Annotated in this window: 49 protein-coding genes and 1 pseudogene (2 of these 50 running past the window's edge); 36 read left to right on the top strand and 14 right to left on the bottom strand. The window is 61.5% G+C overall.

Features of this window, described 5'->3' with window-relative positions:
- The 4 genes from AADW18_RS03335 to AADW18_RS03320 form a co-directional block, all read right to left on the bottom strand.
- Positions 1-96 carry the 5' portion of a cytochrome c gene (locus tag AADW18_RS03335; RefSeq protein WP_337341920.1) on the bottom strand. It extends 636 nt beyond the left edge of the window, so only the first 96 of its 732 coding nucleotides appear in the window; its start codon is at positions 94-96; its stop codon lies beyond the left edge, outside the window.
- Positions 97-110: 14 nt separating this feature from the next.
- Positions 111-1,187 carry a copper resistance protein B gene (locus AADW18_RS03330; protein ID WP_337341919.1) on the bottom strand — a complete coding sequence of 359 codons (1,077 nt, stop codon included), beginning with the start codon at positions 1,185-1,187 and terminating at the stop codon, positions 111-113.
- Positions 1,184-3,007 (bottom strand): copper resistance system multicopper oxidase, encoded by a 1,824-nt coding sequence (locus AADW18_RS03325; protein WP_337341918.1) that lies wholly within the window; start codon positions 3,005-3,007, stop codon positions 1,184-1,186. The genes AADW18_RS03330 and AADW18_RS03325 overlap by 4 nt, the downstream gene beginning before the upstream one ends.
- Positions 3,008-3,139: 132 nt before the next feature.
- A complete protein-coding gene (locus AADW18_RS03320; RefSeq protein ID WP_337341917.1) occupies positions 3,140-3,562 on the bottom strand; it encodes a CopL family metal-binding regulatory protein in 423 nt (140 codons plus the stop codon).
- Positions 3,563-3,987: 425 nt separating this feature from the next.
- Between AADW18_RS03320 and AADW18_RS03315 the strand changes: the two genes are divergently transcribed.
- From AADW18_RS03315 to fabB, 4 genes are all read left to right on the top strand, one after another.
- Positions 3,988-4,437, top strand: coding sequence for a group III truncated hemoglobin (locus AADW18_RS03315; RefSeq protein ID WP_337341916.1), 450 nt, complete (start codon positions 3,988-3,990; stop codon positions 4,435-4,437).
- A gap of 80 nt (positions 4,438-4,517) precedes the next feature.
- Complete coding sequence (locus tag AADW18_RS03310) at positions 4,518-5,558, top strand: glucokinase (protein ID WP_337341915.1); 1,041 nt, start codon at positions 4,518-4,520, stop codon at positions 5,556-5,558.
- A 243-nt stretch (positions 5,559-5,801) separates the two neighbouring features.
- Positions 5,802-6,317: a 3-hydroxyacyl-[acyl-carrier-protein] dehydratase FabA gene (fabA, locus tag AADW18_RS03305; protein WP_337341914.1), complete on the top strand. Its 516-nt coding sequence runs from the start codon at positions 5,802-5,804 to the stop codon at positions 6,315-6,317.
- Between the two features lies 1 nt (position 6,318).
- Positions 6,319-7,527, top strand: a complete 1,209-nt coding sequence (gene fabB / locus AADW18_RS03300) for a beta-ketoacyl-ACP synthase I (RefSeq protein WP_337341913.1) — start codon at positions 6,319-6,321, stop codon at positions 7,525-7,527.
- Between the two features lie 158 nt (positions 7,528-7,685).
- Here the strand turns inward: fabB and AADW18_RS03295 are convergent, their stop codons facing one another.
- Entirely contained in the window at positions 7,686-8,996 is a 1,311-nt protein-coding gene (locus AADW18_RS03295; protein WP_337341912.1) for a sugar MFS transporter, read from the bottom strand.
- Between the two features lie 1,725 nt (positions 8,997-10,721).
- Here AADW18_RS03295 and AADW18_RS03290 point away from each other — a divergent pair.
- The 5 genes from AADW18_RS03290 (at position 10,722) to AADW18_RS03270 (ending at position 20,577) form a co-directional block, all read left to right on the top strand.
- Positions 10,722-17,669: an ESPR-type extended signal peptide-containing protein gene (locus tag AADW18_RS03290; RefSeq protein ID WP_337341911.1), complete on the top strand. Its 6,948-nt coding sequence runs from the start codon at positions 10,722-10,724 to the stop codon at positions 17,667-17,669.
- Positions 17,670-17,888: 219 nt separating this feature from the next.
- Positions 17,889-18,716, top strand: coding sequence for an OmpA family protein (locus AADW18_RS03285; protein ID WP_337341910.1), 828 nt, complete (start codon positions 17,889-17,891; stop codon positions 18,714-18,716).
- 308 nt (positions 18,717-19,024) lie between these two features.
- The gene (locus AADW18_RS03280) at positions 19,025-19,492 is read left to right on the top strand and encodes a DUF4019 domain-containing protein (RefSeq protein ID WP_337341909.1); all 468 of its coding nucleotides are present in this window, start codon (positions 19,025-19,027) and stop codon (positions 19,490-19,492) included.
- A gap of 285 nt (positions 19,493-19,777) precedes the next feature.
- Complete coding sequence (locus AADW18_RS03275; RefSeq protein ID WP_337341908.1) at positions 19,778-20,107, top strand: hypothetical protein; 330 nt, start codon at positions 19,778-19,780, stop codon at positions 20,105-20,107.
- 32 nt (positions 20,108-20,139) lie between these two features.
- Positions 20,140-20,577, top strand: a complete 438-nt coding sequence (locus AADW18_RS03270; protein WP_337341907.1) for a GNAT family N-acetyltransferase — start codon at positions 20,140-20,142, stop codon at positions 20,575-20,577.
- Positions 20,578-20,800: 223 nt separating this feature from the next.
- Here the strand turns inward: AADW18_RS03270 and AADW18_RS03265 are convergent, their stop codons facing one another.
- Positions 20,801-22,039, bottom strand: coding sequence for an MFS transporter (locus AADW18_RS03265; protein ID WP_337341906.1), 1,239 nt, complete (start codon positions 22,037-22,039; stop codon positions 20,801-20,803).
- Between the two features lie 76 nt (positions 22,040-22,115).
- On the opposite strand from AADW18_RS03265, the gene AADW18_RS03260 reads away from it, so the two are divergent.
- Positions 22,116-23,129 (top strand): AraC family transcriptional regulator, encoded by a 1,014-nt coding sequence (locus tag AADW18_RS03260; RefSeq protein WP_337341905.1) that lies wholly within the window; start codon positions 22,116-22,118, stop codon positions 23,127-23,129.
- A 108-nt stretch (positions 23,130-23,237) separates the two neighbouring features.
- Here AADW18_RS03260 and AADW18_RS03255 read toward each other — a convergent pair whose 3' ends face one another.
- On the bottom strand, positions 23,238-24,368 hold the full coding sequence (locus AADW18_RS03255) for a LacI family DNA-binding transcriptional regulator (protein ID WP_337341904.1): 1,131 nt from the start codon (positions 24,366-24,368) through the stop codon (positions 23,238-23,240).
- A 617-nt stretch (positions 24,369-24,985) separates the two neighbouring features.
- Here AADW18_RS03255 and AADW18_RS03250 point away from each other — a divergent pair.
- The 5 genes from AADW18_RS03250 to AADW18_RS03230 all read left to right on the top strand — a co-directional run bounded on the left by AADW18_RS03250 (position 24,986) and on the right by AADW18_RS03230 (position 32,455).
- On the top strand, positions 24,986-28,192 hold the full coding sequence (locus AADW18_RS03250; RefSeq protein WP_337341903.1) for a TonB-dependent receptor: 3,207 nt from the start codon (positions 24,986-24,988) through the stop codon (positions 28,190-28,192).
- 155 nt (positions 28,193-28,347) lie between these two features.
- On the top strand, positions 28,348-29,124 hold the full coding sequence (locus AADW18_RS03245) for a SapC family protein (protein WP_337341902.1): 777 nt from the start codon (positions 28,348-28,350) through the stop codon (positions 29,122-29,124).
- Between the two features lie 5 nt (positions 29,125-29,129).
- Complete coding sequence (locus AADW18_RS03240) at positions 29,130-30,152, top strand: cupin-like domain-containing protein (RefSeq protein ID WP_337341901.1); 1,023 nt, start codon at positions 29,130-29,132, stop codon at positions 30,150-30,152.
- A gap of 14 nt (positions 30,153-30,166) precedes the next feature.
- Positions 30,167-31,753 (top strand): tryptophan halogenase family protein, encoded by a 1,587-nt coding sequence (locus tag AADW18_RS03235; RefSeq protein WP_337341900.1) that lies wholly within the window; start codon positions 30,167-30,169, stop codon positions 31,751-31,753.
- 3 nt (positions 31,754-31,756) lie between these two features.
- Positions 31,757-32,455, top strand: a complete 699-nt coding sequence (locus AADW18_RS03230; protein ID WP_337341899.1) for a DUF6445 family protein — start codon at positions 31,757-31,759, stop codon at positions 32,453-32,455.
- Between the two features lie 267 nt (positions 32,456-32,722).
- Here AADW18_RS03230 and AADW18_RS03225 read toward each other — a convergent pair whose 3' ends face one another.
- Positions 32,723-33,604, bottom strand: coding sequence for an alpha/beta hydrolase (locus AADW18_RS03225; RefSeq protein ID WP_337341898.1), 882 nt, complete (start codon positions 33,602-33,604; stop codon positions 32,723-32,725).
- A 312-nt stretch (positions 33,605-33,916) separates the two neighbouring features.
- Positions 33,917-34,417, bottom strand: coding sequence for a hypothetical protein (locus tag AADW18_RS03220; protein ID WP_337341897.1), 501 nt, complete (start codon positions 34,415-34,417; stop codon positions 33,917-33,919).
- Positions 34,418-34,763: 346 nt separating this feature from the next.
- Between AADW18_RS03220 and AADW18_RS03215 the strand changes: the two genes are divergently transcribed.
- The 12 genes from AADW18_RS03215 to AADW18_RS03160 all read left to right on the top strand — a co-directional run bounded on the left by AADW18_RS03215 (position 34,764) and on the right by AADW18_RS03160 (position 43,616).
- Positions 34,764-35,180 (top strand): DUF2170 family protein, encoded by a 417-nt coding sequence (locus AADW18_RS03215; protein ID WP_337341896.1) that lies wholly within the window; start codon positions 34,764-34,766, stop codon positions 35,178-35,180.
- The gene (locus AADW18_RS03210) at positions 35,177-35,947 is read left to right on the top strand and encodes a PspA/IM30 family protein (protein WP_337341895.1); all 771 of its coding nucleotides are present in this window, start codon (positions 35,177-35,179) and stop codon (positions 35,945-35,947) included. The genes AADW18_RS03215 and AADW18_RS03210 overlap by 4 nt, the downstream gene beginning before the upstream one ends.
- Before the next feature lie 21 nt (positions 35,948-35,968).
- The gene (locus tag AADW18_RS03205; protein ID WP_337342113.1) at positions 35,969-36,628 is read left to right on the top strand and encodes a DUF2491 family protein; all 660 of its coding nucleotides are present in this window, start codon (positions 35,969-35,971) and stop codon (positions 36,626-36,628) included.
- Between the two features lie 292 nt (positions 36,629-36,920).
- Entirely contained in the window at positions 36,921-37,328 is a 408-nt protein-coding gene (locus tag AADW18_RS03200) for a DUF350 domain-containing protein (RefSeq protein ID WP_337341894.1), read from the top strand.
- A 26-nt stretch (positions 37,329-37,354) separates the two neighbouring features.
- Complete coding sequence (locus tag AADW18_RS03195) at positions 37,355-37,909, top strand: DUF1190 domain-containing protein (RefSeq protein WP_337341893.1); 555 nt, start codon at positions 37,355-37,357, stop codon at positions 37,907-37,909.
- A 2-nt stretch (positions 37,910-37,911) separates the two neighbouring features.
- On the top strand, positions 37,912-39,081 hold the full coding sequence (locus AADW18_RS03190) for a glutathionylspermidine synthase family protein (RefSeq protein WP_337341892.1): 1,170 nt from the start codon (positions 37,912-37,914) through the stop codon (positions 39,079-39,081).
- A 407-nt stretch (positions 39,082-39,488) separates the two neighbouring features.
- Positions 39,489-40,865 carry a S8 family serine peptidase gene (locus AADW18_RS03185; RefSeq protein WP_337341891.1) on the top strand — a complete coding sequence of 459 codons (1,377 nt, stop codon included), beginning with the start codon at positions 39,489-39,491 and terminating at the stop codon, positions 40,863-40,865.
- Positions 40,866-41,262: 397 nt separating this feature from the next.
- A complete protein-coding gene (locus AADW18_RS03180) occupies positions 41,263-41,895 on the top strand; it encodes a DUF1801 domain-containing protein (RefSeq protein WP_337341890.1) in 633 nt (210 codons plus the stop codon).
- A 166-nt stretch (positions 41,896-42,061) separates the two neighbouring features.
- Entirely contained in the window at positions 42,062-42,478 is a 417-nt protein-coding gene (locus tag AADW18_RS03175; RefSeq protein WP_337342112.1) for a helix-turn-helix transcriptional regulator, read from the top strand.
- Between the two features lie 8 nt (positions 42,479-42,486).
- Positions 42,487-42,894, top strand: coding sequence for a VOC family protein (locus tag AADW18_RS03170; RefSeq protein ID WP_337341889.1), 408 nt, complete (start codon positions 42,487-42,489; stop codon positions 42,892-42,894).
- A gap of 31 nt (positions 42,895-42,925) precedes the next feature.
- Positions 42,926-43,144 (top strand): hypothetical protein, encoded by a 219-nt coding sequence (locus AADW18_RS03165; protein WP_337341888.1) that lies wholly within the window; start codon positions 42,926-42,928, stop codon positions 43,142-43,144.
- Positions 43,145-43,187: 43 nt separating this feature from the next.
- The gene (locus tag AADW18_RS03160; protein ID WP_337341887.1) at positions 43,188-43,616 is read left to right on the top strand and encodes a DUF1801 domain-containing protein; all 429 of its coding nucleotides are present in this window, start codon (positions 43,188-43,190) and stop codon (positions 43,614-43,616) included.
- 36 nt (positions 43,617-43,652) lie between these two features.
- Here AADW18_RS03160 and AADW18_RS03155 read toward each other — a convergent pair whose 3' ends face one another.
- Positions 43,653-44,690, bottom strand: coding sequence for a LysR family transcriptional regulator (locus AADW18_RS03155; RefSeq protein ID WP_337341886.1), 1,038 nt, complete (start codon positions 44,688-44,690; stop codon positions 43,653-43,655).
- 72 nt (positions 44,691-44,762) lie between these two features.
- The gene (locus tag AADW18_RS03150; protein ID WP_337341885.1) at positions 44,763-45,158 is read right to left on the bottom strand and encodes a hypothetical protein; all 396 of its coding nucleotides are present in this window, start codon (positions 45,156-45,158) and stop codon (positions 44,763-44,765) included.
- Positions 45,159-45,435: 277 nt separating this feature from the next.
- Between AADW18_RS03150 and AADW18_RS03145 the strand changes: the two genes are divergently transcribed.
- On the top strand, positions 45,436-48,489 hold the full coding sequence (locus tag AADW18_RS03145) for a two-component regulator propeller domain-containing protein (protein ID WP_337341884.1): 3,054 nt from the start codon (positions 45,436-45,438) through the stop codon (positions 48,487-48,489).
- Positions 48,482-49,108: a response regulator transcription factor gene (locus AADW18_RS03140; RefSeq protein WP_337341883.1), complete on the top strand. Its 627-nt coding sequence runs from the start codon at positions 48,482-48,484 to the stop codon at positions 49,106-49,108. The genes AADW18_RS03145 and AADW18_RS03140 overlap by 8 nt, the downstream gene beginning before the upstream one ends.
- A gap of 75 nt (positions 49,109-49,183) precedes the next feature.
- Here the strand turns inward: AADW18_RS03140 and AADW18_RS03135 are convergent, their stop codons facing one another.
- Positions 49,184-50,005 carry an alpha/beta hydrolase gene (locus AADW18_RS03135; protein ID WP_337342111.1) on the bottom strand — a complete coding sequence of 274 codons (822 nt, stop codon included), beginning with the start codon at positions 50,003-50,005 and terminating at the stop codon, positions 49,184-49,186.
- A 388-nt stretch (positions 50,006-50,393) separates the two neighbouring features.
- Between AADW18_RS03135 and AADW18_RS03130 the strand changes: the two genes are divergently transcribed.
- Positions 50,394-51,437: an alpha/beta hydrolase gene (locus tag AADW18_RS03130; protein ID WP_337341882.1), complete on the top strand. Its 1,044-nt coding sequence runs from the start codon at positions 50,394-50,396 to the stop codon at positions 51,435-51,437.
- Positions 51,438-51,450: 13 nt separating this feature from the next.
- The gene (locus AADW18_RS03125; RefSeq protein ID WP_337341881.1) at positions 51,451-52,146 is read left to right on the top strand and encodes an HD domain-containing protein; all 696 of its coding nucleotides are present in this window, start codon (positions 51,451-51,453) and stop codon (positions 52,144-52,146) included.
- Between the two features lie 213 nt (positions 52,147-52,359).
- Here the strand turns inward: AADW18_RS03125 and AADW18_RS03120 are convergent, their stop codons facing one another.
- Both AADW18_RS03120 and AADW18_RS03115 read right to left on the bottom strand, forming a co-directional pair.
- Positions 52,360-52,785 carry a cupin domain-containing protein gene (locus tag AADW18_RS03120; RefSeq protein WP_337341880.1) on the bottom strand — a complete coding sequence of 142 codons (426 nt, stop codon included), beginning with the start codon at positions 52,783-52,785 and terminating at the stop codon, positions 52,360-52,362.
- Positions 52,786-52,860: 75 nt separating this feature from the next.
- The gene (locus AADW18_RS03115; RefSeq protein WP_337341879.1) at positions 52,861-53,340 is read right to left on the bottom strand and encodes a carboxymuconolactone decarboxylase family protein; all 480 of its coding nucleotides are present in this window, start codon (positions 53,338-53,340) and stop codon (positions 52,861-52,863) included.
- A gap of 337 nt (positions 53,341-53,677) precedes the next feature.
- On the opposite strand from AADW18_RS03115, the gene AADW18_RS03110 reads away from it, so the two are divergent.
- From AADW18_RS03110 to AADW18_RS03090, 5 genes and pseudogenes are all read left to right on the top strand, one after another.
- Positions 53,678-54,448 (top strand): SDR family oxidoreductase, encoded by a 771-nt coding sequence (locus AADW18_RS03110; RefSeq protein ID WP_337341878.1) that lies wholly within the window; start codon positions 53,678-53,680, stop codon positions 54,446-54,448.
- A gap of 93 nt (positions 54,449-54,541) precedes the next feature.
- On the top strand, positions 54,542-55,075 hold the full coding sequence (locus AADW18_RS03105) for an Ohr family peroxiredoxin (RefSeq protein ID WP_337341877.1): 534 nt from the start codon (positions 54,542-54,544) through the stop codon (positions 55,073-55,075).
- A 129-nt stretch (positions 55,076-55,204) separates the two neighbouring features.
- Positions 55,205-56,389, top strand: a pseudogene (locus AADW18_RS03100) (cytochrome b N-terminal domain-containing protein); the annotation flags it as partial.
- 555 nt (positions 56,390-56,944) lie between these two features.
- Positions 56,945-57,589, top strand: coding sequence for a glutathione S-transferase N-terminal domain-containing protein (locus tag AADW18_RS03095; protein WP_337341876.1), 645 nt, complete (start codon positions 56,945-56,947; stop codon positions 57,587-57,589).
- Positions 57,590-57,650: 61 nt separating this feature from the next.
- Positions 57,651-57,671: the 5' portion of a bestrophin family ion channel gene (locus AADW18_RS03090; protein ID WP_337341875.1), read on the top strand. 987 nt of this gene lie beyond the right edge of the window; the window shows 21 of its 1,008 coding nt (coding positions 1-21); the start codon lies at positions 57,651-57,653; its stop codon lies off the right edge, out of view.

Below are 57,671 nucleotides of genomic sequence, written 5' to 3'. Positions count from 1 at the left end.
ATAAGCACCCGACCAGACGAAACCCGAAGTCGCCACCACGACGACGACTACCAGGCCGAATAGCACGAGCAATGTTCTGCGTTTGGTTGATGACATCGCGAAGTCCTCCGTCAGAACCAGATGCGTAAGCCGGCGATCACGCGCGTATCGCGCACGTCTTCGCCCGCGGCACGGTGGTAATCGGCGGTGTCTCCGAAGGCGCGTTCGTGCACGACGCCCACGTACGGCGCGAAGCGGCGGTTGATTTCGTAGCGCAGCCGGAGGCCGGCCTCGATAGTGTTCAAGCCCGATCCGTTGCCGTACTCCGGTTCGTCCTTCGCCGATAGGCGCGCTTCGACCAGCGGTTGCAGGATCAGCCGGTTGGTCAGCAATAGTTCGTACTCCACTTCAACGGTGGCAGCGATCTGTCCCGATTCGCCCACGTAAGCGGTCGCTTGAACTTCGAACTTGTATGGCGCCAGCCCTTGCACGCCGAACGCCGCCCAGCTGCGCGAGTCGCCGGGGCGGAACTCATGTTTCACGCCCGCCACCACATCCCACCAGGGAGAAACACTGCGGCCATACAGCACTTCAAGATCGGAAGCTTCGGTTCGCCTGTCTTCGCGTTCGCCTTCGCTGCGCAGCCACAGGCGATTCAAATCGCTACCGATCCACGCGCTGCCTTCCCAGGCTTGGCCGTTGCCATGATCGGCATCCCAGGTTTCCAGACGATTGAACAGCACCATGGAGTTGATGCTGGATGCGTGTTCCATCGCATCGTGATTGACCGGTGCAAAAGCAGCGGCGCGGTCGGCATCGGTGATTTCGGGAATCGGTTCAATGGGCTGCTGCGTCACGCCGCTGCCATGGCCCATCGCCGCGTGATCGACCGTAGGCTTGCTCTCGGCTGGTTGCCCGTGCCCCATCTGCGAATGATCCATGCCACTGTGGTCTGCGTCTTTGTCGTCCATGCCGGAATGATCCATCTTGGAATGGTCCATCTTGGAATGATCGACCGGCTCGACGGGAGGCGATTCCTTGGTCTGTGTGCCGTGTTGCGTGTGGTCGGTGGGCGTGGGTTGTTCTGCCGGCTCCGGCGTCGCGGCCTGGTGCTGCGAATGGTCATGCTGCGCCAACGCATTGCCGTGAATTGCCAAGGCGAGCGCGGCGGTCAACAGCTTGAGGGAGATCCGAATGGACATGTTCATTCCTCCACCCTCACTTCCCGCATCATGCCGGCTTCCATGTGGTAGAGCAGGTGGCAGTGATAGGCCCAGCGACCCAACGCATCCGCGCGTACGCGGTAGCTGCGGCGAGTGCCCGGCGGCATGTCGATGGTGTGTTTGCGCAGATGGAACTCGCCATTCTCGTCTTCGAGATCACTCCACATGCCATGCAGATGTATGGGGTGCTGCATCATGGTGTCGTTGACCAGCACGATGCGCATGCGCTCGCCGTAGTTCAGTCGCAATGGCTCGGCGCCGGCAAAGGGAATGCCGTCGAAGGACCAGGCGAACTTCTCCATATGCCCGGTCAGGTGCAGTTCCACGGTGCGGCTGGGCTCGCGACCGTCGGGGTCGGAGAACAGGCTTTTCATGTCGCCATAGGTCAGCACCTTGCGGCCGTTATCGCGCAGACCGATACCGGGGTCGGAGAGTTTCGGGTCGCTGGCCCCCGACTGCATGTCGATCAGCGGGTTGCCGGTTTCGCTGGCCGGATGCACCGGCGCGGCAGCACCGCCGCCACCGCCGTGCGCACCGTGGCCGCCGCTCTTGCTGCTCATGCTTGCGCCGCAACTGCCTTCGGCCATGTTGGCGCCGCAACTGCCTTCCATGCCTTTATGTCCACCTGCATGCGCGCCGCCGCCCATGTCATGGCCCATATCGCTCATGGTCAGCAGCGGGCGCGGATCGCGCGCGGGTATGGGCGCTTCCAAGCCCTGCCTTACCGCCAAGGTGCCGCGTGCATAACCGGTGCGGCCCATGTCCTGCGCGAACAGCGTGAAAGCATCCTGTCCGCTGGGCTCGACAATGACGTCGAAGGTTTCCGCCACCGCGATGCGGAACTCGTCCACGGTCACCGGATGGATGTATTGGCCATCAGCCGCCACCACGGTCATCTTCAGACCGGGAATGCGTACATCGAAATAACTCATCGACGAACCGTTGATGAAACGCAGCAGCACCTTTTCGCCGGGGCGGAATAGCCCGGTCCAATTGCCGGACGGCGCGGTGCCGTTCATCAGATAGGTATAGGTGTGCGCGTTGATGTCGGAAATGTCGGTGGGCGTCATTCGCATGCGCCCCCACATGCCGCGGTCGCTCAGCGTTTCACTGAGTCCATCACGACGCACATCACGCACGAAATCGCCTACGGTGCGTTTGTAGTAGTTGTCGTACTCGGGCATTTTCTTCATGCGCCGAAACAGCGCGGCCGGGTCCATGTCGGTCCAGTCCGACAGCAGCACCACGTGTTCGCGGTCATGGCGATACGGTGGCGGTTCGCGCGGATCGATGACCAGCGCGCCATAGAGCCCGGCTTGCTCCTGGAACAGCGAATGGCTGTGGTACCAGTAGGTACCTGATTGCTTCACTTCGAACTTGTACTGATAGGTCTGGCCCGGCGGAATGCCGTTGAAGCTCAAGCCCGGCACGCCGTCCATGTTGGCTGGTAGCAGGATGCCGTGCCAGTGGATGGAACCATCGACGTCGCGCAGACGATTCGCCACGCGCACGGTAACGGTATCGCCCTCGCGCCAGCGCAGGATAGGCGCGGGCAGGCTGCCGTTGACGGTGATCGCCGGGCGCACCCGGCCGGTGAAATCGACCAGCGAGCTGCCGACTGCAAGATCGAATTCCGTGCCGGTGAGTGTCTGCACGGGAAGGGTGGCGGCGTTGGCGGCGAAAGCCGGCGCGCGCGCAAGGCCCAGGCCCGCGGCCACGCCGCCAATAGCCAAGCCGGTGACAAATTGCCGGCGCGAAGGCTTGAACGCCGGATCGGGTCCAAAGCCGAAAGGATCGGAAGACATTGTTGACTCCATGATTGCCTGTGGGGGTTTTCGGCCATGTCGCGCAAGAGCGCGGATTGACCGGCACTGGAGCCCGCGACGCGGATTCCAGCGCACACACGTAAGAAAGCCGCCAAGAAGCGGCCAACAGGCTTAGCCGATGGGAGGTCGCTGCAGGTGCAACAAAGCGGGAGACAGGTGCTGGGCCGGGCGATAGGCCGGAACGTGGCTTCGCACCAGCATCGGCGAGCGTAGCCAGAACGCCAGGCTGGTGGCAGGAACATGCTGGGCGCAGACGCAGTCGCACTGGTCGGTCTGGCAGCAGTTGGAATCGCCATGGCCATCGTGGCCGGCAATGCTGTCCTTCAGCGGAACAGGGTCTTGGTCAGTCATGTCGCCCATGGCGCCATGACAGGGCGGCGCATCGTGCGCGGCCGTGTTGTGGTCGACAGTGTCGCTGGCGACCGATGCGCCGGCCAAATGCATCTGCGTAGCCGCGTACGCGTAGCCCGATCCGTTGAAGATCAGGACAACGCTGAGCAGCACGCGTAGAAGAATGGCGGGAAGCGACGACATGGTGCGCATACTTTAACTCGCGGGCCGCTGAAATATGCATTTGGCGGCTGAATGATGGGTGGAAAACCCTGGAGTTGGACTAGGGTTTGGTTGCTGGCGGCTTATCTTTTCTTCTTTCGTGGGAGCGTGGTTTTCCCTTCTCCCGCTGGGAGAAGGTGCCCGGAGGGCGGATGAGGGAATGGCAGTGACTTGCCATCTGACTTCGCTACAAACGGTCCTCTCATTCCCTCATCCGTCGCTGCGCGCCCCAGCTCTGCGCAGCGCGCAGAGCGTTCAGGCATGCACGAGCCAATGGCTCGTAAGCCGCATGTCTTCACCCCAAGGGGAGAAGGGAAGGGCATGCTCTTCCTAAGGGGGAGGGCACCTCGCGACGCCAATCCTCAGGTGAATGCGACAATACGCCGCCCCCAAGTCCAAATCAGCCCATGTCCACAACCCCCACATCCGGTCCCGGTCCGGCACTGTGCACCGAAGAAGAGGTTTCACGCCTGGTGAACGACTTCTATGCGCGCGTGCGCCAGGATGAGCAGCTCGGGCCGATCTTCGACGCGCGTGTCCACGACTGGCCCACACACCTGGCGCAACTGACGGATTTCTGGTCGGCCGTACTGCGCGGTACGCGACGCTTCCGCGGAGCGCCGGTGCCCAAGCACATGGCCATACCGGGGTTGTCGGCGGAATTGTTTCTGCGTTGGCTGGACCTGTTTATGCAGACCACAGCCGAATGCGGCAACCCCGCGATGCGCCGCGAAGCCAATGCGGCGGCCCAGAACATCGCGGACAACCTGTGGCAACGATACCAATCCAATCGCGATCCTTTCGCCACGCCACAGCCGTTGCGTCCAGTCTCGCTACTGCCCATCGTCGGTACTTAGCCGGCCAGATCGCACCTTTCAAACGCTTGCCTCATGCCCCATGCTTTACGGTCAGTGTGATTTACCCACCGAGTGACGAAATGAAGAATTCGACCGCTGTCGCCTCCGCTCATCCGGTGGGTGTGAAAAATGCCTCGGATGCGACCGAAGCAAGCACGGTCCTGGCGGCTGATGTTGGGGGCACATTCGCACGCTTGGCGTGGGTGACGTTGATTCCCGGGGAAGCGCCGGTCGTTCGCAACTTCCAGAAATACGCATGCGCCGAATATCCCAGCCTGGCATCGATCCTGAGCGAGTTCTCCGCCGAAACCGCACCTGATCTCGACGCGCCCAGCCCCAGCAGCGCGGTAGTCGCGATAGCAGGATTGTTGGAAGGCGATCATCTTCTGAATACCAATCTGCCGTGGCAGGTTTCGGTGGCCAGCACAACGGCGGAATCCGGTCTGGAACACTTGCAGCTGATCAACGATTTCCAAGCGATGGCCTACGCCATTCCGCATGCGGATCCGCGGAAAATGAATCGTTTGGCGGGCTCTGGCGATCCACTGGCGGGATGGCCGGCGCTGATATTGGGGCCAGGTACCGGACTGGGTGCGGCACTGAGGCTGGGAGGCGAGCACACGGCGGTTTTGTCCAGCGAGATCGGACATTCCGCGTTGGCCGCGGGCAACGAACTGGAATTGGACGTGGTGCGCTTACTGATGCGCCGCTACGGGCACGTGGACAACGAGCGCGTACTGTCCGGCCCGGGCTTGGTCAACTTGTACGGGTGCCTGTGCGAACTGCGCGGTGCGTCGCCACAGTGGGGGATGCCACAGCAACTGATCGAAGCGGCACAGTCCGGGCAAGATCCCATCGCGGAAGAGAGCCTGCACGTATTCTGCGAATGGCTGGGCAGCCTGGTGGGAGATCTTGCCATTGCATTCGGTGCGAAGGCTGTTTACTTGTCCGGCGGCATCACCAGCCACATCACGGAATTTCTTCACGACGGCCGCTTCCAGCAGCGCTATCTCCGCAAGGGCGCATTATCGGCTGCACTGCAGCAAGTGTCTGTGTGGCGCGTCGATCATGGGCAGCTGGGCGTGATCGGTGCTGCGGCATGGTATGCAGAGCACCGGTAACCGCTTCTGGTAAATCGAGCGTTGCAGCTTCGCTGCAGTGCCGCATGAAAGTTCTGACACTTTCATGTAATGCGAATGGAGTAGGGCGCCACAATCAGTGCAACGCAGGCATGGATATTCGAACGAATCACCGCACCTACGCACGCGTATGGAAAACGGTTTGATGTAGATCAAGGTAAAGTAGCGTTTGCGTCGCCACTGTGGCGCTTTCCTATCGGCCGCTTCCTTATTGGTGATCCCTTGATGACAAAACCTTCGTCGCTCGATCGTGAGCAATTGTTGAGTTGCGCTCGCGGCGAGATGTTCGGCCCCGGCAACGCGCGGTTGCCGGCACCGCCCATGCTGATGTTCGACCGCATCACGCACATCTCGGAAGAGGGCGGAAACTACGGAAAGGGCGCCATCCACGCTGAACTCGACATCGATCCTTCACTCTGGTTCTTTGCCTGCCACTTCGAAGGCGACCCCGTAATGCCAGGCTGCCTGGGACTGGATGCCATGTGGCAGTTGGCCGGCTTCTATCTGCCATGGCTGGGTGGAACCGGGCGCGGACGTGCACTAGGCGTTGGCGAAGTGAAATTCGTTGGACAAGTGCTGCCCAATGCCAAGGTGGTTCGTTACGAGATCGACGTGCGTCGCGTGGTGCGCGGCAAGATGACGCTGGTGCTGGCCGACGGGCGCACCTTGGTGGATGGCCGCGAAATCTATACCGCCAAGGATCTGCGCGTGGGTCTGTTCTCTTCGACCGAAGGATTCTGAGATGCGTCGCGTAGCGATTACAGGAATGGGCATCGTGTCGTGCCTGGGCAACGATCTGGACAGCGTCTCCACATCATTGCGGGAGGGGCGTTCTGGCATCACGTTCCAACCCGACTATGCCGAGATGGGCTTGCGCAGCCAGGTGGCGGGGATTCCGAACATTGATCTGGAAGCGGAAATCGACCGCAAGCAAAAGCGTTTCATGGGCGATGCCGCGGCATACGCGTATGTCGCCACGCGTGATGCGATTGCCGATGCGGGTTTGTCGCCGGAGCAGGTGAGCCATGTCCGCACCGGCGTGATTGCCGGTTCCGGTGGCGGATCTCCGGAATGGCAGATCGAAACAGCCGATCTTATGCGCGCGCGTGGTGTGCGCAAGGTCGGTCCGTATATGGTGCCGCGAACCATGTGCTCGACCGTATCGGCGACGTTGGCGACCGCGTTCTCCATCAAGGGCGTGAGCTATTCGCTGTCGGCGGCGTGTGCGACTTCGGCGCATTGCATCGGTGCCGGTGCGGATCTCATTCGTTCCGGTCGGCAGGACATCGTGCTGGCCGGCGGCGGTGAAGAAGTGCATTGGGGCATGACCTGTCAGTTCGACGCGATGGGTGCGCTTTCCACCGGTGCTAACGAAACGCCCGAGATCGCTTCTCGTCCGTACGACGCGAACCGCGATGGCTTTGTTATCGCGGGCGGCGGCGGCATGGTGGTGCTGGAGGACCTTGAGCACGCTCAGGCGCGCGGTGCACGCATCTATGCGGAGCTCGTCGGCTACGGCGTCACGTCCGATGGCGCTGAAATGGTTGCGCCGTCCGGCGAAGGCGCCGTGCGCTGCATGCAGATGGCGATGGACGGTGTGTCGGCTTCCATCGATTATCTGAACACCCACGCCACGGCAACGCCGCTGGGCGATGTGACGGAACTGGATGCCGTGCGCGCTGTCTTCGGCAACGACATTCCACCGATCTCATCGACCAAAGCGCTATCGGGGCATTCGTTGGGCGCGGCCAGCGTGCATGAGGCGATCTATTGCCTGCTGATGATGCGCGATGGTTTTCTGGCCGGGTCGGCGCATATCAGTGAATTGGATGAACGTGCGGCGGACTATCCGATACTGCGGGCCAGCCGGGATGCGTCGGTGAATACGGTGATGTCGAATAGTTTCGGATTCGGTGGCAACAACGCGACGTTGGTTTTTTCGCGGGTTTGATGTGACCCAACGACAGATAGAAGAGGCAAGGTAGGAGCGGCGTCTCGCCGCGAGCTCTTTTCTGTCAGGTCCCGATAGAAGCAAGAGCTCGCGCCGGGACGGCGCTCCTACATATACATGCGTCGCCTGTGCCTGTGCATGCGCACCGCTGGTAGAGGCTATTCGCTCACCGTCGCCACAACAGGCGAAGTCCTAGCGCCCCAAAGCGCATAGAACAAAACATACAGCTCGCAAACCGCGGTGAGCAGGAACGCCTGCTGCAATCCATAACGGTCGGCCAACCAGCCTTGCACAACGACCAGCGCGCCGCCGGCGATGGCCATCACCAGCAGGCCGGAGCCTTCTTCGGTGAGCGGCCCCAGGCCTTTGATGCCCAGTGTGAAAATGGTGGGGAACATGATCGAGTGGAACAGTCCCACCGCGATCAACGACCACATCGCCACAGCACCGGTAGTGAATACCGTCAGCAGCATCACCACGAACGCACCGATCGAGAATATGGCCAGCACGGTTTCGGGTGCTATCCGGCGCATCAGCAGGCTGCCGGCGAACCGGCCCACCATCATTCCGCCCCACAGCAGGAACAGATAATTGGATGCCTCCGCGTGGGTAAGGTTGCCGATGTGCGGTTGCGAAACGAAGTTGATGAACAGGTTCGACACGCCGATTTCGGCGATCAGGTAGATGAAGATCGCCGGGATGCCGAGCACCAGATTGCGGTGGCGCCATAGCGAATGCAGGGAGCGCTCTTCGCGCGTGGCGCGTTGGGTTGCCTGGCCGAGCGCGGGTAGCTTGAAACGGGCGATCACCACTGCCAGCAGCACCAGCGTTATCGCGACGATCAGATACGGCAGTTGCACCGACTGCGCATCGGCCAAGCGCTCGGCCTGCGTCAGCACTACCTCGCCCTTGGTGGTGCCCGATGCCGAGCGCCCGAGAATCAGGTAGCCGCCGAACAGTGGCGCCAGCGTGGTGCCGACCGAATTGAACGCCTGCACCAGGTTGAGCCGCGAAGATGCCGTCTCCGGTGGACCGATGACGGCGACGTAAGGATTGGCGGCGACCTGCAGCAAGGTAATACCGCTGGCGATCACGAACAATGAGGTCAGCGTAATGCCGTAAGACGGCAAGCGCGCGGCCGGGATCATGCCCAGCGCGCCGACCGCCATGATGACCAGCCCGATAACCAGCGCACGCTGGTAGCCGACTCGCTCTATCAGTTTGGCCGACGGCAATGAAGCAAAGAAGTAGGCAATGAACCACACCGACTCGATCAATGTTGCCTGGGTATATGTCAGGCTGAAGACGCTGCGTAGATGCGGCAGCAACGTGTTGTTGATGACCGTGATGAAGCCCCACATGAAGAACAGTGAGGCCAGCAGCGTCAATGCGGCGCGGTAGGAAGGCGAGCTGCCGACATGCGGCGCTTGCGCGGAAGTCCGGGTCGCCGGTCCTGCAGGTCCTGCCATTCTGGGTTCTTCTCTCTACGTCGGATGACAACCATGTATGCGCCACCGCATCGACTGGCATTAACCCAGCCGTCGCGCAGACGCTTCGCCGGAAATCGCTGCGGTGCGGCTCCCAAAGAATAGGCAGGGCAGGGAGCGCCGCACCAATCATTTAAATCGGGCGAGCTATATCGCAATTGCAATGACGCACTGCGGGGAAGCCGGAACACCGGTGACGGGAGCAGGAAGCTGGAATCGAGAAACCGGTATCAACAACACTCATTTGATCCTGCAACGGACGTAGCCCGGATAAGCGAAGCGCATCCGGAGGGCGTTACACGGAACCTGTGCGTTCCCCGGGTGCGGCCTTTGGCCTTACCCGGGCTACTTGCTATATCGCAATTGCAATGACGCACTGCGGGGAAGCCGGGAGATAGGTAGCCTGGATAAGCGAAGCGCATCCGGGGGGCTTTGCACGGAACTCGCACATCCCTGGGTGCACCCTCCGGCCTTACCCGGGCTGCTTACTACTTGCTTGCTCTCCGAAGCAAGAGCTCGCGCCGGGGACGGCGCTCCTACAGAAGCTTGCTGTTGCCGTTGTAGGAGCGGCCTCTGGCCGCGAGCTCTTCTTATGAGGTCACGGTAGAGGCGAAGCACTCGTTTGTTCGCCCTCTGGGCGCGCTGCGGCGCGTTCTTGATCGTGCGGACCGAATGGCTATCGAGGCGCGGTGCGGCCTTTGGCCTTACCCGGGCTACTTGCTCGCGCCGGAGCCAGCGTAGCCCGGATAAGCGAAGCGCATCCGGGGTGCATTGCAAGGAACGTATGCGATGGTCGCTGATGGCACTCGACTAAAGTCTGACGTTCGATGTGCCGTAGATCGAGAACAGAAAAACTGGCTCTTTACGCACCAGCATCGTGCAAGGGATATCGTAAATCGTATTGGTAAATGTATTTACTGATCGGTGCATGTCCAACGTACTAGATGAGTTGTAAGCACGCTCGCAGAAAACTCTCAGTTTTCTCTCATTACTCTGAACATGCATCGCGTGCTGCACGCATGCACAATCGTGTTGAATCGATGCACGCGAATCGCACGCAAGTGATATCTAAAATATTCTAAGTAGACAAATGCAATTCGAGTCACAGTAATTTTTATTCTCAGCGGATAGAAATGCACGGGCGATTTCATATGCGATAGCGGATATGAAGTTCGACAGGGGGAACATGGAAGCTACCAACGTCTTCGGTGCCGGAAATCCGTCGGTGCCTATCAATAATGCGGTCACTTCGACGAGCTGCGGTTGCACGGCCACGTGCATGCGGGGGTCGATAGCCGCTGCCACAGCTTCCGACCTTGGGTCCTGCTCGATCCCCATAGCTCAGCGGTCGGATCGCGGGCCCGCGTGGATGACAGTCGCATTACAAAGGCGCGGCACTGGAACAAGTCACCGGTTGGCGCTCCAAACTGAGCGTCACCGTGCGTGCGTCGACGGCAGCCTTCGATCCGCCGCCGCGTCAGCGCAGGACATTCTCTGGGCCAAGCGCTCCCCTTTATCGCAGCGGATCGAACCCGATCCCGCGGCAGCGCGACGCCTTGAGCATCTGGATGTCACGCGCAGTTCCCATAGCCGGAGCTGGCGAATGCGCGCGCTGCATCGGCCATGGCTGCCAGCGCGAACGCATAAGCAACGCCACATCGTCTTGTCTGCGGACCACCGCATTCGTTTGCCACTAAGGAATAGGTAATGAACAAAATCTACAGCGTGGTATGGAACCGTTCGCTCAATCAGCTGGTGGTCGCTTCGGAGCTGGCCTCGCTTGGAGGCAAGACATCGGGTGGCGGACGGAAGGCGTCACGTCCGGGGGTAACGTTGCGCGCCGGAGTTACCGCCGTGCTGTTGGCGATGGGCGGATTGGGGTGGGCGTCGATGGCGCAAGCACAGGTGAGCTGTGCAGCGGCGCCGTACAACAACTACAGCGGCAGCACGATGTGCGCGGGTTTACTGTCTCAAGCGACGACAGGCGGAGGCACTGCTGTAGGTTATAACGCCCAAAGTACGGCGCTGAATGCCACCGCTATCGGCTATCAGGCCATCGCCTCTGGGGTTAATGCCGTTTACCTGGGTCCGCGCACCGCTCCTGGGACAGGTGCGCTAGGTGGGGGTTCCATCGCAATCGGAACGGATGTGGCCGCTACCGTCGGCAACACCGTCGCCATCGGCGTTCAGGCAAGCGCAACAGGTACCGGTGCCGTGGCCATGGGTACCTCATCCAAGGCGTGGGGCAACCAGGCGATCGCATTCGGCCTGGGCGCGAACGCGGGCGTCCAGGCCAACACCGCGTTGCCCAACGACATCGCAATTGGCGTCAATGCGCGCTCTACCGGTGGTTTCGGCGTCGCGCTCGGTACTACCGCCACTGCGACTGCCGATAGCGGTACTGCAGTCGGAAACGCGGCCGCTGCCAGTGGAATTAGCGCCGCCTCCTTCGGCCACAATGCGAACGCAGCCGCCCAGAACGCCGTCGCGGTAGGTTTCCAGGCTCATTCCACCGGCATCAACTCCCTCTATCTGGGTTCCCGAAGCATCGCGGGTACTGGCGCGCTGGCCAGCAGTGCCGTCGCAATTGGCCAGGACGTGACCTCTTCTGGTGTCAATGCGGTTGCCATTGGCGTCTTATCCAACGCGAGTGGTGCCGATGCGTTCGCCGGCGGTCGTCAGGCAACAGCATCCAGCGACGCAGCCACTGCCGTCGGCAACGCCGCCCGGGCGCTAGGGAACAGTTCGCTCGCGCTCGGAGCGCAAGCGCTCGCTATCGGAGCAAGCACGGTTGCAGTCGGCCAGGGTTCCGGCGCAGGCTCGACGGCTGCCAATACCGGTTCGATCGCGGTGGGTGTTGCCACCGGAGCGCTGGTCACCGGCGCGCAGAACACCGCCATCGGCGGAGGCATTGCTAGCGTAATGCGCGGCGCAGGTTCGGGCGTCACCGGCACGCGGAACGTCGCCTTCGGCGTAGGCGACGGCACGGTCACTTACGATGGCACGCTGCAGGCTGCGGCTGGCAGCCTGGTAAGTGGTAATGACAATGTCGCCATTGGCACCAACGCGGGTATCGGCGTCGCGAGCAACGCAACGACGTCGATCGGCTTGAATGCAAATGCCAGCGCCACCAATGCGATAGCGATGGGCACGAATGCCATTGCCAATTCGGCTGATGCGGTTGCCATCGGCACCGGGTCCACGGCGACGGGAGGTAGAGCGGTCGCGATCGGTGCCGGCAACGTCGCCAACGGCAACGGCGCGGTCGCCATCGGCGATCCCAATACCGCCACCGGCAACGGCGCCATCGCATCGGGCCTGGACAACACCGCCACCGGCAATGGTTCTGTCGCGATGGGCAACACCAATATGGTCGGCGGTGGTGGCCAAGCGGTGAGTACGCCGGGTACCGCGGCGCAGGGCGCGGTGGGTATCGGCTATCAGAATCAGGTGATCGGGCAGGGCAGTGTCGCGATCGGCAGCACCAGCCGCGCGCTGGCCGCGGGTGCGGTCGCTTTCGGTGATACGGCGGTGGCCAACAATGCGCGAGATGTAGCGTTGGGCTCGGGCTCGGTGACGGGCATTGCCGTGGCAACACCCAGCACGGTGATCGATGGCGTGACCTACAACTTTGCCGGTACCAATCCGACATCCACCGTGAGCGTCGGTGCACTCGGTACCGAACGCACCATCACGAATGTTGCCGCCGGCAGTATTTCCGGTTCCTCGACCGATGCCATCAACGGTTCGCAGTTGTACGCGACCAACCAGGCGATCGAAGCCGTCGCCACGACCGCCACGGCCGGCTGGAACATCACCGATGGCACCAACAGCGGCAACATCGCACCGAACGAGACGTTGACAGTGGCGGCCGGCAGCAACGCCACGGTGGCCTACAACGACGCCACCGGCACCATGACGGTGGGCGTGGTGGCCGACCCGACTTTCAACAGCGTCACCGTAGGCGACACCGTCATCAACGACGGCAGCATCAGCTTCACCAGCGGCGGCCCCAGCATCACCAATGTCGGCATCAATGCGGGCGGTACCACCATCACCAACGTAGCAGGTGCAGTCAACGGCACCGACGCGGTCAACCTGGATCAAGTGACTAACCTGGTGGATGGTGTGGCAACGCACTATTACAGCGTCAACGACAACGGCGTGCAGGGCGGCAACTACAACAACGACGGCGCCAGCGGCATCAACGCGTTGGCGGCGGGCGTGGGCGCCAGTTCCACGGCGGCGCAGGGTGTGGCGTTGGGCAACAACGCCAGCGTGACCATCGATGGCGGCGTGGCGCTGGGCTCGGGTTCGCTGTCCGACCGCGCGCTGGCGCCAGCATCCGGCAACATCATCGCCGGCACCGGCCTGGTGCCGTACAACACCAGCGACAAGACCTTGCTGGGCGCGGTGTCGGTGGGCACCAACACCACCTACCGCCAGATCACCAACGTAGCCGACGGTACCCAGGCCCAGGATGCGGTGACGGTTCGTCAGCTGCAGGGTGCGATCACCTCGGTGACGGCAACCGGTACACGCTACTTCCACGCCAATTCGGTGGCGGCGGATTCTCTCGCGGTCGGTGCAGAATCGATCGCCGTCGGCCCGACCACTATCGTCAATGGCGACAACGGCATCGGCATGGGCAATGGCGCGTTGGTGCAGCAGACGGCGCCGGGCGGTATTGCGATTGGCCAGAGTTCGGAAGTCAGCTTCGCCGACGGCATCGCGCTAGGCACCAATGCCACCTCCAACGGCATTCAGTCGTTGGCGCTGGGCGCAGGCTCGACCGCTAACGAACCCGGCAGCGTGGCACTGGGTTCTGGTTCGGTGACGGCGGTGGCGGTACAGACATCCAGCACGGTCATCGACGGCGTGACCTACAACTTCGCCGGCACCACGCCGACCAGCACGGTCAGCGTTGGAACGGTGGGTGGCGAACGCACCATCACCAATATGGCCGCCGGCCGGATTTCCGACAGTTCCACCGATGCGATCAATGGCTCGCAGCTGTATGCGACCAATCAATCCATCGAGAACCTCAGCAATCAGGTTGAATCGAGCGCCATTCACTACTTCAGCGTCAACGACAACGGCGTGCAGGGCGGCAACTACAACAACGATGGCGCGACAGGGTTGAACTCGATCGCTGCTGGACCAAATGCGGTTTCGGCGGCGGCAAACAGCGTTGCCATCGGCAATGGCGCTACCAATCAACAGGTGTTGCCTGCCGGTGGTTCGATTGCCATTGGCGCTTTGGCGCATACCCTCAGCTCGAACGCGACAGCGATTGGTTTCGATGCTGATGCGTCTTCCATCGGAGCGATAGCGCTCGGATCCTCGACGTCGGCAGGGAACGCTTATACCGTCGCCATAGGATCGGGATCGAACGCAGGGGGAGCCAGTGCAACAGCGGTCGGGGGCATCGCTATCGGTGGCGGTGGATCGTCAGGCGGGAGTGGCAACCCTGCTTTGGCATCGGGAAGCCGAGCAATCGCCATCGGGCAGAACACGATTGCCTTGGCGAATTCGGTTGCGCTGGGATACCAGGCTGTGGTCGGCAGCGCTTCTTCACTCGCTATCGGTCATGCCGCCACTACGGGCGCAACTGGCGTGAACGTCGCCATCGGCAACCTGAGCACGGCCAATGCAGGCACCGCCACCGGTGGCGCGGTATCGATCGGCCGCGGCAACGTGGCTAACGGCGACGGCGCAGTGGCTATCGGCGATCCCAACACCGCCACCGGCAACGGTGCGGTAGCCCAGGGTATGGACAACACCGCCACTGGCAATGGTTCGGTGGCGATGGGTAACACCAATATGGTGGGCGGTGGCGGCCAGGGGGTCAGCACGCCTGGCACCGCGGCACAGGGCGCGGTAGGCATCGGCTTCCAGAACACCGTGGTCGGACAGGGCAGTGTGGCGATCGGCAGCACTAGCAGCGCGCTGGCGGCGGGCGCGGTGGCTTTCGGCGACACGGCGGTCGCCAACAACGCGGACGACGTGGCATTGGGTTCTGGTTCGGTGACGGACGTTGCAGTGGCAACAGCCAGCACAACGATCGACGGCGTGACCTACGGCTTTGCCGGCACTACGCCGACCAGCACGGTCAGCGTGGGCGCATTCGGTACCGAACGCACCATCACCAATGTTGCCGCCGGCAGGATTTCCGGCACCTCCACCGATGCGATCAACGGCTCGCAGTTGTATGCGACGAATCAGGCGATCGAAGCGGTGGCCACGGCCGCCAATACGGGTTGGAACATCACCGATGGCACCAACAGCGGCAATATCGGCCCGAGTGAAACGCTGACAGTGACGGCAGGCAACAACGCCACGGTGGCCTATGACGACAGCACCGGCACGATGACGGTCGGCGTGGTGGCCAACCCCAGTTTCAACAGCATCACCATTGGCAATACGCTGATCGACAACTCCGGCCTGACCATCACCGGCGGCCCCAGCATCACCAACGTCGGCATCAATGGTGGTGGTACGACGATCACTAATGTCGCGGCCGGCGTTGCAGGCACCGATGTGGTCAACGTGGACCAGTTGAATCAGACCGTGGCGGCCAACCTGACACGTTACTACAGCGTCAACGACAACGGCGTGCAGGGCGGCAACTACAACAACGACGGCGCCAGTGGCATCAACGCGTTGGCGGCGGGCGTGGGTGCCAGTTCCACCGCAGCGCAGGGCGTTGCGCTGGGCAACAATGCCAGCGTGACCACCGATGGCGGTGTGGCGCTGGGTGCGGGTTCGCTGTCCGACCGCGCGGTGGCGCCGGCGACCGGCAACATCATCGCCGGAACCGGGCTAGTCCCATACAACACCACCGACAAGACCTTGCTTGGCGCGGTGTCGGTGGGCACCAGCACCACTTACCGCCAGATCACCAACGTGGCCGACGGCACCGAGGACCAGGACGCGGTGACGCTGCGGCAGCTGCGCAACGGCCTGAGTTCATTCGCGGTCACACCCATCCAGTACTTCCATGCCAACTCGACGGCAGACGATTCGCTGGCGATCGGTGCTGAGTCCGTGGCCATAGGCCCGTCCACCGTCGTCAATGGCGACAACGGCATCGGCATGGGCAACGGCGCACTGGTGCAGCAGACGGCGCCGGGCGGTATTGCGATTGGCCAGGATTCGACCGTCAGCTTCGCCGATGGCATCGCGCTGGGTACCAACGCGGTGTCCAACGGCATCCAATCGCTGGCGCTGGGCGCAGGCGCCACTGCCAATGAACCGGGCAGCGTCGCGCTGGGCGCGGGGTCGGTGACGTCGGTGGCGGTCGCCACGCCCAGCGTGGTGATTGGCGGAACCACCTATAACTTTGCCGGCGTTACGCCCACCAGCACGATCAGCGTGGGCGGGGTGGGTAGCGAGCGCACCATCACCAATGTGGCCGCGGGCAGGATTTCCGACAGCTCCACCGATGCGATCAACGGCTCGCAGTTGTTCGCTACCAACCAGGCTATCGAGAACCTGACCAACGCGGTCAATGCTTCCGCAACGCATTACTACAGCGTCAACGACGGTGGCGTGCAGGGCGGCAACTACAACAACGATGGCGCCACCGCCACGGGCGCCATCGCATCGGGTGTCAACGCCGGTGCCACCGCTACGAATGCGGTTGCCATCGGCACCGGTGCGACGTCGGGCTTCGCCAACAGCGTCGCGCTGGGCGCGGGTTCGGCCACCGCCGCCGCGGTGGGTACTGCCAGCGCGACTATCGCCGGCACCACCTACAACTTCGCCGGCGCGACGCCTACAGGAACGGTCAGCGTAGGCGCTACCGGTGCCGAGCGTACCGTCACCAATGTCGCGGCGGGACGGATCAGCGACACCAGCACCGATGCGATCAATGGCAGTCAGTTGAATGCCACCAATCGGGCGGTCAACCTGATCGATGGGCGCGTTACCAATCTGGAAAGCTCCATCACCAACATCGTCAACAACGGCTCCACTCCCAATTTCCAGGTGGGTGGCGGCAACACCACGGTGGCGACGGCCAGTGGCAGCAATTCCACCGCGGGCGGCTCCGGCGCGGTGGCTTCCGGCAACAACAGCACGGCGATAGGTGGCAACAGCACGGCGTCGGCCGATAACAGCACGGCGATAGGCAATGGCGCCACGGTGACTCATGGCAACAGCGTGGCGCTGGGGTCCGGTTCGGCCACCACCGTGGGCGCGCAGAACAACTACAACGGTGCCTATGTAGGCAACAGCAGTTCGACCGGCGAAGTGAACGTCGGCGGTCGCACCATCACCGGCGTGGCGCCGGGCATCGCCGGCACCGACGTAGTCAACGTCAATCAATTGAACGCAGGTGTGGACCAGGCCGTGACCCGCGCCAACCAGTACACCGACAGTCGCTTGGCCCAGTTGGACAATGACGTGTGGACGCTGGAGCGCGGCTATCGCGGTGCGACATCGTCGGCGATGGCCATGGCGGGTCTGCCGCAGGCGTACCTGCCCGGCAAGAGCATGGTCGCAGTGGGCTTTGGCGGATACCAGGGCGAATACGGCATGGCCTTCGGTCTGTCGGGCATCACCGAGAACGGCCGCTATGTCTACAAGGCGCAAGCCAGCGGCAACACCACGCGCGATTGGGGCTTCTCGGTGGGCGCGGGGATCCAATGGTAATTCCTCTGCGTCGTCCCGGCGTAGGCCGGGACCTAGCGACTTAGAACCACTGAAAGCGAAAGGCACTGGGTCCCGGCCTGGGCCGGGACAACGGCAAACCAGACCTTCTACCCGGCAAGAGCAGATCAGCGAGCAATGGAGTCCTCACGCTCGAAGCAAGCACCAGGACTCCGGCGTGCCACCGATATTCAAAGACGACATTCAAGGGGCAACAAACACATGGACATCAAAAACAACGCGGCGCGACTCATCCCACTCGCGCTATGCGTCCTTGTCGCCGGCGTCGCGCTGACGGGCTGTACCCGCCATGTGAGCCGCGGCATTACCCCGGACGGCAAGGTGGAAGAAGTGGTCTTCCCGTCCACCGATAACCTCGTGCTGAAGGAAGGCACGTTCCCCAACGTGGATAACCTGCGCCAGATCGGCCCCGGCGTCACCAAGGATCAGTTATACGATCTGATCGGCCGGCCGCATTTTCGCGAGGGCTTCTCCGCCCACGAGTGGGACTACCTGTTTCATTTCCGCCAGGGCGACAAGATCATTACCTGTCAGTACAAGGTGATCTTCGATAAGGACTATCACGGCCAAGCCTTTTATTGGGCGCCTGCGGGATGCGCTGACCTGCTGAAGCCGGATCCGGATGCGGGTACGGTGCAGATCACTAAAGGCGATCGCTTCCAGCTTTCGGCCGATGCGTTGTTCGCCTTCGCCGGCTCCGACCTGAAGGATATCCAGCCACAAGGCCACGCCGAGCTGACGGCCATCGCCGGCAAACTGGAGAACTCGAAAGCGACGGTCATCCAGGTGATCGGGCATACCGACCGGATAGGAAGCGAAGCGAACAATCAGGTGTTATCGCAACGGCGCGCACAGACCGTGCGCGAGTTCCTGATCCAGAATGGCGTGGCGGCTGACGGCCTCACTGCGCTCGGCGTGGGCGAATCGCAACCGGTGAAGCAGTGCTCCGATTCGCTGCCACGTGCTGAGTTGGTGAGCTGCTTGCAGCCTAACCGTCGCGTTGAGGTGGTTGTGATGGGGGTTGAGTGACGTTGCCAGAAGCTTTGGTTGCGATGGCATAGGCTCTTCCCGAACTCATGGGGCCGCGTTTTTCCCTTCTCCCTCTGGGATGAAGGCATGCGGCTTACGACCCAACGGGTCGTGCATGCCTGAATGCCCTGCGTGCTACGCAGGGCCGGGGCGCGAAGCGACGGATGAGGGAATGGAATATCCGTTTGTAAAAAAACTGGCTGTAGAGTCATTGCCATTCCCTCATCCGTCGCTTCGCGCCACCTTCACCCCGGAGGGAGAAGGGAAAATCCAGCTACTCAATTAGTATTTCTATATAGGTGTTCCGAATGAAAAAAGTTTTATCCGTTATCGGCGTTGTCCTGCTGTTGAACGCCAGCATCGCAGTCGCGCAACAGCCACCCACCACCGCCCGGACAACTGCCAATCCCGCCGCTGGAACCATCGAACCCAATGCCATACGCGATGCCGCCATGCGTGTCGTCCTGGCGATCGATGCGGGGCAGGCGGCCAAGTTGTGGGACGAAGCCTCGACCGTCACCAAGAAGTCAGTGGCACGCGATGCGTTCGTTGCCGGCATAAACAAGGGCCGCCAACCCCTGGGCAAAATCGCCACTCGCAATTGGGTTTCGGTGCGTCGCCAGTTCGGCGACGGCCAAGCATTGCCATCGGGTCTGTACGCCTCCGCTGAGTTCCTGGCCGAACCCACAGGCAAGGCGCCGGTGCGTGAGCTCGTGTCGTTCCGCCTGGATGAAGACGGCACCTGGCGTTTCGCGGGATACGCTGTGCAGCCGTAGCCGTCACGGAAACCATATTGACTGAAAACCCTCGTAGCCCGGATAAGCGAAGCGCATCCGGGGGCGCCTTGTGCGGAAGAGAAACGCTCCCGGGCGCGCTACGGTTGTTTGCCGTCCCGTCGCGCTACGGTGCGTTCTTCATCGCGGCGCTGAGGAGCTACCGGGGCGCGGTGCGGCCGCGGGTCTTACCCGAGCGACTTCTTGCGCTATTGCGGCGAGGCGCGGTCCAATAGTTCGATCAAGCCGCGTGACGGTTTGGCTTAACTCAAAGGACAAACACCGCTCATGCAGGTCGAATGCACACGTCAGATTGATGCCAGCGAGCTAAATGAGCTCGGCTTCTATGAGTACTACTACGAGTATGACCTGTACCGTTTCACCGACGGTTCCATCTGTTTTGTTGCGCGTAGTTACGCCGATGAGCCTGAAGAGGCCCATTTCCTTTGTATCGAGGAGGACGGTCGCCGCAGGATTCTGGTGAATGCTGACCTGAAGCATCCGCTGTTTGTTGCCGCTCAGGCCCATCTGCGCACTGTTGGAAAAACGCAGGTTCGGTGGCTTGGTGGGAAGGACGGTTTTGAGTCTTTACCGCCCCATTCGATCCTAGAGGCCTAAAGTCAGGCGTTGAGCTTCATGAGGGAAAAGCCATGATCCAATGGAACAGTTCGACGGATTCGGTTGATTGGTCGGAGCTGTCCGAGATGTATCGGCTTGCCCCCCTCGGCAACAAATCGCCTGATTGGTTGCAAACCGCATTCACGAACAGCATGTTCAAGTTCTTCGCGCGCGATAACGGCGTGCTGGTAGCGGCCGGGCGCGCTGTTGCTGATGGTGTGGATTGTTCTTATATCTGCGACATCGCCGTTCACCCGTCGCATCAGGGGAAAGGTTTGGGGCGCGATGTCATCGAGCGTTTAGTCGCTGCATCCCAAGGCCACCGGAAAATCATTCTTTACTCGGTTCCCGGTAAGGAGGATTTCTATCGTCGATTCGGGTTCCGCCGTATGAAGACGGCGATGGCGATCTATGAGAATCCGGAACAAGCCTTTGCGAATGGCTATATAGACGAAGGCACGCAGCGGTAATTTTTACCTCACCCTTTTGTAAAAGGGGGATCACCCGCCATTCGGCGGTTGAAAAGTATTTGAGGGGATTTGCACTTGCTCTTTTTGAAAGCAAAAGCAAATCCCCCGTAGCCCCCTTTTAAAAAGGGGGCAAAAGCAGTAACTCATAGGGCGGGCTCAAGCCCGCCGCCATGGAGTACAGCGATTTCCGCTCGGTTGGCTTGCGCCCAACCTATGTTTTTCTTCAGTTACTTGCTTGCTCAGGCGCCAGCTCATCTTCAACGTCGGCAGTTGCCGGCCGCGGGCCATACCGTAGTGCCAGCAACGTGCCCAGCGTCATGGTGATCACCGCGAAGATCGGGCCACCGAGCGCCCCGATGCTGTCGACCAATAGGCCACCGCCAATGGCACCGGTGGCGATGGCGACCTGGAACGCTGCTACCAGCAATCCGCCAGCACCTTCGGCCTGATCAGGTGCCGCGCGCGCAATCCAGATCTGAAAACCGACTGGGAAAGCGCCGAAGGCGAAGCCCCAAAGCACGATGGCGATTGCCGTGACGATGGCGGAGTGGCCGGCCAGCAGCAGACTGGCGGCCAGCAGCGCGATCAACGTGCCGCCGAATACGATGGCGTAGCGCTCGCTGCGTCCGGCGATGTAACCGCCGACGAAGTTGCCGAAGAATCCGCCGATGCCATAGCCAAGCAGAATGGCCGAGATAGCACCGACCGACAGCTGAGTGACGTTCTCCATCAGCGGACGGATGTAGGTGAACCCCGCGAAGTGACCGGAGATCAGCAACAGCACGGCCAGTAGCGCCATGCGGACGCCGGGGCGGGTCAATAGTTCACCCAGCACGCGCAAGTTGGGATTGGCGATGGGAGGCAGCGACGGCAGCGTGAACAGTTGGCTTACCAGCGTGATCAAGCTGACCGCGCCCGCGGCGATGAACGCGCTGCGCCAGCCCCATAGTTCTCCCATCCATGCACCTATCGGCGCCGCGCAAACCGTCGCCACGGAAACGCCGGTCAGGATCAACGACATTGCTCGCGGGAACTGATGTTCTGGTACCAGCCGCATCGCCAGTGCCGCCGCCATCGACCAGAACCCGCCCAGCGCGACACCCAGCAACACGCGCGCGACGAGTAGCGTCCACAGGCTGTCGGCCGTGGCCGCCAACGCATTCGACAGCACCAACAGCAGCGTCAGCAGGACCATCACGTACTTTCGATTGATGCGCCGCGTGAGCAACGGAATGGATGGTGCGGCGATAGCGCCGATCAAGGCGGTGGCGGTGACGGTCTGGCCGGCGACACCTTCGGTGATGGACAGGTCGGCGGCCATCGCGGTCAGCAAGCTGGCGGGCAGGAACTCGGCCGTCACCAGCCCGAACACGCCCAGCGCGAGCGAGACCACGGCGGGCCATTTGGCTGCTGCCGGCAGGGCGCCGGCAGCAGGGCAGTCGAGGCAGGTAGTGGAGGACATGGGGGATAGGGAAAGGTTGAATTGGACCCGTAGAGTAGGGGTAAGATATCGGCGTTTCCATGCCGGATATACCGAAATGCTTGCTCATTCGTCCGAATTGACGCTGGCGCCCGCCACGAATCCCTCAGGCGCCGACACGCTGACCCAGGTGCTGCTGGGGCTGCGCCTGGACGGCGTGGAGTACGGCCGCTGCCAGATGCGTGCGCCCTGGGCGATCGCGTTCCCCGCCAAGGAGGAGGCGCGCTTCCACTTTGTTGCCGAAGGAGACTGCTGGCTGCGTACGCCATCATCCGATTGGATGCATCTGAAGCGCGGCGACGCCGTACTGCTACCTCGCGGCAGCTCTCATATTCTGGCCAGCGCCCCCGACTTGCCGGCGGTGGATATCGATACGTTGAGCCGCGTTCCTGTGTCGGAAAACATCTACCTGGTACGAGGCGATGTTCGCGACGACGATGCGTCTGCCGCGCACAGCGTCATATTCTGCGGCGCCATGCGTTTCAACCTGGACCCGTTGCATCCATTGCTTGTGATGATGCCGGACGTGATGCGCGCCGGCGATCTGGCCAATCGCGACCCCACCGTACCCATGTTGCTGGAAGCGATGGAGCGCGAAGTTTCGCTCAAGCGCATCGGTGCCTGCAGCATCTTGGCGCGACTGGCGGACGTGCTGGCGGCCAGCATCATCCGCGCCTGGGTGGAGTGCGGTTGCAGCGACTCCACCGGGTGGATCGCCGCAGTGCATTGCCCAAAGATCGGCAAGGTCATCGCGGCGATCCATGCGGATCCTCAGCAAGATTGGACGATACCTGCGCTGGCCGAGCTGATGGGCGCCTCGCGATCGAGTTTTGCCGAGGCCTTTACTCGCATTCTTGGTGAGAGCCCCGCCAAGTACGTGACCAAAGTGAAAATGTTCCAGGCGAGACGTTGGATCGCCCAAGAAGGGATGCGCATCAGCGTGGTCGCGAATCGGTTGGGCTACGACTCGGAAGCGTCATTCAGTCGCGCGTTCAAGCGGATTATCGGCCAGCCGCCGAGCGCGGTTCGCGCCGACAAGTCGCGCATGCAAGTCATTGCAAGAGCGACGTAGCGCGGTAGCCCGGATAAGCGAAGCGCATCCGGGGCGCTCTACGGGGAAGAGAAACGTTTCCGGGCGCGATACGGTTGTTTGCCATCTGGTCGCGCTGCGGCGCGTTCTTCATCGCGGCGCTGAGTGCCTATCGGGGCGCGGTGCAGCCTTTGGCCTTACCCGGGCTACTTGTCTGATCGATTTCATTGGCACCAACGGCGCCACGGAATCGCGCGTGACGAGTTGATGTGGCACCACGTGGTTGACGACGACCTGGGTGCTTCCGTCTTTGCGGCGAATGGCGCGCAGCAGGATGTCGATGGCGGTGTCGGCCATGGAAGCGATCGGCTGATGAATCGTGGTGAGTTCCGGCCACACCATGGTGGCGGCGGAAGTGTTGTCGAAGCCGACGACGGACAGGTCTCGTGGCACATCCAAGCCTTGCCGATGGGCGACCGACACCACTGCGGACGCCATGTCGTCGTTGCTGGCGAAAATGGCGGTTGGCGGATGGTGCAACGACAGCAGTTTTTCGGTCGCTTCCAAGCCCGACCGGTAGGTGTAGTAACCCTGTTGGACGAGCGCTTCATCCAGCGAAATACCAGCTTCATTGAGCGCCGCCTGGAAGCCTTGGTAGCGGTCCGCACTGGCCGTCTGGTTGGGATTGCCTTTGATGTAACCGATGCGCGTATGCCCATTGGAAATCAGGTGCGAGGTGATTTCCTTGCTGGCGTGAAAATCGTCGATACGCACGCAGGAAACTTCATTGCTGAAGCGTCCCGACGCAATGGACACCACCGGAATACCCGCATCGACGAATTCCATGACGACTGCCTTTGATTCGCACAGAGGCGGCGGCAGGATGACGCCGGCCACGCTCTTGGCCATCAGGCGCGCGGCATTGCGTTGAGCAGACGCATCCAGGTTGTCCCAGGTGGCGATGACCAGTTGCGCGGCCGTGCGCACGGAACCGCTGAGCGCGCCGACCAACAGCTCGCGAAGATAAGTCGAACTAGGATTGGTGTAGATCAGCGCTATGCAGGTGTGCTGCGCCGCAGCAAGCGAACTGGCGGCCAGGTTGGGCCTGTAGCCGAGCTCGTGCACGGCGCGCATGACGCGTTCCTTGGTCGCGTCCCGCACCACACCCTGCCCATTGACCACGCGTGAAACCGTCATCGGCGATACGCCAGCCTGCGAAGCCACTTCGTCGATCGTGACCGCGCGTCCTTTCCTGCGGACTGATTTCATCGAATCCTCCAATGTTGGTCTTGCATTGGTAGCGCATTTTCGACCTAAGTTTTCAGGTGAAACAGTAACGCGCAATACGAACTGCAACTACATGCAAATACCTGCGCATACGCGAGCTTGGTAGTGGTATGAAGTCCACCGGGGCTGAGGACTGAATATGCCTGGCACGACCCTTTCACGTGTGAGAACGTTTTCTGCTGCACTGCATGGTGACAAGCTGGGGCACGCGTGATTAGGCTGCATTAACTTAATGTTAGCGCTACCAAGTTAAGCAAACATTTTGGCACGGTCGTCCATTGGGAGGTTCGCTGGAAGCGCCGCCAGGCACACGAGTTTTGATTTGCCGGGACTCTGTCGGGAGCCGGGTATGCGGTAGCGGGCGTGTCCAAGCGTCCGGTTTTGGAAGCGAGTGGGCTGCGGCCTGCGGGGTGCCCTGGGGGAGGGCGATTTGTTTATCGATCGAATGAGAGGGGAGGGTAGATGAGAGGGAGCAGTTGCCACACACCGAGAATTGCCTTGGCACCAGCGGCGGTTGAACGCCGGTTGGTGTACCAAGCCGCGCCGTATCAAACCACGTCATATGCCGGCAATGACGCCGGCCATTCAATTCCAGACCTGAGGACATGCTGATGAGTCGTAAGCGGATGAAATTCAAGTCGAAAGCCATTTTCACTTTTGTGGGTGGTGTGCTGATCATCAACCCGGCTTTTGCGCAGGACACATCGACTCAAAGCACGCCTGCTGTTCAGAGCCAAAACCAGCCCGCGTCGACGTCGTCTGACGCGACGACGCTGGATACCGTCGTGGTCACCGGCATACGCTCCAGCCTTGACCATGCAATGAACATCAAGCGCGACTCGGCGGGCGTTGTCGATGCGATCTCCGCCGAGGACATCGGCAAGTTCCCCGACACCAATCTGGCCGAGTCGCTGCAACGCATCACCGGTATCTCGATCGAGCGCCGCGATGGTGAAGGCGCGCAGGTGACCGCGCGCGGCTTCGGCCCTGGCTACAACCTGGTCACCCTCAACGGTCGTCAGATTCCTGGTGCGGACGGCTTCGCCGGCGGCGGCCTGGAAGTCGGCGGCGTCGGTTCGGGTACCCGCGGCTTCAACTTCGCACAGTTGGCTGCCGAAGCGGTCAACGGCGTCACGGTGTACAAGACCGGCCGCGCCAGTGTGCCCAGCGGCGGCATCGGCGCCACGGTCGACATCCTGACCGCGCGACCGTTCAACTTCCCGGGTGGCGAGGTGGTGGCGAACGCCGGCGTCAAGGCTGTTTCCGACGACTCGCAGATATTCGACAGCAGCATCACACCCGAAATATCCGGCATCTTCAGCTACGCCAACGCGGACAAGACCTGGGGCATCGGCGTCAACGCCAGCTACCAGAAGCGCCGTGGCGGTTCGGTGCAGGCAACGGAGAATGGCTGGAACGTCGCACGCTGGACCGGCACCGACTCGCGCCTGCGTCCGGGTGCCGTGGTAGAGAATGCGCCGCAGATCGGCCAGCTCTACAGCATGCCCAACGACCTGCGTTACGCGTTCCAGGATTTCGAGCGTGAGCGTGTGAACGGCCAGGCGGTAGTGCAGTTCGCGCCAACCGACGCGTTCGCCTTCACCCTGGACTACACCTACTCGACCAACGAGATTTCCCAGAACCGCGGCGAGCAGACGATGTGGCTGCAGAACAGCCTCTCGCACGTGACCTTCGATGGAAATACCCAGGTGGCCACGCCGGTCTACATCCGCGATATCGCCGGCAGCGCCAAGGACTTCGGCTTCGAGCAGCAGCGCGACGAGCAGAAGTACACACTGGGATCGCTGGGTCTGAACGCCCGCTGGGACGTCAATGACCGTTTCTCGCTGACCTTCGACGCGCACAACACCAAGGTGCGCAGCCGTCCGAACGACCCGATCACCGGTGGCAGCTCGACTGCCTTCAGCCTGGCCGGCCTGGCGCCAGACAGGGTGAACAACAACTGGGCGCAGGAGTACTGGTTCAACAGTAGCCTGCCGATCATGGCGCGTACCCTGTACCCGACCAGCGCCGACGCGCTGGCCAATACCAACGGCGTGGTCAATCCGGATTTCGCACCCGAACAGCTGGGCTCGCAGATCCTGCGCATCTGGTCGACCCGCCAGGACAGCGAGGTCAAGGAAGGCCGCGTAGACGGCGAGTTCGTTTTCGACGACGGTCGCTTCCAGTTCGGCGTCGCTTCGACGAAGTCGTCGATGCGGCGGTTGAACGTCGACGGTCACGCCCATCTGATGACCCTAGGTAACTGGGGGGTGGACGATGCCGGGCAGGTGCCGGGCATGACCGCGCTGTTGCGGCAGATGAGCATCACCGACCAGTTCAAGGACTTCAACACCGCCAGCAGTAACGCTTGGCACGGCAACGCCAGCCAGCTGGCCGTGTGGGCCGAACAGGCATGCGCCAACGGCACCGCGCCAGCGGTCTGGCCGGAATGCGACAGCATCAGTTCTAGGGTGCATTCGACGTACGACAACAACAACCTGATCGAGGAGAAGACCGACTCGGTCTACATCCAGTGGGAACAGGACGGCACGCTGGCCGGCTTCCCGACGAACACCGTCATGGGCGTGCGCTATGAGAGGACCGATGTGGAATCGACCTCGCTCATCCAAGTGCCGGGCGCCATCCGTTGGATGTCCAACAACGACTTCGTGATCGAGCGTACTGAGGAACAGATGCCGTTCAGCGAAAAGGCCAGCTACAGCTACGTGCTGCCGAACCTGGACTTCAGCATCGACTTCACCGACGACATCAAGGCCCGTGCGTCGTACGGCAAGACCATTGCCCGCGCACCCTACGGAAACCTGTATGCCGGCCCGAACCCAGGCGCTCCCGGCGGCTCGGTCCTGTTCGGCGAATCCTTCCGCGCGACCGGCGAAGCACAGAACCCAAGCCTGTTGCCGTTGGAGTCGGACAACCTGGATCTGGGCGTAGAGTGGTATTTCGCACCGTCCAGCTATGTCTCGGTGACTTACTGGCACAAGGAGGTCAAGAACTTCATCGGTAACACTGTTGTGCGCGAGAACCTGTACGGCATCACCGATCCGACCTCCGGGCCGGATGCGCAAGCGGCATTGGCGTTCCTCGAAAGCCAGGCCTGCCAGGACCAAGTCACAGCGGCAGGGCAGGACGTGGCAGAAGGCTGCGCAGGAAACTACACCACGCTGTTCACTGCCCTGGCGATGCTGCGCAATGCCGGCGCGACCGGCGGACTGGCGGCCTACGACGGCAGCAACACGCAGGTCATCGACATGGAGTCGCGTTTCGACATCCGCGGCGAAGCCGACGACCCGCTGTACATGTTCGACGTGAACAAGCCGTTCAACCAGCGTGCCGCCAAACTGCATGGCTGGGAAATCGGAGGTCAGTACTTCTTCGGCGACACCGGCTTCGGCGTTCTGGCCAACTACACCATCGTCCAGGGTGATGTGGGCATCAACCGGGCGGGCGATCCGGGTTCGGATCAGTTCGCGCTGACGGGCCTGAGCGACACCGCCAACGCCGTGCTGATGTATGAGAAGTACGGTTGGTCGGCCCGATTGGCGTGGAACTGGCGCGACGAGTACCTGCTTGCCGCCAACCAGAACGGCAACAATCGCAACCCGTACTTCGTCGAGGCATATGACCAGTTCGATCTGAGCGTCGGATACAAGTTCAACGACAATATTTCCGTGTCGTTCGAAGCCATCAACCTGACGGGGGAGGACACGCGCTGGCATGCCCGAACCAAGAACCAGATGGTCCGACTGGTCGACAACTCGGCGCGCTACATGCTGGGTCTGCGCTACACGTTCTAAGCCTGCCGCGCCGGTTCCCAGGCCGGCGCCGCATCGGGGCCGCTGCGCAAGCAGCGGTCCCGTTTTTCTTTCGGGCGTGCCAGTTGAATCTTTGCCTTCGCCTTCGCCCCGAAAGCGCATAACATCGCTGCGAACACCACGCGCCCAGAGTCGACATGCCCCGCTACGAACTGCTGAACAACGTCACCCACAAGGATCTACGCATCGTTACCCGCTTCGGCCGCGAATACGGCGACGAGGTCGGCCTGGTGCCCGCCTTCCCAACCGAATTCGCTGAGCTGCAGCGAGAATATCCAATCTTCCTGCGCAAGGATTCCAACAGTGGCGACTGGCAGGCGGTCGCGCTGCTGGGTTTCGAGTCCAACGAAAACCTGTTCTTGCACGATGGCCGCTGGAACGCGAACTACTTGCCCGGCTATGTCGCGCGCGGGCCGTTCCTGATCGGTTTCCAACAACAAAATATCGACGGTGAACTGCGCAGTGAGCCGGTGATACACGTCGACATGGATCACCCGCGTATCCGCAGCGGAGAAAGCGAGGCGGAGGCCGCCCTGGCGGGGGCTTCGCAAGCTGTCTTCCTGCCGCACGGTGGCAACAGTCCCTACCTGGAACACATCACCGCCGTGCTGCGTGGCATCCGCGATGGCGCGGAAGCCAGCAAGGCTATCTTCGCCGCATTCGACGAACTGGGCCTGATCCAGCCAATGAACATCGAACTGAAATTCGACGAAGAACACGGCGCCAACCTCACCGGACTGCACGGCATCGACCGCGACCGCCTGGCTGCGCTCGATGCCGAAGCGCTGCACCGCCTGCACCGCAGCGGTTTCCTTGAGGGTGCGTACCTGATCCTCGCATCAACGCACAACCTGCGCCGGCTGATGGCGGAAAAGCAGCGCCGCTTGCGCCTGCAGGAAGCCGCGGCGGCCTGATCACGATGGTCGACGCAATCGCCAGCGTGCGTGAGTTGACGGACTGCCAGCCCGGTGCGTTGCCGCTGGAAGAACTGCTCGCCGCCGGTCAGCCCACCGTTTTACGTGGCGTGGCCCGCGACTGGGGCCTGGTCCAGGCTGGCCAGCGCGGCATGGCCGAGGCAATGAATTATCTGCGTCGCCATTACAACGGCCAGCCAGTGACCTATTCATACGGCAGCCCGGAGATCGCCGGACGGCCCTTCTACAACGATGACTTCACTGCGTTGAACATCGAGGTGCGGCGCAGTCCGCTGGGCGAGGTGCTCGATGCGATCGCCGAGCACACCGGCGATGCACAACCGCCGACATACTACGTGGCTTCGCTGCTGGTCGACACGCGCCTGCCGGGCTTCCGCGCGCAGAACGATTTCGACTTCGCCGCGCATAACATCCACGCGCCGCCGAGCATCTGGATCGGCAATCGGGTCACTGCCTCGTGCCACTACGATGCGATGGAGAACATTGCCTGTTGCGCTGTCGGCAGCCGCCGCTTCACCGTGTTTCCGCCGGAGCAGGTCGCGAATCTGTATCCCGGGCCGCTGGAGCCGACGCCGGGCGGGCAGGTGGTCAGCGTGGTTGATTTCGCCCATCCGGATTTCGAACGTTACCCGCGTTTCCGCGACGCCTTGGCAGCGGCGCAAACAGCGGTGTTGGAACCAGGCGATGCGATTTTCATCCCCAACCTGTGGTGGCACCACGTGCAGGGGCTGGAGCCGTTCAACGTATTGGTCAATTATTGGTGGAACGGTGCACCGGCGTACATTCCGGCGCCGACGCATGCGCTTTACCATGCGCTTTGGTCGCTACGTGACCGGCCTGAAAGTGAAAAACAGGCTTGGCGAGCGATATTCGACTACTACGTGTTCGGCGATGCGCAGCGCGCCGGCGAACACCTGCCGCCGCAGGCGCGAAAGGTGCTGGGCCCGATCGACGAAACGCTGGCGCGGCAATTGCGCGCGATGCTGATAAACAAATTGAACCGCTGAGAGATAGGGGAACCATGAGCGAGAAGAAAATCCGCAAAGTCGTGATCACCGGTGGAGGCACCGCGGGCTGGGTGGCCGCGTGCGCGTTGACTCACCAGTTCCGCGACTTGCTTGACATCACCTTGGTGGAGTCCGAACAGATCGGCACGGTCGGCGTGGGCGAATCGACCATCCCCACGATCCGCACCTTCCACAAACTGCTGCAGATAGACGAGCGCGAGTTCCTCAGTTCCGTAGCCGGCAGCTTCAAGCTGGCGATCTCGTTCGAGAACTGGAAGCATCAAGGCGATCACTACTTCCATCCGTTCGGCACTACCGGCATGAACACTTGGTCGTGCGACTTCCACCAGTTCTGGCTGGAAAGCCGGCGCCGGGGCATGAAGTCCGAATTGGGCGACTACTGCCTGGAGACCGTCGCCGCGCGGGCGAAGCGCTTCGCACTGTTCGACAAGGACGGCGCCAGCGCCCAGCAGTGGTCGATGCGCTGGGTCCAGTCGCCGACCTCGATGGAGCGCGCCGACGTCAGCTACGCCTACCATTTCGACGCGGCGCTGTACGCCGCCTTCCTGCGCCGCAAGTGCGAAGGTCGCGGCCTGATCCGCATTGAAGGCAAGATCCGCGAAGTGCGACAGGACCCGGAGAGCGGCTACGTCCAGGCACTGGTGCTGGAGGACGGACAGGTCGTCGAAGGCGACCTGTTCATCGACTGCACCGGTTTCCGTGGCCTGCTGATCGAGCAGACCCTCAAGACGGGCTACGAGGACTGGAACAACTGGCTGCCGTGCAACCGCGCCGTGGCGATGCAGATCGAAACGGATGAGCAGCCGGTGCCCTATACCCGCGCGATCGCTCATGAAGCGGGCTGGCGCTGGCACATCGCCCTGCAGCACCGGGTTGGTTGCGGCTGGGTATTCTCCAGTGCGCACATGTCTGACGACGAAGCCGCGGCTAAGCTCAAGGCTGCCAACAACAACGCTCCGATGGTCCGCGAGCCGTGGGTGGTGTCGTTCCGCACCGGCCGCAGGCTCAAGGCCTGGAACAAGAATGTGGTTTCGCTTGGCCTGGCCAGCAGCTTCATCGAGCCGCTGGAGTCGACCAGCATCCACCTGACCCTGAGCGCGGTGACGCGACTGGTGCAGATGTTCCCCTTCGCCGGCATCGACGATTCGATCGTCGACCGCTACAACGATGTCAGCCGCGACGAACTGGAGCATGTGCGCGACTTCATCATCATGCATTACCATCTCAATCAGCGCGACGAACCGCTGTGGCGCGACTGCCGCGAGATGAAGCTGCCTGATTCCTTGGCCCAGCGCATTGCCGTGTTCCGCGACACCGCCTATGCCTGGCAGGGCGAGGACGAGCTGTTCCGGCTGGACTCGTGGACCCATGTGATGCTGGGGCAGGGCGTGATGCCGCGAGAGCATCATCCATTGACGCGGGGCTTGGGCGATGCGGACATGACGCGTCTGTTCCAGGGCATCCGCGCCCCGATCGACCGCATGGTGAACGCAATGCCGTCGCACGGGGACTTCCTCAAGCGCTACTGCCCTGCCGATCCTTCGGTCTGGAACCTGCGCCGATCCATGCCGGCAGGCTAGACAATGCTGCTGGAACGGCATCCCGGGCTGCGCATCAGCAAGTTCGCCATCGGTGCGGAGGGCGCACCGCTGCTGGTCATCGACAACGCGGTAGCCGCGCCGGAGAAACTGGTGAACAAAGCGGCGCGCAGTCATTTCTCGGTGCAGGGCGCTTATTTCCCAGGCGTCCGCACGCGTGCGCCCGCATCGTACGAGTACTTCCTCGATGCGCTGCTGAGGCCGCTCGTGCGCGAACACTTCGGGATGGAACCAGGTCGCTTCCAGTTTCCGATGTGCCACTACTCGCTGCTGACGACACCACCGGAACGGCTGGCGTTCCTGCAGCGGGTGCCGCATATCGACTCGGTAGCCGGTAATGGCCTGGCCACGGTGCACTACCTGTTCCGCGACGACTGGGGCGGTACCGCCTTCTATCGGCACCGCAGTACCGGCTACGAATATGTTGACGAGGCACGGCGCGATACGTATTTCGCTCGTCTCGAACAGGAGAGCCAAGGCACGGACGCGCCGGAAGCCGGTTACATCGATGGCGATACCGCGTTGTTCGAGCAGATTGGCCGGGTCGACGGCGTCTATAACCGCATGGCCGTGTACCGGCGCAACTCGCTGCACAGCGGCAGCGTCAATGGCGGCCATGTCCCGCCGGCCGATCCGTTGAGAGGACGGCTGTCGATCAACAGCTTTATCGATGTGCTGGATTGATTCCATTGATTCTTTGTAGGAGCGACGTAAGTCGCGATGAAGCTGTACCGGTACAGCTTCATCGCGACTTACGTCGCTCCTACAAAGATGCTTGCCGACTCCGCTGCCATGATGGGTGTCAATCAACATTACGGTCGTGCCATATAGCCAATCGGTGACGTAGAGCGGAGCTTGCTCCGCTGTTTTTGCTCTGTGCTTTCCACGTTGCGCGCCTGGCTCGAAGAGCAGCCGAGCAAGCTCGGCTCTACGCGAAGCGCAATGCCGATCTCATCCCCGCACCCGAACCCGACCCAAGAAAGTCCTGATCAGCGGCAGCGCCTGTTCAAAATGCGTTTCCAGAAGCCAATGGCCTGCGCCATCCAACAGGTGAAGCTCCGCTTCCGGCAGGTCGCGCAAGTAAGCCTTGGCGGAAGTCGCGGGCATATAGCCATCTTCCGGACCCCACACCATCAGCGTGGGCGGTTTGTGCTCGCGCAGATAGGCTTGGAACTTGGGAAACAAATCGGCGTTGGCTTTCCAGCGTTCCATCAATCCCAGCGCGATGGAGCGTCGCTTCGGCGTATCCATGAGCGGCCAATGTAGCTTCCAGAGATCTGGCGGTACGGTTTCCGCTATTTCGGCATCTACTTCGCCAACGAACTCGTGCTGGAAGCCTTCCTCGTTGATGGCGTCCTTGAGGGGCTTGCGCGTCTCTTCCGATGAGTTGGTCCAGAACTTCCGCAGAGTCTCGTACTTGGGGCCGAGCACATCTTCATAGAGGTCGCCGTTCTGAATAATCAGACCCGCGACGACATCAGGGCGCGACATCGCTAAACGCAACCCAATCCAGGTTCCATAGTCGTGCAGATAGATCACATAGCGAGAGATGCCCAGCGCTTCCGCAAAGTGGGTCAGAAAGCGGCCATAGCCATCGAAGTCGTACTGAAATTCCTCCGGGGTTTCGCTGTAGCCAAACCCAGGATAATCCGGCGCCAACGTCCGCCAATGCTCGGAAACAGCCGGCATAAGGCGTCTGAACTGATATGACGAGCAGGGATAACCATGCGGGAGCAGAAGAACCGGTGCATCGGCCGGGCCGCATTCCCGATAGAAGGTTCGAACGCCGTCTATGTCTGCCCAGCGGTGGTGGATAGCGCCAATGCTTCGCATCGAAGTCGCCCTATGTGCGTGCCAGGGCTTAGGATGCGCAATCAGGTCGTGAACATTGTGTCCAAGCGAGGTGCGGAGCCAAGATGCTCGGATCCTATAGCGAATAGCCGCCTGTCGTAGAGCGGAGCTGCGCCCCGCGATAGCACCGGGTCAGTGGCAATGGAGCCGTCGCAACGGCAGGCGATAGCGAATAGCCGCCTGTCGTAGAGCGGAGCTTGCTCCGCTGCTGTTCGCGTACGTGCTCCGGAGACGGTTAGCCAAGCAAGCTCGGCTCTACACAAGCGCGAGCGGTTTCAATAACCTTTTCGCGCTTTACCTGAATTGCTCTCTTCGTGCCGCCTTTCGAAACAGCCAGGCCGACGCGAGCCATAGTGCAGTGAAGAATATCGGCAGTACCACGGCTTCTTCGCCCCATCCCGCGACCGACCCGATCACGCCGGCCAACGCCTGAGCGATTGCGGTGGCGAGCAATGCGCGGGCCATGCCCTGCGGCTGGAAGCGGGCGATGAGAGCACCGATGATCCCTATGGCGATCACACCGCCGAACATCAGATTGGCCGGGTTGTCTTCGGTCCCGATGATGCCTACCGCCAGATTTATCCAGATCAAGATGAATGCGGTCGCGACCGCTACCCCGACGGTGGCTCGATACGCGCGGCTGCCGGTCATCCGCGCTGCCAATTCGTAAATGCCGCAGGCCGCCAGCAGCATGGCGCCGAAGATGATGAAGTCGGCCGGGCCCCAATTGACTTCTTCGGTGAATTGCATCGCCGCCACGGGCAACAGCAATAGAAGCGCTGCGAGGCTCCACACCGCGACGCTCCAAAGGCTCCCACGCGGACTGCGATTTTCCATATTTTTAATCATTGCCTTGCCTCCACTTATGGATTCAATCCGGCTCGAGCAGCCTGGGCCGGAGTTGCGCTTGGCTCACCCGACTCCGAGCCAAGCGTCCGTCAGGCGAGTGAAGATGCAATGGGCTCTGTGTGAAGCGAGGAAGAAGCCGCCCGTGTCCGATGCCGAACCGGATCGGCCAGGCGGGTGCTCTAAAGAGCAGGCAACGCGCCTTGTTGAACCCGCATCCCGGCCCCATTTCCGGTTGTAACACCGGGTGTCGCATAATCGGCGCCCGCTCTTCTCCGTATAGACAAGGAAACCCATGTCGCACTGGACCATTGAACAACTGCAGCAGCGGCTGGCCGAAAATTTCGGCGCCGCCAATGTAGCCGTGCTGGAAGATGCCGAGAACGCCTTACAAGTGGTGCTGGCCGAAGCCGGCGATCTGGAGATCACCCTGGTCCTCAGTGAAGACCAGATCTACGTGTCCACGCCGCTGGTCACGGGCGCGCAGGTTCAGGACCGCGCCGCCTTCAATGACGCCTGCCTGCGCATGAACCCCATCAATCCATTGTCGAACCTGGGTCTGAGTACGGTGGACGGGCAGGACGTCTATGTGGTGTTCGGCGAGTTGTCGGCCGATTCCACCGAGACGCAGATCGTCCTGGAAATCCGCACGCTGGGCGTCAACGCCATCGACGCCATCGAATCCCTCAAGCCCTTTTTGGTGAAAGCATGAGCATCCTGTCCAAGATATTCACCTTGTTCCGCGGCACGGCCACGGAAGCCGGCCAGGCCGTGGTCGACAAGAACGCGATCCGCATCCTCGACCAGGAAATGCGCGACAGCGCCACCGAGCTGGCCAAGTCGAAGGAAGCGCTGACCCGGGTGATGGCACAGCGCCAATTGTCGGCCAACCGCGGCAGCGCGCTGCTGGCCAAGCGCAAGGAGTACGAAGGCTATGTGCAGGGCGCGCTGGCCAAGGGCGACGAGAACCTGGCGCGCGAAGTAGCAGTGAAGCTCTCCGACGTGGAGCGCGACCTTCAGAGTGAGGCCGCCAACGTGCAAGGGCTGGACACCAGCATCGCATCGCTGAAGACCGCCATCCGCAACACCGAAACACAACTCACCCGGCTCAAGCAGCAGATCAACACGGTCAAGGCCACAGAGGCCGTGCAGCGTGCGCAGTCCGCCGTGGCCGCGCGCCACTCCGGCGCCAACAGCAAGATCGGCACCGCGCTTGATTCGCTGGAACGCATCAAGCAGCGCCAGGAAGAGCAGAGCGCGCGGATGGAAGCTGCCCAGCAGCTGGAGCATGAATCCGGCGATGGCGACTTGCAGGCGCGGCTGGCGAACGCGGGGCTGGTGAACGACCCCGCCAATGTCGACAACATCCTGGAGCGCCTGCGCGGTCCGCAGAGGGCGACGATCGTCGATGCGTCGGCGACGACGCCTGATCAGCAGAAGCTGCTGGCCGCCGAATCGTTGTTCGGCGAGCGCAAATAACCAGTGAGGTTCTTCGACAAGCTGCTGGGCCGCACGCCAGCCAATGCCGCATCGGCCGCTTTGCCGCATCCGGATGCGCTGCCGCATGCCTTGCCGCTAGGGCTTCGCATCGGTGGACGCATTCAGTTTGATCGCACGTTGTACAGCATCGCGCCCGGCGCGATGACCGAAGAATTGCCGGCTGGCTACCAGGGCGTGCCGTGCTACGGCCACGTGAACCTGGGTGATGGCTATGCACTGCATCGCTTCTACCTGGATGACGATGCATTCCTGCAGGTCAGTACGGTGGGCGACGATGTCGATGTGATCAAAGGCTTCATATTCCATGAGACGGTGAACCCGCCCACCAAGGACGCGTTCCGCAAGTTCGTGATGGAAAGCGACCACCTGGGTGCGGCGTCCATCGAATATGCCGGCCATCGCTGGTGGCGGGTTTCCAACAGCACTGCTGGCGACGAGCGCATTCCCGCGATGGTCTACGACGAAGTGCTGTACCGGCATGAGCCCGCGCGCCGTGACGACGACCTGACCCACTATGCAATGCTCTACAGCCGCGACGTGCCGGAATTGTCGCGCGAGGAATTTCTGCTGGTGTCCGCCGAGGATTCGGGCCCTAACGAGTTCAGCATCACCTATTCGGTGGGGATGGACCTGACCACGGCCGACATCGACATTACTTGAAACTTCACTGATGGCTGTTAATTGCTAACTGCACTGAAGTGGTGAGCAGGGAAGGCCTGGGTTAATAGCCTGACTAGCGTCGAATCTTAGCTGCCTGTCAGTTTGCGGACCCCCAATACTGTCATCCCGGCTTTGGCCGGGATGACGTCATGAGGAAGCCCACCCAACAGGCGCAGCAGAGATTCGACGCTAGGTTTAATAAGGAATTTTGCTTTTGCTTTTTCTGCCCCCCGCGCTCGTGCAACGCTAGAATCTATCGATCCGCGCCGACCGTCCATTCCAAGGAATTCCCATGCAGCAGGCCATCACCCTCGAAAGCTTTCTCGCCTTTCTGACTTACTTCGGCGCCGGCGTGGCCGTCCTGTTCGTGGCGGCGGCCATCGTGCTGTTGGTGACGCCGCACAGCGAAATAAAGCTGATCCGCGCCGGCAATAGCTCCGCCGCGATCGCATTCGCGGGTAGCCTGATCGGTTTGGCGCTCCCCATCCATTCGGCCATCAGCCATTCGGTAAGCCTGCTCGACGCGCTGATCTGGGGCATGGTGGCTGCGATCGTGCAGGTGCTCGCGTTCCTGATCGCACGCATCGCCAGCGGCAAGCTGTCGAACCAGATCGACGAGAACGTGATGTCCGCCGGCATCTTCAGCGCCGCCATTGCCATCAGTCTCGGCCTGATCAACGCGGCCGCGATCACACCATGAACGGGCACATTGTGAAGGGGCGCACCATGAAACGTTCCCGCAACCTCAGACTCTCGTTGATGGCCGTCGCCGTGCCGGCCGGGCTGGCAGCGTGCGGCTCGGGCGAGCCGACCGGTGTGGTGCTGGATTCGATTGCCGACTGCCAAACGCAACAAGTCGAGGCGGCTCAGTGCGAAGCGGCTTACAACAAGGCCGTGGCGGAGCATCAGCGTGTGGCGCCGCGGTTCGATGATGTGGTGCAGTGCGAGCAGGATTTCGGCCGGTGCGAAGCGGTGCAGGAAGAAGGCCGTACCAGCTACATCCCACCGATGGGCGGCTTTTTGCTGGGCTACATGCTGGGCGGTGGCTTCAACAACAACAGCGGCTTGCGTGGAGTATCCGGCGCCGCGCCCCTGTATCGCGACTACCGCGGCCGTTACATCAATCCGAACGGCGATATGGTCAGCCGGCAGCCCGGCACGGTGACCGGCAGGCGCGGCAGCATCGCCACGCCGGCACGCGCCATCACGGTGTCGCGTTCTGGGTTCGGTTCCAGTTCCGCGGCGCGTAGCGCGTTCGGTTCGCGCGGATTTGGTGGCTGACCTTGCAACGCATTCCTATCACCCCACGGCCGGATTGGAAAAACCAAGCCGAAAAACTCGGCTTCCAGTTTCATACCATCGATGGCGAACCTTACTGGGACGAGTCAGCCTACTACGCCTTTACTCTGCGCCAGATTGAAGACGACCTGGAGCAGCCCAGCCAGGAACTCCACGACATGGCGATGGCGCTGGTCGATGAGGTGGTGGGCAGCGAGGAGCTGCTGACCGCGTTGCATATCCCGCAGCGCTACTGGGACTGGATAGCGGCATCCTGGCGCACCGGCGAGCCTCATCTGTATGGCCGTCTGGACCTGGCCTACGACGGCAAGGGCCCGGCCAAACTGTACGAACTGAACTACGACACGCCTACATCCTTGTACGAATCTGCTTATTTCCAGTGGCTGTGGCTGGAACAGCAGATCGAAGCGAAGGCGTTGCCGGCGGGTGCCGATCAGTACAACAGCGTGCAGGAAGCCTTGTGCGAAACATTCGCCACGCTGGCGCTTCAGCAACGCATCGGCAAGCGCGTGCATTTCGCTGCGGTACGCGAGTCGGTCGAAGACCAGGCCACGGTGCTTTATCTGCGCGACTGTGCCAGCCAGGTAGGCATCGACACCGCGCTTGTAGCCGTGGAGGACATCGGTCTGAGCGCCGACGGCTGGTTCACCGATCGCGACGATCAAGTGATCCAGACGCTTTTCAAGCTGTATCCGCTCGAATTCATGATGGAAGAGGAATTCGGTCCCAGCCTGATCGCCAACAGGATGCAGCTGCTGGAGCCACCGTGGAAAGCCATTCTGAGCAACAAGGGCATTCTGCCGTTGCTGTGGGAACGCCATCGTGGTCATCCCAATCTGCTCGAGGCGTACTTCGAGGCGAGCCCAGGCACTGAGCTGGGTTCGGGATTCGTGCGCAAGCCACTGTTCTCGCGCGAAGGCGCCAACGTGGACGTGGTGACCGCCGCGGGCGAACGCTTCGGCACGGCCGGCCCATATGGCGACGGGCCGGCGATCGTGCAGGCCTATCATCCGCTGCCGCGGTTCGATGGCAACTATCCGCTGGTAGGCAGCTGGATCGTCGCCGACCGTGCCTGCGGTGTGGGCATGCGCGAAGACACCACCCTGATCACCCAGGACACCTCGCGCTTCGTGCCGCACGCGATTATCGGTTGATGAATTGGCCGCTGCTGCCGTTTTCTTTACCGCGATTCCCTTCAAACCTGTGGGAGCGACGTAAGTCGCGATGAAGCTTTACGGGTAAAGCTTCATCGCGACTTACGTCGCTCCTACACGTTTGGTAAAACAGGTGCCGCGGCGAACAGCTACAACTGTATTCGCGATTATCTCGCCCATTTTGTGCTGTGCCGCATCGACCGGCGCCTTGCCTTAGGCGGTGTTCCATCCAATCACGCGGGACGAACAAACCCGCGCGCATCCTCCCGGCTCGGAGGGCGCACGCACCGGTTAGGGGAAATCACAGGGAAGCAGCCACAGGAAGCGGTCGACCGTCTCGACTGCGTTTGCTCCGTAGCAAAAATCCTATTCATGCCCGCCCGGCGGGTTCATTTGAGGAGGTTTCCGTGATCAAGAATGCATTGAGTGTTCTGGCCTTGGCCTGTCTTTTTTCCGCTACTGCGCAAGCCGCCCCCGCTTCGCGCCAGATCGGCGTCAACGTGCTGCTTAGCACTGATCCGTCACCCGCGGTACTGGCGCAGTTGGGCGCCCATGGCACCGTGCGCGACGTACTGGAGGAGATCGGCGCCGTTACGTTGCGGACCACGGAAAGCCAGCTGCCAGCGGTGCGGGCGCTTCCGTTCGTTCTGGCCGCCAATCCGGATGCCGAACGCACCGGCGGACCCGTGGATACCGTCAGTGCCACTCACTTCGCAAACGGCATCAGCACCTGGGACCAGGATGCTGTGGACGTGACCAATCTGGGGCAGGGGCGCACCATTTCCTACAACGGCAGCGGCGTCTACGTCGCGGTGCTCGATACCGGACTGCTTGATACGTGGCGTCGGTATTTTCCGCAGGAACGCATCGCCACGCAGTTCGCCAAGGCCTTCAATGGCGGTGGCGGTGAACAAGGCAACGTGTCAGACCCTACGAACAAATGGGAACACGACCAGAACTCGCACGGCACTCATGTGACCAGCTCGATCCTGGGCTACAGCCTCAATGGCGTGCCCATCAATGGCACCGCGCCGTTGGCCACCGTCATACCCGTCAAAGTGCTGAACCAGAACGGCTCCGGCTGGTCGTCGGTAGTCGCAGCCGGCATCGTGTATGTCGCCGACCTCAAGGCCAGCGGCGCGTTAGGCAATGCGCCGGTGGTGATCAACATGAGCCTGGGCGGATCGCAACTGGATGCCGTCGAGAAGGCCGCGATCGACTACGCAATCGGAGAGGGCGTCATCATCGTCGCCGCAGCCGGCAACGAAGGCGAGGCCGGCATGGGTTACCCCGGTGCGTATGAGCCGGTGATCTCAGCGGCCGCTTCAGGATGGAATGGACAGTGGAAACCGGGCGCCGACGGCAATCCCGGCAACTGGTGGAACGCCGACGACGTACCCAATCCTACTTCCGTTGCCGATTTCCACATCGCGGATTTTTCCAGTCGCGAGTTGGCGGGGCAGGACCTGGACGTGGTCGCGCCCGGCTCATGGATCGTAGGTCCTTATCAGACGCAGAGCGGCAAGACGTCGTATTTCTATCTCAGTGGCACGTCGATGTCGTCACCGCACGTTGCCGGCATCGCCGCGCTGATGCTGCAGAAAAACCCGACCCTGCTGCAGGCCGATGTCGAGGACATCCTGGAAACCGCGGCATTGCCCATGGGCGAAGGTTGCGCGCTGCTATCGCTGCCGGGCGGGGCGTCGGAAGAGGCGTGCTGGGACGAGAACGCGACTGGCGAGGGCATCATCACCGCCGCGAACGCGCTGACGTTGACGCCATAAGGCAGCGTCTGCGGTCATCGACGGATCGTACGAAGGCCGCCGGCTATTGCCGGCGGCTTTCCCGTGTCAAGCCGAGCTCGCGGCTGCCACATGGCCACGGAGCCATCGCTTTCGTAGGAGCGGCGTCCCGCCGCGAGCTCTTTCCGTCAGATCGCGATAGGAACGAAGATACTGCGCCGACATGGCGGTTCGATGTGTTCACGGAGCCGCCGTTTTGGTAGGAGCGGCGTCCCGCCGCGAGCTCTTTCTGTCAGGTCGCGATAGGAGCGAAGAGCTCGCGGCGGGACGCCGCTCCTACAAGGGCGGCGGTCAGGCAGGCTCCCAGTCAGAACCCGTAAGGACAGCACCTATAATCAAGCACCTTTGGTTACGGACAGGATCCGTCGGAGTGACGACAATGACCGGCAAGACGACCAAGAAGTCGGCAAAGGTGGCAAAGGTGGCAAAGAAGACTGCGACCAAACCTGCCGAAGCGAAGGCAACCAAACCGCGCAAGACGGCAGACAAGTCAGCCGCCCGCAAGTCCACGAAGGCGCCCGCCAAGGCAAAGAAAAAGCCATCGCCTGCTCGCGTGGCGTCGCCCAAGACTGCCGCAAGCAAGAGCAACGCCCCTGCGAAAACCGCGAAGAAGCCGGCGCTTCTTTCGGGCGGCAACCCGCAGATCCCAAAGGGCTACGGCGACGGCCCCGTAAAGGCCTACATCGCGGCGATGCCTGGGTGGAAAAGCAAAGCCGGGCGCCGCCTCGACGCGCTCATCGCACGCTCGGTCCCCAAGGTGCACAAGGCAGTCAAATGGAATTCGCCCTTCTATGGCACCGAGGATGATAGCTGGTTCCTCAGTTACCACTGCTTCGCCAAGTACATCAAGGTGGCTTTCTTCCGCGGCGCATCGCTGCATCCGGTCCCGCCGGTCAAGTCCAAGCATAAGGACGTGCGCTATCTCCACATTCATGAGGACGAGCCGCTCGATGAAGCCCGGTTCGCCGACTGGGTGAAGCAGGCCAGCGAATTGCCGGGTGAACGAATGTGAGCGGCGCGAGTGCGAGCCCGCGCGGGCGCGAACCGATGCGGGGCTGTGGATTTCGATGAGGGCACCCGATCCGCACAAGGAAACAGGTGCCGAAAGTAAGCAAGGGCCGGGACGTACAAGCCAGGACCCCGAGCTGCTGCGCCGCCTGCTACGCGCCAAGGACCGGATGGACGCCGCCTCGCACGAGGAATGGCCCGTCGGCCGGCTGGCGTCGGTAAGCTGTGTCTCCGAGGCCCACTTCGCCCGATCCTTCAAGGAAGCGTTCGGCGTTCCGCCCCATCGATACTTGCTCACGCGTCGGCTCGAACGGGCCAAGGCGCTGCTCCGCGACACGGAGTTGCCTATCCTGGAGATCGCACTGCAGACCGGTTGGAACAGCCTGGGAACATTCGGGCGCACCTTTCGCGACGTGATAGGCGAGAGCCCGGGCGAGCTGCGTGCGCGCGAGAAAGCCGCACGCCAGCAACTCAAGCAGGTGCCGGCGTGCTTTATCAGCGCTGCCTACCGGCCCGGCCTCACCACCGCAGTTTCGGAGAAGCGGCGGCAGGAGACGGATGCTACAAAAGAGCCCCAACAGAAGTAGGAGGTCTCATGAGTCAGGGTATTGGAGTGGTCGGGCTGTACGTCCGTGATCAGGATGAAGCCGTCGCGTTCTACGTCGACAAACTAGGATTCCGCATCCACACCGACGTGCGGAATGGCGATTACCGCTGGCTGACGGTGCATCACCCGGACCAGCCATCGTTTCAGCTCGGCTTGTTCAAGCCGCAGGCGCCGGTTCTTGACGCGTCGACCGCGCAGACCGTGAGTGAAATCGTAGCGAAGGGTGCCATGCCGCCGCTCGTGCTTAATGTCGATGACTGCCGCGGCGCCTACGAAACAATGCGCGCTCGTGGCGTAGAGTTCACACAGGCACCGGAAGAGCGCTACGGCAACGTGGACGCCAACTTCCGTGACCCGTCGGGAAACGGTTGGAAGATGATCGAGGCACGGCGGTGATGGCTCAGGGACGTTTTAAAAGGGGATCCCATTGAATATCTGGATTCGGCAGATACACCGTTGGCTGGCTGTCGCGTTTACTGCCGGCTTCATCGCCAATTTCTTCGTCATGGGACAGCAGCCATATCCCATCTGGGCAGGCATCGCGGCACTGCTTCCGCTGGTCTTGCTCCTGCTCACGGGGTGGTACTTGTTCGCCTTGCCCTACATCACCAAGTGGCGACGCGGCCGAACCAGCACACCGAAGTGAACGCGATGCGGGCCAAACATCAATTGCATACAGGAGCGACACCATGGCCGAACAACTATTAGATTCTCCGTCCAAGCTGATCGACCTGAAAATCGGAAAATTGACTGATTGGCGTGGTGAGACGCTCTCCCGTATCCGCGCGCTCATCAAGCAAGCCGATCCCGAAGTGATCGAAGAAGTGAAATGGATAAAGCCATCGAATCCGCTAGGGGTTCCGGTATGGGAGCACGCGGGAATCATCTGCACCGGCGAGACGTACAAGGACAAGGTGAAATTGACCTTCGCCAAGGGCGCTTCGCTGGACGATCCCTCCGGTCTCTTCAACTCAAGTCTCGATGGTGGTACCCGGCGCGCCATCGATATCCATGAGGGGGACAAGATCGATGAGAAAGCATTCAAGGCACTTATTCGCGCGGCCGTGGAGTTGAACACGTCTAAAGCGCGAAAGGCGCCGCAAAAAGCAACTAAATAGCTGATCGAAAATTGTTCAGTCCTTAGTTTCTCCGGTTCAGGCTGCGAAGCTGATTCCCGAGGCAGGCACCGGAACCGGTTGGCGTCGTTCATCCAGCCCGACAGCGGGACAGTCGAGATTCAGAGCACGGATCCGGGTGGTCATGAAATCGATGAACACCCGGATTCGCTTGGGTAGCTGCTGGCGACTGAGATAGCACAGATAATGTCCGCGATCATCAGGAGCAACGTGAGCGAGGCAGGCCACCAGGGTTCCGGCCCGCAACGCGGCGCAGACCTGATACGACGCCAATTGGGCGAGTCCCTGACTGTCGAGCACCGCCTGCAGCGCCAGAGAAGGGTCGTTGACGATGATGTCCCCATTGGGGGTGATGCTGCGTGCGAGACCGTCGACCTTGAAATCCCAGCTCCGCAAACGGCCGTTTGCCAGCCGCTGGTTGATGCAGGCATGTGCAGCCAAATCATCGATGGACTCCGGCAAGCCATTCCGGCGGGCATATTCGGGCGACGCGCAAACCAGCATCTGCATGGGGATCAGTTGCTTGGCGATGACTTGGCTGTCTTCCAGGCGACCATCGCGAAAAGCGACATCGATCCGGTCGGTTACCAGATCGATGGCGCGTTCCTCCAGAAGCAGTTCCAGCGACACCGCTGGAAATCGGGTCCGGAACTCGGTCAGTAGCGGCGCGACAACGCCGCGGCCGAATCCGTGGGGAGCGCTGATCTTCAATTCTCCTTGCGGCGGGCCTTCCCGCAGATCGCGCATTTCTTCCATGGCCTGCAGGATCCGCTCGACACCGGGCCGGCAGTTCTCATAGAACAATTCGCCTTCATGGGTGATCGTGGTACTTCGCGTCGTGCGTAGAAAAAGGCGCGCGCCGAGCTGGCCTTCCAGCTTCTGCACGCTCCGGCTGACCGCGGAACGGCCGATGCCCAGCCGGTCGGCGGCACGGGAGAAGCTGCCTTCGTTGGCCACCGCAATGAAAGCGACCACGCCTGCATAGCTGGCCGACAAGCTGGACGTCAGTCGATCGCGTTGATCAAGCAAGTCCTTGGGTGGCGAGATGATTGACATGGTGTCCTCGTATCGTCAGCGCGGTGCACAGAGGCTGCCAGCAACACCTGGCGTACGGCATCCCAGGGCAGGTCAGTCGTCAGCCCCCCGATCCGGGGTATTCGCCTGGAATTGAATGACGCGGCGGCCATGGCGCCGGGCATCGATCGAGAAAGCGCCGGCTCCCATTAGTACGATCGCCGCGCAGCCGCCGACATGGCCCGCAAAGAGCAGCTGCTGGACAGGAGCAGACATGATCAGGGCGACGACCACGGCCAAGCCGAGAAGCAGGGCGGCCGCTCGAGTCGCAAATCCGACTACCAGCAACAAGGCGATCAGCACCGCGGCCAGATGAAGAAAGTTTGCGCTTACAGGAATTGCCGATATCGTCGTCGCCACGCCAAATCCGACAAATGCGTAGCACGTGCGAATAACCAGTAAAGCGAACCCGACAGCGCCATCGGGATAGCGGTATGCGTATTTAATCATCCGCCGACGATATCGTCCGGTTGTCCATCCGCTAAGCCTCGATCGGGGGCTGTCGCGGAACCTCCATCGAGGGGTAGGATGTCCGACCTCGGGCGGCAAACTAGAGCGCGCCAGCACTTACGGTGCACGCCTCGCCGATCTGTGCGGTCGCGGGTAAGGAAAAAGGACCTATAGGCCGATATGCAGTGGAGGACGCCACCCTGCGTATCTGCAAACCAGACCCTCCCATAGGTACAGGCCGTACAGTGCGGACTTGTTGGCCAAAGCCAGGAAACGAGTGAAAGCGACGGTGCGGCTACTCAGAATCCTCCTGTTTGTCGTTGTGGCGGCTTTGCCGTTGCCCGCGTCCGCAGGGGAGCCCCGGCTCCTTGCGCAGTATTCGCACCAGCGCTGGATCGAGGGAAGCGAAGCTCCCGTACCGGTGGTGGCGGTGGCACAAGGGCAGGACGGCTTTCTCTGGCTCGCGACAGGCGAGGGGCTGTTCCGATTCGACGGGCTCCGATTCGAGCTGATCGAAGCCGAAGCCGGTGATCAGAAGCACGCGTTGCCGAGCGCGTTGTTGGTGACGAAGAGCGGTGATGTCTGGACCAACTTCGAAACGTCGCGTCGCTTCGCCGTCTATCGGCGTGGCGTGCTCCGAATCCTGGATGCGCCAGCCGCCCCGAGTCGGATCGTGGCCATGGCGGAAGGGGGTGATGGTGCAATATGGGCGTTGACGGCGAACTACGACGCTGAAGTGCTTCGCTTTCATAAGGGACATTGGAAAAAGTTCAACGCGGCGGACGGCCTGCCACAAAGCAATTCGACCAACATGCTTGTGTCGGCCGATGGTGCGGTCTGGATCGCATGCAGCACGGGCATCGCACGCTTGCAACCGGGCACGGCGCGGTTCGAAATCTACCGGCACACACCTCTCGGCAGGTTGTCGCAGGATCCGGCTGGCCGAATATGGCTCTCCGAGAAGCGGGGAAGCTATCCCATCACCGGACCTGGCGGACGCGGACCGGCCACTCCAATGCGGGAACCGTATCGCACTGGCAGCGTGCAGATTCGAGGTACGCCATTATTTGATCGAAAAGGAAATCTCTGGATAGCGACGCGCTATGACGGCATGCAGCGTCTGGCCGCGCCGAACGTGCCTTTCGAGGGTGCCGGCGTCGATGCGGAATCCTTCACCAGCCACGATGGCCTGTCGTCGGACGTGACGAACCAGTTGTTGGAGGACCGGGAAGGAAACATCTGGGTTGGTACCGAAGGGGGACTGGATAAATTCCGGCCCGCAACGTTGATCGCCGAAACAGCCCTCGCGTCCCCTGCCGTCTATGGCGACAAGCTTCTGGATGCATCGGATGGAAGCGTCTATATAGGTCAGGCGCGGACGATCTATCGTGTCAGGCCTGGTGGAGTGCCGGCGCCGTTCTTACGTACCGACACCGAACCACAGAGTCTGTGCGAAGCACCTAGTGGTGCCATCTGGGTGGGCACCCAAACGCATATCCTCGTTGCGGCAAACGCCGGCCTCCTTCAGATCATCGAGCGTCCGGACAGGACCGCCCATCACAACGTCATCTATGACTGCGCCTTCGATGCAAACGGCGACTACTGGATATCCGCCGCGGGAGGCGGCGTACACCGATACCGACACGGGCAATGGGAATCGGTCCTGGAGCCGGGTGATAAAGCCGATTTCTATCCGACGACGATGGCTCGGACGCCGCATGGGGGCGTGGTCGTCCAACAGGGGAACAGATTGGTTTGGCTTGAGGGTTCCCGGCGAGCGTCCACACCATTGGATTTTGGGGCCAGTGAACTCAAGGTGCTCACGCTCTACTCCACGGGAGACGATGTGTTTGCCGCTGGCGCCTTCGGGCTGTCCCGATTTCGCGCGGGACATGTGGAGACGGTATGGGCCGCTGAAGTGTCTCCAACCAGCCGTATCAACGGGATAGTGAGGACTCCGGAAGGCGACACCTGGCTAGCCTATCCAAAATCGCTGGTTCGGCTTCGCCCGCAGGAACTGGAGCGCGCGTTTGCCGACAAAGCATTCCCGGTGCCGGCGCTATCACTAGGTCTTGGCGATGGGCTGACGAGCCGCCCTCATTCACACTCACAACGGTCCATGGTGCGCGGCGGCGATGGACGATTGTGGATTGCGACCGAAACCGGGACGTTGTGGATGGATCCCGCGCGCATTGTCCGCAACGCACTGCCCCCAAGTCTTGCGATCAAATCGGTAAACGGCGATGGCCGCGTGTATCGTGATCCGGCGGCGTTAAAGCTTCCAGCCGCGGTGTCCAATATCGAGATAGATTTTGCTGTGCTGAGCTTTGCTGATCCTCGCCGCGTGCGTGCTCGCTACATGCTTGAAGGATTCGACCGGGATTGGGTTGATCCTGGTACCAGGCGGCAGGCGTTCTACACGAATCTTCCGCCCGGAAAGTACAGGTTCCGGGTAATCGCCGCCAATAATGATGGTGTGTGGAATCGGACCGGTGCAGCGCTCGATGTCGAGATTCCACCTACCTTCGTTCAATCCGTGTGGTTCCTTTTGCTGTGCTCCGTGCTGACGCTGGTGTTGCTGTGGTTCGTTTACCGGCTGCGCGTGACGCAGATCGCGAATCGCATCCGTAGCCGGCTCGAGGAGCGAATGAAAGAGCGTGAACGCATCGCACGCGAGCTTCACGACACGTTGCTGCAAGGTGTCCAGGGCTTGATTCTCCGTTTTCAGGCGGTCGCGGACCGGATCCCGGTAGAGGAGAAGTCACGGCAGCAACTCGATGCAGCATTGGCGACAGCAGACAATGTCGTCGCTGATGCGCGCGATCGGGTGCGAGACCTGCGCGGGATCGAAAGTACAAACGATCTTTGCGCGATCATCCAGCAGCTTGTCGCTACCGCGCCGTTCGATCCGCCTATTCCTGTTCGAATCGTGGTGGAGGGAAAGCAGCGCCCCTTGCATCCCCTGGTCGCCGCGGAGATCACCAGGATCGTGCGCGAGGCGCTGTTCAATATTGCCTATCATGCTCAAGCTCCATCCGCCGAGATCGCGATCGGTTTCGAAGCGCGGCACTTGGCCGTACGTGTGCGGGACTACGGCGTGGGAATACCGGAAAGTGTGCTGGCGCGTGGCCACAAGGAAGGTCATTTCGGCATGATCGGCATGCGCGAGCGGGCCGAGAGGATCGGCGGCGGCATTACCATCAACAGCAGCCTGGACGATGGCTCCGAAATTACACTGACCCTGCCGGCTGAGCTGGCGTTCGCGAAACAAAAGCCGCGCGGCCGACGTTGGCTGGCGCGCTTTCTGCGGAGGAATTCGACGAGTGAATGAGTCAAAGATCCGCGTTCTCGTCGTCGACGATCATCCCGTACTCCGCGATGGCGTTGCGGCGATTCTGGAGAACCAGACCGATATGACCATGGTCGGCGAGGCGCGTGACGGGAGTGAAGCCATCGAGCGTTTCCGTGCGTTGCGGCCTGATGTGACCCTCATGGACCTGCAGATGCCGGGCATGAATGGTGTTGATGCGATTGCCGCAATCCGTTCCGAGCACCCTGGTGCCAGGATCATCGTGCTCACCACTTATGCAGGGGATGTGCAGGCAGTTCGCGCGTTAAAGGCGGGCGCTGTCGGATATCTGTTGAAGAGTAGTCTGCGGACCGAACTGATCGACGCGATCCATAACGTTCATCGTGGCCAGCGCCACGTGCATCGAGACGTCGCGGACGAGATCGCGCTCCATGTGGTCGATGAGTCTTTGACCGAGCGAGAGGTCGCGGTCCTTCGCCTTGTTTCAATTGGAAAAGCGAACAAGCAGATCGGCTCAGAGCTTGGCCTTTCCGAAGAGACGGTAAAAGGGCACCTGAAAAGCATATTTGCAAAGTTGGATGTCGCGGACCGCACCCACGCTGTCACGGTCGCGGCCCGACGCGGCATCATCGAACTCTAATGCCTGCGGGCGGTGGAGATGCCGCTGCGGTGCAGCGACATCTCCATCGGGAGGCTCAGAGCGCAGGGGTGGCTTTCAGCTGCGGAGGAACGCGAGAAGATCGCGATTGATAACCCCGCCATGCGTCGTGCACATGCCGTGCGGGAACCCCTTGTAGACCTTCAAGGTGGCATTGCGTAGCAGCTTGGACGAGAGCATCGCCGAGTCGTCGATCGGCACGATCTGATCGTCGTCACCGTGCATCACCAGGGTTGGCACGTCGATACGCTTCAGGTCTTCGGTGAAATCCGTTTCCGAAAACGCTTCGATACAGTCGTACTGCGCTTTTGCGCCGCCGAGCATGGCCTGCCGCCACCAGTTCATCCGCAGGGGTTCGGACAACGGGTTACCGGGACGGTTGAAGCCATAGAAGGCAACCGGAAAGTCCCAGTAGAAACTCGCGCGGTTGGCGGCCAGGTTCTTGCGAAGACCATCGAATACGTCGCGCGGCAGACCGCCAGGGTTGGTGGCGGTCCTCAGCATCTGGGGCGGCACCGCGCCGATCAATACCAGCTTGGCCACGCGGCCGGCACCATGGCGGGCGACATAACGCGCTGCCTCGCCGCCGCCGGTGGAGTGACCCACGTGGATGGCATCACGCAGGTCAAGATGAGCAACCAGTGCCGCGACATCGGCGGCGTAGGTGTCCATGTTGTTGCCGGTCGCCGTCTGACTGGAGCGGCCATGGCCGCGTCGATCATGCGCGATGACGCGATAACCTTGTTCGAGGAAGAACAGCATCTGCGCATCCCAGTCGTCGCTGGATAATGGCCATCCGTGGTGGAACACGATGGGCTGACCGGAGCCCCAATCCTTGTAGAAGATATCGGTGCCGTCTTGAGTGGTGATCGATTGCATGTCGTGGTTCCTTGTGGATGGGGCGGGAGAGGAAGAGCCGCGGATCGCGGCCCGGGTGGCGGGTGGGGGAATGATGGCGGCCAACACCACCGCACTGAGGCTCGATACAAGCAACCGGCGACGGGTGGAGTCGATGGGGGAAGTGATTGTCGGTGCCTGCATGTCAGTTTCCGGTTGGGTCGACATGCGCACGATAGGAAGGCGGTCGGCTTCGCGGTAGGCCTGGATCAGGCCGCACGATGTTGATCTCGAAGCATCAATGCGCGAGTGGCGCGGTTATCCATGCATTGATTCCGAACGGGCAACATCGTGGGCACCATGCCGACTCTACCGGCGGGGACGAAGGAGGAAATACGCTGCCCGCATCCCACGCTGAAGGAGTGCCGCGATGACCCGCATCATCGATGAGAGATGCAGAGACATCTTGACGACCGCAGTGATGGGGTTTGCCGCGCGCGGTGTTACCGCAGCGGTTGGCCCGTTGCTGGCAACCACCGGTTCTGCAAAGGAAGCGGTCGCCCCTGACGAAGGACTGGGGCCACTGTTGCGAATCCGTGCCGAGCCGCTGGACGTGGGATATCACGAGCTCGGACCGCGAGGCGGCACCCCCGTACTCCTGCTGCACGGCTTTCCTTACGACGTGCACAGTTACCAGGACGTCGCCCCGATGCTCGCTGCGCAAGGCTGCCGGGTGGTAGTGCCTTATCTGCGTGGGCACCGGACCACCCGCTTCTTGGATTCATCTGAACCACGGTCGGGTCAGCAGGGGGCGATAGGCGCCGACGTGATCGCACTGATGGATGCATTGGATATTCCCAACGCAATACTCGCTGGATACGACTGGGGTGGCAGGGCAGCCTGCGTAGTGGCAGCGCTCTGGCCGGGCCGATGCCGTGGGCTGGTCTCGGTTAATGGTTATCTGATTCAGGACATCGCCGCGTCTGTAAGGCCAGCACCCGCCCACGTGGAATGGGGATTGTGGTATCAGCACTATTTCCAGAGTGAGCGCGGGCATCGGGGCCTTACCGAGAATCGGCGCGACATCGCACGCATCCTGTGGGAACGGAACTCGCCCACTTGGGCGTTCGACGAGGCGACCTTCGACCGCAGCGCGAGCGCGTTCGACAACCCGGATTTCGTCGACATCGTCATCCACTCCTATCGTCACCGGATGGGCACCGCCGAAGGCATCGCACGATACGCCGACATCGAGCGCCGCCTGGCAGCGCTACCGCAGATCGCCGTAGCGACGATCACACTGGACGGCGATGCCGATGGCGTCGTCGCAGCCACGGACGGTAGTGCCCAAGGCAAGTACTTCACCCGCCGTCTCGCACATCGCGTCGTACCAGGTGTGGGCCACAACCTACCCCAGGAGGCTCCGCGGGCGTTTGCCGAGGCAGTACTGGACCTGCTTGATGCGACCCACTGAGAGGAGCGTTGCCATGCGTTCTACCGACAAGCCGAAGATGAAACCGTCTCGGGATGTACATGCTTTATCTCCGCCGGCCCGCATAATCGCCGGTGTTTCTGTGGCGGATACGCCGCTGGTGCGCCGCGCTTATGACATCGCCCGCACACATCTGGATCCGTATCTCTTCAACCACGTGATGCGATCATGGCTGTTCGCGACGTTGATCGCGGAACAGAAGGGCGATCCCTACGACGCAGAAGTTTTGGCGGTGTCCACGCTATTGCATGACATCGGCCTGTCGGAGGCGTTTGCCGGTCCTCTCAGGTTCGAGGTGGAAGGAGCCAACGTTGCACGGGAGCTCGCCAGCGGCTTCGATGTCGATAAGCGGCGGGCTCAGTTGATATGGGACAGCATCGCGCTCAACTCCACCCCATCGATCTGCCTGTACAAAGAAGCCGAGGCCGCGCTGTGCGTGTTGGGCGTAGGGTTGGACTGGGGTGGGTGGGGTTATGAGCGCCTGCCGGCGCAGCAGATCGCGCGAATCCTGGAAGAGTTTCCCCGCCTGGCGATGAAGCAACGTTTCGCCCAAGCGATATGCGGCCTTTGCGAGCACCGGCCGGAGACCACCTACGACAATTTCGCGCGCGACTTTGGGACGCGCTATGTCCACGGCTACAAACCGCCGTCGATGGTCGACAGCCTATTGAATGCCCCGTTCGAGGAATAGCCGGTGGCGGTGTGGTTGTTTCTGTTTCACGTCATGGCCGATCGCGCTGGCTCTAGCAGACGCATGGCCATGTGAAGAAGGCATCTTCATCTTGCTCGGCGCCAGGAAGAAGCGGTGGCAGCGTGATGGTCGTGGATTCGGCTTTATCAGGTTGCTGGCACGCGAAAGGCGCCAGGCGGACAGATGGTCCGCCTGGCGCCATCGCAACTCGGCTCAGGGGACCGGAATCACCGCCGGCTTGCCGGCATCCTTCAGCAGCAGGACCAGGAACTTCGCCGGCTTGTCCTTGCTGGCGTTGCGCCCCACCGTGTGCACGTCGTCGGGACCTTCGTGGAAGCTCTGGCCAGGCGTCAAGGTGACTTCCTTGCCGCCGGCCACACCCATCACGATAGAACCCTCGAGCACGTAGATGAAACCGTGGGCATCATGGCGATGGATCGGGTCGACGCCGCCGGGAGGAAACTCGACGGTGATCATCAACGCTTCCTTACCGGGATAGTCGGGAAGCGCCTGGGTCATGACGTGAGTGACGACGGGGGGAGGGGCGTCGGCAGTGCCAGCATCATGAGCCGGACCCTGGGCCATGGCGGCGCCAGACCACATCAGGGCAAGCAGGCTGAGAGAACGGTGAATGTACATCGGTAACTCCTGTATCCGCCGCGGCAGATCGCGAGGTAAAAAAGCCGCCGGGCATTGGACGCCCGGCGGTCGATATCAGGAAAGCTTGGCCTTTTCCAGGCCGAACGGTTTGTCGTAGCTCCCCGGCACGGTGCGGAACCCGACATTGATGCGGTTCCACGCGTTTATCGCCATCACCACGAAGGTGAGGTCGGAGATTTCCTTCTCCGACAGCTGTGTGCGCACGCGATCATAGATGTCGTCGGGCACGCCCTGCGGCGGCAACTGGGTTAGCACTTCGGTCCATGCCAGAGCCGCGCGTTCGCGTGGGATGAAAAGTTGGGATTCGCGCCACGAAGCCAGGTGATGCAGGCGAAGCGGGCGTTCACCATGAATGGTGGCCTGCTTGATGTGCATGTCCAGACAGAACGCACAACCGTTTATTTGCGATGCGCGAATGGAGACGAGATCGCAGATGGATTCCTCGATCGCGGACTGCTTGGCCAGCAGATTGAATTCGACGAACTTCTTGAATAGCTCGGGGGACTGCTGCTGGTAATCGACACGTTGACTCATGATTGATTCCTTTTGGGTGGGGGAGGCCGCAGGACGCATGTCTCCGGTCCGCGGCCAATCTAGGCAGTGCCATGCCGTGTGAGTAGATCGCCGGAAGGACGCGCGGTGTTGCGCGCGGTGCACCAATGCATGCGCACCATCAAGGGCTGCTGTTACAGGCCCGCTCGGCTGCTACCTGTTGTGAGAGACGGGCGATTGGTGCGTAACAGGAAACACCGTGAATCCCGGTCAGTGGCTACTGCCTCCGGTGCTGCGCTCCTAGGATCATCTCCGCAATCGCCGGTCTTTCGCTTTCCAGGAAGGCCGGTTCCCCCGCTAGCAAATGAAGAGGTGGAACATGAAAGTTGTAGTCATCGGTGGTACCGGTTTGATCGGAAGCAAAGTGGTTTCGCGCTTGCGCGACCAAGGACATGAGGTGGTCGTGGCGGCCCCCTCGACCGGGATCGACATTCTTACCGGCGAAGGGCTCGATGCCGCCATGGCGGGTACGGGCACCGTCGTGGATCTCTCCAATTCACCCTCTTTCGAGGACGCGGCCGTGATGGAATTCTTCCAGACCGCCGGCCGTAACTTGCTTGACGCGGAAGCCAAGGCAAACGTGGGTCACCACGTGGCGTTGTCCGTGGTCGGAACCCAGAAGCTGGCCGAAAGTGGCTACTTCCGGGCCAAGATCGTGCAGGAAGAGTTGATCCGGAACGCCGGCATCCCGTACACCATCATCCATTCGACCCAGTTCTTCGAATTCCTGCCCGGCATCATCAAGTCGGCCACGGATGGCGATACCGTGCGCCTGGCCCCAGCGCTGGTGCAGCCGATCGCGTCCGAAGACGTGGCCGACGCAGTCGCGCGTATTGCGGTGCAAGCGCCTGCCAACGACACCGTCGAGATATCAGGACCGGAACGCGAGCCGTTGTCCGATCTGGCGCAGCGCTTCATGAGCATCACCCAGGATCCCCGCAAAGTGATCAGCGATGTGCATGCACGCTACTTCGGTGCCGAACTCAAGACCAACACGCTGGTTCCCGAAGGGAAAGCGTGGCAGGGCGCAGTGAACTTCGAACGCTGGATGGAACAGTCCGAGTTCGCCCGCTCCGCACCGCGCGCATAGCACCGCGGCGCCCGGCTGCTGAGGACGTGTCCTGGCAACTGCATTACCGCGCCTGTGCCGAACAGAACAACCAGATGAGGACACCACGCGCCCATGACTCCGCTGCAGCCGCCACCGACAAGCATGCTGGACAAGTACCACGGCAAAGAAACCCAAGAGCTCTACACCGGACGCGTGCGCGTGACGGGTGGCGAGGCCGCGCATGGACGCGCCTCGGGTGTCGTGAAGTCGGATGACGACGCGCTCGAAGTGAATCTGCGTCTACCGACCGAGCTCGGTGGGCCGGGCGGTGGTAGCAACCCTGAGCAGCTGCTTGCGGCTGGCTACGCCGCCTGCTTCCACGGCGCCCTGACGCTGCTGGCATGCCGTTCCGGTGTTGAGCTCAAGAACTTGGTCGTGGAGGCCGCAGTGACGTTCGCACGCGACCCGATAGATGGATTATTCCTGCTGTCAGCCGAGATTCGCGTAGATCTTCCGAGCTTGGACCGGGCGTTGGCTGCGGAGCTGGTACGTAACACAGAGCGCATCTGTCCCTACGCGAAGATGTTCCGCCATGGCATCGACCACGTCGTGGCGGTCGCATCCGAGCCCTCATCGCTGACGGCTGGCGACAAAGATCCAACCTAACCACTGCGTGCGGTGAGGCAATCCGATATGGCCCTGAAGATAGTTCGCATACGTCCCCGTAACCGGTTGCTCGCGTGGGCCGAGGATCGGCTGCCGCTGGTCTCATTCATTGCCGCACACACCAGCCGGTACTACGCGCCGAAGAACTTCAACGTCTGGTACTACTTCGGTGTGCTCGCGCTGGTGACGCTGGTCAATCAGCTGGTGACGGGCATCTTCCTGGCGATGCATTTCAAACCATCGTCGGCGGATGCCTTCGCTTCCGTCGAGTACATCATGCGCGACGTCGAATGGGGTTGGCTGATCCGCTACATGCACTCTACCGGTGCCTCGCTATTCTTCGTGGTGATCTACGGTCACATGTTGCGTGGGATGCTTTACGGATCGTACAAGCGGCCACGCGAGCTGGTGTGGATACTCGGCATGTCGATCTACGTCGTTCTGATGGCCGAGGCCTTCATGGGTTACGTGCTGCCATGGGGGCAGATGTCATTCTGGGGCGCGAAGGTGATCATTTCGTTGTTTGGTGCGATACCGGTGGTCGGTGACAGCCTGTCGCACTGGATCATGGGTGACTACGTACCCGGGGACGCCACGCTCAATCGGTTCTTCGCGCTGCATGTGGTGGCGCTTCCCATAGTGTTGCTGTTGCTGGTGACCGTACACATCCTGGCGCTGCATGAGGTCGGTTCGAACAACCCGGACGGCATCGAGATCCACGACAAGACAGGACGTGACGGCAAGCCGCTGGATGGCATTCCTTTCCATCCGTACTACACGGCCGAAGATTTTCTCAGTACCGTCGTGTTCCTGTTGATAGCTGCATTCCTGATCTTCTTCGCGCCGACCGTGGGTGGACTGTTCCTGGAATACGACAACTTCGTCGAAGCCAACCCGCTGGTCACCCCGGAGCACATCAAGCCCGTTTGGTACTTCACGCCTTTCTACGCAATGTTGCGTGTGGTGCCGGACAAGGTCTTCGGCGTGCTGGTGATGTTTCTGGCCATCCTTGCCTTGTTCCTGCTTCCCTGGCTCGATCGCGGCAGGGTGAAATCGATCCGCTATCGCGGCCGTGGATACCGGATTGCGCTAGGTGTATTCGCCGCATCGTTCGTGCTGCTGGGTGCCGTAGGCATTGGCGCGGTCGCGGACCTGCTGCCCCGGCTGCTGGGTAGCGGTATCGACGTCAACCTGGTGGAGAACTGGATAGGGCGGGCGCTATTGGTCGGCTATTTCGGGTTCTTCGTGTTCCTATGGATGTACACCGGATTTGGTATCGAGCGGACGAGACCCGTGCCGGAGCGAGTGACCTGAGGACTGCTTTTCCAGGCCTCATCCATCAATCCGCGTCTTCGTACGGGAATCCGCGATTCTGTAGGAGCGGCGTCTCGCCGCGAGCTCTTCGCCTCAGATTGCGATAGAAGCGAAGAGCTCGCGGCGAGACGCCGCTCCTACAGAGCCAGGTGTTTTCCAGCATGCACGGAATCCGTGATGAAGGCGCGGCGAATTGTTGCGTGGTGAACAACATGCTGCGTCCCTCGCCAAGGCTTCCGCCGCCATGAGCGCGGACCTAACCTGTACTCAACGAGCAGCATCCGCACATCTTCACGCCAACAGCCATCGCGAGAAGCGATGCGGAACTGAAAAGCGCAAATGCTTCTTGTCCGCCGTAACGAAGAAGACGGATGTCAGGTCGTCGAGGAGGCTGTAACGGGCGTGCACTTTCCATCCGTTCGTGCACGGGACAACCCACGTCGGCGCGGTGTCCCCGCGGAAGTCCGATCAGCAACACGGCGAAACGGCGGACAAGAAGCACCCCACGCATTCACATCTTAAATAGTCCCAATAACTATCACTGGAACAGACCCCATGAGGCTCTACTACTTTCCTGGCGCGTGCTCACTGGCGGACCACATCGTGCTGCAGTGGACCGGCATTGTTCATGAAGCCGTGCGCATGAGCTCGGAGACGATCAAGTCGGACGACTATCTGCGGATGAATCCAAACGGTACCGTACCCATGCTTCTGCATGACGACTTCGTATTGACGGAGAACGTCGCGATCCTGGGTTACATCGCCGAACAACGCCCGGAAGCAGCACTGTTGGGCGACGGCAGCGCGAAGGGACGTGCGGATGTAATGCGCTGGCTTGCCTACCTCAACTCCGACGTCCATATGGCGTTCAAGCCCATCTTCACGCCATCGCGCTTCCTGCCCGATGAAGCGCACGCGGATGCTTTGCGCGAACAGGCGCGAATTCAGGTGAGTGTTCATCTACAGCGTCTGGACAAGCAACTGGAGGGAAAGGACTGGCTGGTCGGAACCCGATCAATCGCGGACCCCTATCTGTTCGTCATATTGCGCTGGGCCATCCGGAAGAACATTCCGTTGGGTGATTTCGACAATCTACTGCGCTTTCTTGAACGAATGTTCGAGGATGAAGGCGTGTTTGCGGCGATCGCCAGCGAAGAGGATGAACTCGAGCAGTCATCGGCTCCGAGGCTAGGAAGCTAGCGATTCCTGAAGATGTCCATGACCCTCAAAGCCGACAATCACCCGTAGGAAACCAACCGCCATGCTCGCCGGCCGCTCGTAC

This window comes from Pseudoxanthomonas sp. CCNWLY206-1 (assembly GCF_039710385.1).
Taxonomy (GTDB): domain Bacteria; phylum Pseudomonadota; class Gammaproteobacteria; order Xanthomonadales; family Xanthomonadaceae; genus Pseudoxanthomonas_A.
Note: the sequence above shows the minus strand (reverse complement) of the source record. Positions and strands in the feature narration are given on the sequence as shown.

Excerpts from the sequence above, each read along its gene's own strand:
- AADW18_RS03215 (WP_337341896.1), top strand. The coding sequence starts at position 34,764 with ATGTCGCACTGGACCATTGAACAACTGCAGCAGCGGCTGGCCGAAAAT.
- AADW18_RS03325 (WP_337341918.1), bottom strand. The coding sequence starts at position 3,007 with ATGTCTTCCGATCCTTTCGGCTTTGGACCCGATCCGGCGTTCAAGCCT.
- AADW18_RS03115 (WP_337341879.1), bottom strand. The coding sequence starts at position 53,340 with ATGAGTCAACGTGTCGATTACCAGCAGCAGTCCCCCGAGCTATTCAAG.
- AADW18_RS03200 (WP_337341894.1), top strand. The coding sequence starts at position 36,921 with ATGCAGCAGGCCATCACCCTCGAAAGCTTTCTCGCCTTTCTGACTTAC.
- fabB (WP_337341913.1), top strand. The coding sequence starts at position 6,319 with ATGCGTCGCGTAGCGATTACAGGAATGGGCATCGTGTCGTGCCTGGGC.
- AADW18_RS03120 (WP_337341880.1), bottom strand. The coding sequence starts at position 52,785 with ATGTACATTCACCGTTCTCTCAGCCTGCTTGCCCTGATGTGGTCTGGC.
- AADW18_RS03160 (WP_337341887.1), top strand. The coding sequence starts at position 43,188 with ATGGCCGAACAACTATTAGATTCTCCGTCCAAGCTGATCGACCTGAAA.
- AADW18_RS03095 (WP_337341876.1), top strand. The coding sequence starts at position 56,945 with ATGAGGCTCTACTACTTTCCTGGCGCGTGCTCACTGGCGGACCACATC.
- AADW18_RS03155 (WP_337341886.1), bottom strand. The coding sequence starts at position 44,690 with ATGTCAATCATCTCGCCACCCAAGGACTTGCTTGATCAACGCGATCGA.
- AADW18_RS03310 (WP_337341915.1), top strand. The coding sequence starts at position 4,518 with ATGAAGAATTCGACCGCTGTCGCCTCCGCTCATCCGGTGGGTGTGAAA.
- AADW18_RS03180 (WP_337341890.1), top strand. The coding sequence starts at position 41,263 with ATGACCGGCAAGACGACCAAGAAGTCGGCAAAGGTGGCAAAGGTGGCA.
- AADW18_RS03175 (WP_337342112.1), top strand. The coding sequence starts at position 42,062 with ATGGACGCCGCCTCGCACGAGGAATGGCCCGTCGGCCGGCTGGCGTCG.
- AADW18_RS03105 (WP_337341877.1), top strand. The coding sequence starts at position 54,542 with ATGACTCCGCTGCAGCCGCCACCGACAAGCATGCTGGACAAGTACCAC.
- AADW18_RS03125 (WP_337341881.1), top strand. The coding sequence starts at position 51,451 with ATGCGTTCTACCGACAAGCCGAAGATGAAACCGTCTCGGGATGTACAT.
- AADW18_RS03250 (WP_337341903.1), top strand. The coding sequence starts at position 24,986 with ATGAGTCGTAAGCGGATGAAATTCAAGTCGAAAGCCATTTTCACTTTT.
- AADW18_RS03240 (WP_337341901.1), top strand. The coding sequence starts at position 29,130 with ATGGTCGACGCAATCGCCAGCGTGCGTGAGTTGACGGACTGCCAGCCC.
- AADW18_RS03295 (WP_337341912.1), bottom strand. The coding sequence starts at position 8,996 with ATGGCAGGACCTGCAGGACCGGCGACCCGGACTTCCGCGCAAGCGCCG.
- AADW18_RS03265 (WP_337341906.1), bottom strand. The coding sequence starts at position 22,039 with ATGTCCTCCACTACCTGCCTCGACTGCCCTGCTGCCGGCGCCCTGCCG.
- AADW18_RS03150 (WP_337341885.1), bottom strand. The coding sequence starts at position 45,158 with ATGATTAAATACGCATACCGCTATCCCGATGGCGCTGTCGGGTTCGCT.
- AADW18_RS03135 (WP_337342111.1), bottom strand. The coding sequence starts at position 50,005 with ATGCAATCGATCACCACTCAAGACGGCACCGATATCTTCTACAAGGAT.
- AADW18_RS03230 (WP_337341899.1), top strand. The coding sequence starts at position 31,757 with ATGCTGCTGGAACGGCATCCCGGGCTGCGCATCAGCAAGTTCGCCATC.
- AADW18_RS03315 (WP_337341916.1), top strand. The coding sequence starts at position 3,988 with ATGTCCACAACCCCCACATCCGGTCCCGGTCCGGCACTGTGCACCGAA.
- AADW18_RS03260 (WP_337341905.1), top strand. The coding sequence starts at position 22,116 with ATGCTTGCTCATTCGTCCGAATTGACGCTGGCGCCCGCCACGAATCCC.
- AADW18_RS03130 (WP_337341882.1), top strand. The coding sequence starts at position 50,394 with ATGACCCGCATCATCGATGAGAGATGCAGAGACATCTTGACGACCGCA.
- AADW18_RS03285 (WP_337341910.1), top strand. The coding sequence starts at position 17,889 with ATGGACATCAAAAACAACGCGGCGCGACTCATCCCACTCGCGCTATGC.
- fabA (WP_337341914.1), top strand. The coding sequence starts at position 5,802 with ATGACAAAACCTTCGTCGCTCGATCGTGAGCAATTGTTGAGTTGCGCT.
- AADW18_RS03270 (WP_337341907.1), top strand. The coding sequence starts at position 20,140 with ATGATCCAATGGAACAGTTCGACGGATTCGGTTGATTGGTCGGAGCTG.
- AADW18_RS03320 (WP_337341917.1), bottom strand. The coding sequence starts at position 3,562 with ATGTCGTCGCTTCCCGCCATTCTTCTACGCGTGCTGCTCAGCGTTGTC.
- AADW18_RS03210 (WP_337341895.1), top strand. The coding sequence starts at position 35,177 with ATGAGCATCCTGTCCAAGATATTCACCTTGTTCCGCGGCACGGCCACG.
- AADW18_RS03330 (WP_337341919.1), bottom strand. The coding sequence starts at position 1,187 with ATGAACATGTCCATTCGGATCTCCCTCAAGCTGTTGACCGCCGCGCTC.
- AADW18_RS03235 (WP_337341900.1), top strand. The coding sequence starts at position 30,167 with ATGAGCGAGAAGAAAATCCGCAAAGTCGTGATCACCGGTGGAGGCACC.
- AADW18_RS03245 (WP_337341902.1), top strand. The coding sequence starts at position 28,348 with ATGCCCCGCTACGAACTGCTGAACAACGTCACCCACAAGGATCTACGC.
- AADW18_RS03290 (WP_337341911.1), top strand. The coding sequence starts at position 10,722 with ATGAACAAAATCTACAGCGTGGTATGGAACCGTTCGCTCAATCAGCTG.
- AADW18_RS03225 (WP_337341898.1), bottom strand. The coding sequence starts at position 33,604 with ATGCGAAGCATTGGCGCTATCCACCACCGCTGGGCAGACATAGACGGC.
- AADW18_RS03170 (WP_337341889.1), top strand. The coding sequence starts at position 42,487 with ATGAGTCAGGGTATTGGAGTGGTCGGGCTGTACGTCCGTGATCAGGAT.
- AADW18_RS03195 (WP_337341893.1), top strand. The coding sequence starts at position 37,355 with ATGAAACGTTCCCGCAACCTCAGACTCTCGTTGATGGCCGTCGCCGTG.
- AADW18_RS03110 (WP_337341878.1), top strand. The coding sequence starts at position 53,678 with ATGAAAGTTGTAGTCATCGGTGGTACCGGTTTGATCGGAAGCAAAGTG.
- AADW18_RS03275 (WP_337341908.1), top strand. The coding sequence starts at position 19,778 with ATGCAGGTCGAATGCACACGTCAGATTGATGCCAGCGAGCTAAATGAG.
- AADW18_RS03280 (WP_337341909.1), top strand. The coding sequence starts at position 19,025 with ATGAAAAAAGTTTTATCCGTTATCGGCGTTGTCCTGCTGTTGAACGCC.